General features: G+C 58.1%; 55 protein-coding genes and 1 tRNA gene (1 of these 56 cut by a window edge). 34 read left to right on the top strand and 22 right to left on the bottom strand.

Features of this window, described 5'->3' with window-relative positions; genetic code table 11:
• Positions 1–1,550, bottom strand: the 5' portion of a protein-coding gene (locus AWM69_RS20525) for a transglycosylase SLT domain-containing protein (protein ID WP_131655218.1). Its footprint begins 379 nt before the window's first position; 1,550 of the gene's 1,929 nt are visible here — the first part of the coding sequence; the start codon lies at positions 1,548–1,550; its stop codon lies off the left edge, out of view.
• A 214-nt stretch (positions 1,551–1,764) separates the two neighbouring features.
• On the opposite strand from AWM69_RS20525, the gene AWM69_RS20520 reads away from it, so the two are divergent.
• Positions 1,765–3,684, top strand: a complete 1,920-nt coding sequence (locus AWM69_RS20520; protein ID WP_218728213.1) for an ATP-binding cassette domain-containing protein — start codon at positions 1,765–1,767, stop codon at positions 3,682–3,684.
• A 78-nt stretch (positions 3,685–3,762) separates the two neighbouring features.
• On the opposite strand, the gene AWM69_RS20515 is transcribed toward AWM69_RS20520, so the two are convergent.
• The gene (locus AWM69_RS20515) at positions 3,763–4,203 is read right to left on the bottom strand and encodes a universal stress protein (RefSeq protein WP_048382324.1); all 441 of its coding nucleotides are present in this window, start codon (positions 4,201–4,203) and stop codon (positions 3,763–3,765) included.
• Positions 4,204–4,306: 103 nt separating this feature from the next.
• Between AWM69_RS20515 and AWM69_RS20510 the strand changes: the two genes are divergently transcribed.
• The 7 genes from AWM69_RS20510 (at position 4,307) to AWM69_RS20480 (ending at position 12,608) form a co-directional block, all read left to right on the top strand.
• Positions 4,307–4,744, top strand: coding sequence for a hypothetical protein (locus tag AWM69_RS20510; RefSeq protein WP_218728211.1), 438 nt, complete (start codon positions 4,307–4,309; stop codon positions 4,742–4,744).
• A 262-nt stretch (positions 4,745–5,006) separates the two neighbouring features.
• The gene (fadB, locus tag AWM69_RS20505; RefSeq protein ID WP_048382326.1) at positions 5,007–7,154 is read left to right on the top strand and encodes a fatty acid oxidation complex subunit alpha FadB; all 2,148 of its coding nucleotides are present in this window, start codon (positions 5,007–5,009) and stop codon (positions 7,152–7,154) included.
• Positions 7,155–7,181: 27 nt separating this feature from the next.
• The gene (gene fadA / locus AWM69_RS20500; RefSeq protein ID WP_048382327.1) at positions 7,182–8,357 is read left to right on the top strand and encodes an acetyl-CoA C-acyltransferase FadA; all 1,176 of its coding nucleotides are present in this window, start codon (positions 7,182–7,184) and stop codon (positions 8,355–8,357) included.
• A 107-nt stretch (positions 8,358–8,464) separates the two neighbouring features.
• Positions 8,465–8,701, top strand: a complete 237-nt coding sequence (locus tag AWM69_RS20495; protein ID WP_048382605.1) for a DUF1653 domain-containing protein — start codon at positions 8,465–8,467, stop codon at positions 8,699–8,701.
• A gap of 114 nt (positions 8,702–8,815) precedes the next feature.
• The gene (gene topA / locus AWM69_RS20490; protein WP_218728210.1) at positions 8,816–11,443 is read left to right on the top strand and encodes a type I DNA topoisomerase; all 2,628 of its coding nucleotides are present in this window, start codon (positions 8,816–8,818) and stop codon (positions 11,441–11,443) included.
• A gap of 292 nt (positions 11,444–11,735) precedes the next feature.
• The gene (locus tag AWM69_RS20485) at positions 11,736–12,257 is read left to right on the top strand and encodes a DUF6586 family protein (protein ID WP_218728208.1); all 522 of its coding nucleotides are present in this window, start codon (positions 11,736–11,738) and stop codon (positions 12,255–12,257) included.
• Positions 12,258–12,374: 117 nt separating this feature from the next.
• Positions 12,375–12,608, top strand: a complete 234-nt coding sequence (locus tag AWM69_RS20480) for a hypothetical protein (RefSeq protein ID WP_048382330.1) — start codon at positions 12,375–12,377, stop codon at positions 12,606–12,608.
• Between the two features lie 72 nt (positions 12,609–12,680).
• Here AWM69_RS20480 and sulA read toward each other — a convergent pair whose 3' ends face one another.
• Positions 12,681–13,154 (bottom strand): SOS-induced cell division inhibitor SulA, encoded by a 474-nt coding sequence (gene sulA, locus AWM69_RS20475; protein WP_218728207.1) that lies wholly within the window; start codon positions 13,152–13,154, stop codon positions 12,681–12,683.
• 10 nt (positions 13,155–13,164) lie between these two features.
• On the bottom strand, positions 13,165–13,773 hold the full coding sequence (lexA, locus tag AWM69_RS20470; protein ID WP_048382332.1) for a transcriptional repressor LexA: 609 nt from the start codon (positions 13,771–13,773) through the stop codon (positions 13,165–13,167).
• A gap of 260 nt (positions 13,774–14,033) precedes the next feature.
• Here lexA and AWM69_RS20465 point away from each other — a divergent pair, with 260 nt between their 5' ends.
• Entirely contained in the window at positions 14,034–14,741 is a 708-nt protein-coding gene (locus tag AWM69_RS20465) for a TetR/AcrR family transcriptional regulator (RefSeq protein WP_218728206.1), read from the top strand.
• Positions 14,742–14,922: 181 nt separating this feature from the next.
• The gene (nagZ, locus tag AWM69_RS20460; protein ID WP_048382334.1) at positions 14,923–15,933 is read left to right on the top strand and encodes a beta-N-acetylhexosaminidase; all 1,011 of its coding nucleotides are present in this window, start codon (positions 14,923–14,925) and stop codon (positions 15,931–15,933) included.
• A 29-nt stretch (positions 15,934–15,962) separates the two neighbouring features.
• Here nagZ and AWM69_RS20455 read toward each other — a convergent pair whose 3' ends face one another.
• A complete protein-coding gene (locus tag AWM69_RS20455; protein ID WP_218728205.1) occupies positions 15,963–18,665 on the bottom strand; it encodes a DEAD/DEAH box helicase in 2,703 nt (900 codons plus the stop codon).
• Between the two features lie 21 nt (positions 18,666–18,686).
• On the bottom strand, positions 18,687–22,136 hold the full coding sequence (mfd, locus tag AWM69_RS20450) for a transcription-repair coupling factor (protein ID WP_131655211.1): 3,450 nt from the start codon (positions 22,134–22,136) through the stop codon (positions 18,687–18,689).
• 287 nt (positions 22,137–22,423) lie between these two features.
• Between mfd and AWM69_RS20445 the strand changes: the two genes are divergently transcribed.
• The gene (locus AWM69_RS20445; protein ID WP_131655210.1) at positions 22,424–23,887 is read left to right on the top strand and encodes a glyceraldehyde-3-phosphate dehydrogenase; all 1,464 of its coding nucleotides are present in this window, start codon (positions 22,424–22,426) and stop codon (positions 23,885–23,887) included.
• A gap of 185 nt (positions 23,888–24,072) precedes the next feature.
• Here AWM69_RS20445 and AWM69_RS20440 read toward each other — a convergent pair whose 3' ends face one another.
• On the bottom strand, positions 24,073–24,636 hold the full coding sequence (locus tag AWM69_RS20440) for a chalcone isomerase family protein (RefSeq protein ID WP_218728204.1): 564 nt from the start codon (positions 24,634–24,636) through the stop codon (positions 24,073–24,075).
• A gap of 269 nt (positions 24,637–24,905) precedes the next feature.
• Between AWM69_RS20440 and sthA the strand changes: the two genes are divergently transcribed.
• Complete coding sequence (gene sthA, locus AWM69_RS20435; protein ID WP_131655208.1) at positions 24,906–26,300, top strand: Si-specific NAD(P)(+) transhydrogenase; 1,395 nt, start codon at positions 24,906–24,908, stop codon at positions 26,298–26,300.
• 42 nt (positions 26,301–26,342) lie between these two features.
• Here the strand turns inward: sthA and AWM69_RS20430 are convergent, their stop codons facing one another.
• Positions 26,343–27,065, bottom strand: coding sequence for a glycerophosphodiester phosphodiesterase family protein (locus AWM69_RS20430; RefSeq protein WP_218728203.1), 723 nt, complete (start codon positions 27,063–27,065; stop codon positions 26,343–26,345).
• 53 nt (positions 27,066–27,118) lie between these two features.
• Complete coding sequence (locus AWM69_RS20425) at positions 27,119–27,703, bottom strand: PilZ domain-containing protein (RefSeq protein WP_131655206.1); 585 nt, start codon at positions 27,701–27,703, stop codon at positions 27,119–27,121.
• 94 nt (positions 27,704–27,797) lie between these two features.
• On the opposite strand from AWM69_RS20425, the gene AWM69_RS20420 reads away from it, so the two are divergent.
• The 3 genes from AWM69_RS20420 to AWM69_RS20410 all read left to right on the top strand — a co-directional run bounded on the left by AWM69_RS20420 (position 27,798) and on the right by AWM69_RS20410 (position 31,046).
• Positions 27,798–29,048 carry a lipoprotein-releasing ABC transporter permease subunit gene (locus AWM69_RS20420; protein ID WP_131655205.1) on the top strand — a complete coding sequence of 417 codons (1,251 nt, stop codon included), beginning with the start codon at positions 27,798–27,800 and terminating at the stop codon, positions 29,046–29,048.
• A gap of 7 nt (positions 29,049–29,055) precedes the next feature.
• Complete coding sequence (gene lolD / locus AWM69_RS20415) at positions 29,056–29,739, top strand: lipoprotein-releasing ABC transporter ATP-binding protein LolD (protein WP_218728202.1); 684 nt, start codon at positions 29,056–29,058, stop codon at positions 29,737–29,739.
• Positions 29,740–29,801: 62 nt separating this feature from the next.
• Complete coding sequence (locus tag AWM69_RS20410) at positions 29,802–31,046, top strand: lipoprotein-releasing ABC transporter permease subunit (protein ID WP_131655203.1); 1,245 nt, start codon at positions 29,802–29,804, stop codon at positions 31,044–31,046.
• 406 nt (positions 31,047–31,452) lie between these two features.
• Here the strand turns inward: AWM69_RS20410 and AWM69_RS20405 are convergent, their stop codons facing one another.
• Positions 31,453–32,814 carry a heavy metal sensor histidine kinase gene (locus AWM69_RS20405; RefSeq protein ID WP_256930466.1) on the bottom strand — a complete coding sequence of 454 codons (1,362 nt, stop codon included), beginning with the start codon at positions 32,812–32,814 and terminating at the stop codon, positions 31,453–31,455.
• Complete coding sequence (locus tag AWM69_RS20400) at positions 32,814–33,494, bottom strand: heavy metal response regulator transcription factor (RefSeq protein WP_048382345.1); 681 nt, start codon at positions 33,492–33,494, stop codon at positions 32,814–32,816. Before AWM69_RS20400 ends, AWM69_RS20405 begins: the two co-directional genes overlap by 1 nt.
• A 153-nt stretch (positions 33,495–33,647) precedes the next feature.
• Here AWM69_RS20400 and AWM69_RS20395 point away from each other — a divergent pair, with 153 nt between their 5' ends.
• Both AWM69_RS20395 and queF read left to right on the top strand, forming a co-directional pair.
• Positions 33,648–34,175, top strand: a complete 528-nt coding sequence (locus AWM69_RS20395) for a plastocyanin/azurin family copper-binding protein (RefSeq protein WP_131655201.1) — start codon at positions 33,648–33,650, stop codon at positions 34,173–34,175.
• A gap of 81 nt (positions 34,176–34,256) precedes the next feature.
• Positions 34,257–35,087, top strand: a complete 831-nt coding sequence (gene queF, locus AWM69_RS20390; RefSeq protein WP_131655200.1) for an NADPH-dependent 7-cyano-7-deazaguanine reductase QueF — start codon at positions 34,257–34,259, stop codon at positions 35,085–35,087.
• A 59-nt stretch (positions 35,088–35,146) separates the two neighbouring features.
• On the opposite strand, the gene AWM69_RS20385 is transcribed toward queF, so the two are convergent.
• On the bottom strand, positions 35,147–35,620 hold the full coding sequence (locus AWM69_RS20385) for a peroxiredoxin (RefSeq protein ID WP_131655199.1): 474 nt from the start codon (positions 35,618–35,620) through the stop codon (positions 35,147–35,149).
• Positions 35,621–35,632: 12 nt separating this feature from the next.
• Positions 35,633–36,193: a glycine cleavage system protein R gene (locus AWM69_RS20380; protein ID WP_048382349.1), complete on the bottom strand. Its 561-nt coding sequence runs from the start codon at positions 36,191–36,193 to the stop codon at positions 35,633–35,635.
• Positions 36,194–36,520: 327 nt separating this feature from the next.
• Here AWM69_RS20380 and dapA point away from each other — a divergent pair, with 327 nt between their 5' ends.
• The 5 genes from dapA (at position 36,521) to AWM69_RS20355 (ending at position 40,219) form a co-directional block, all read left to right on the top strand.
• Positions 36,521–37,399, top strand: coding sequence for a 4-hydroxy-tetrahydrodipicolinate synthase (gene dapA / locus AWM69_RS20375; RefSeq protein WP_131655198.1), 879 nt, complete (start codon positions 36,521–36,523; stop codon positions 37,397–37,399).
• A 17-nt stretch (positions 37,400–37,416) separates the two neighbouring features.
• Positions 37,417–38,532 carry an outer membrane protein assembly factor BamC gene (bamC, locus tag AWM69_RS20370; RefSeq protein WP_218728200.1) on the top strand — a complete coding sequence of 372 codons (1,116 nt, stop codon included), beginning with the start codon at positions 37,417–37,419 and terminating at the stop codon, positions 38,530–38,532.
• Positions 38,533–38,536: 4 nt separating this feature from the next.
• Positions 38,537–39,295, top strand: coding sequence for an MBL fold metallo-hydrolase (locus AWM69_RS20365; protein WP_048382352.1), 759 nt, complete (start codon positions 38,537–38,539; stop codon positions 39,293–39,295).
• 28 nt (positions 39,296–39,323) lie between these two features.
• Entirely contained in the window at positions 39,324–40,037 is a 714-nt protein-coding gene (gene purC / locus AWM69_RS20360) for a phosphoribosylaminoimidazolesuccinocarboxamide synthase (RefSeq protein ID WP_048382353.1), read from the top strand.
• 92 nt (positions 40,038–40,129) lie between these two features.
• Positions 40,130–40,219: transfer RNA gene (locus tag AWM69_RS20355), tRNA-Ser, on the top strand.
• Between the two features lie 229 nt (positions 40,220–40,448).
• Here AWM69_RS20355 and AWM69_RS20350 read toward each other — a convergent pair.
• From AWM69_RS20350 to AWM69_RS20315, 8 genes are all read right to left on the bottom strand, one after another.
• Positions 40,449–41,672 (bottom strand): Arm DNA-binding domain-containing protein, encoded by a 1,224-nt coding sequence (locus tag AWM69_RS20350; protein ID WP_218728199.1) that lies wholly within the window; start codon positions 41,670–41,672, stop codon positions 40,449–40,451.
• Entirely contained in the window at positions 41,669–41,884 is a 216-nt protein-coding gene (gene xisR, locus AWM69_RS20345; RefSeq protein WP_218728198.1) for an excisionase family protein, read from the bottom strand. Before xisR ends, AWM69_RS20350 begins: the two co-directional genes overlap by 4 nt.
• A 265-nt stretch (positions 41,885–42,149) precedes the next feature.
• On the bottom strand, positions 42,150–42,287 hold the full coding sequence (locus AWM69_RS20340; protein WP_218728197.1) for a hypothetical protein: 138 nt from the start codon (positions 42,285–42,287) through the stop codon (positions 42,150–42,152).
• A gap of 42 nt (positions 42,288–42,329) precedes the next feature.
• Positions 42,330–42,656: a pyocin activator PrtN family protein gene (locus AWM69_RS20335; RefSeq protein ID WP_218728195.1), complete on the bottom strand. Its 327-nt coding sequence runs from the start codon at positions 42,654–42,656 to the stop codon at positions 42,330–42,332.
• Entirely contained in the window at positions 42,649–42,789 is a 141-nt protein-coding gene (locus AWM69_RS20330; protein ID WP_218728194.1) for a hypothetical protein, read from the bottom strand. Before AWM69_RS20330 ends, AWM69_RS20335 begins: the two co-directional genes overlap by 8 nt.
• A 25-nt stretch (positions 42,790–42,814) precedes the next feature.
• Positions 42,815–43,099, bottom strand: coding sequence for a phage antirepressor KilAC domain-containing protein (locus tag AWM69_RS20325; RefSeq protein WP_218728192.1), 285 nt, complete (start codon positions 43,097–43,099; stop codon positions 42,815–42,817).
• 8 nt (positions 43,100–43,107) lie between these two features.
• Positions 43,108–43,701, bottom strand: a complete 594-nt coding sequence (locus AWM69_RS20320) for a hypothetical protein (RefSeq protein WP_218728191.1) — start codon at positions 43,699–43,701, stop codon at positions 43,108–43,110.
• Complete coding sequence (locus AWM69_RS20315; protein WP_218728189.1) at positions 43,698–43,877, bottom strand: hypothetical protein; 180 nt, start codon at positions 43,875–43,877, stop codon at positions 43,698–43,700. Before AWM69_RS20315 ends, AWM69_RS20320 begins: the two co-directional genes overlap by 4 nt.
• A 216-nt stretch (positions 43,878–44,093) precedes the next feature.
• Here AWM69_RS20315 and AWM69_RS20310 point away from each other — a divergent pair, with 216 nt between their 5' ends.
• A complete protein-coding gene (locus AWM69_RS20310) occupies positions 44,094–45,914 on the top strand; it encodes a hypothetical protein (protein WP_218728187.1) in 1,821 nt (606 codons plus the stop codon).
• Here AWM69_RS20310 and AWM69_RS20305 read toward each other — a convergent pair whose 3' ends face one another.
• Entirely contained in the window at positions 45,915–46,646 is a 732-nt protein-coding gene (locus AWM69_RS20305; RefSeq protein ID WP_218728186.1) for a LexA family transcriptional regulator, read from the bottom strand.
• Between the two features lie 79 nt (positions 46,647–46,725).
• Between AWM69_RS20305 and AWM69_RS20300 the strand changes: the two genes are divergently transcribed.
• From AWM69_RS20300 to AWM69_RS20250, 11 genes are all read left to right on the top strand, one after another.
• On the top strand, positions 46,726–46,986 hold the full coding sequence (locus AWM69_RS20300; protein WP_218728184.1) for a hypothetical protein: 261 nt from the start codon (positions 46,726–46,728) through the stop codon (positions 46,984–46,986).
• Positions 46,987–47,323: 337 nt separating this feature from the next.
• Positions 47,324–47,842 carry a phage regulatory CII family protein gene (locus AWM69_RS20295; protein WP_048383174.1) on the top strand — a complete coding sequence of 173 codons (519 nt, stop codon included), beginning with the start codon at positions 47,324–47,326 and terminating at the stop codon, positions 47,840–47,842.
• Positions 47,835–48,053 (top strand): TraR/DksA C4-type zinc finger protein, encoded by a 219-nt coding sequence (locus AWM69_RS20290; RefSeq protein ID WP_218728183.1) that lies wholly within the window; start codon positions 47,835–47,837, stop codon positions 48,051–48,053. The genes AWM69_RS20295 and AWM69_RS20290 overlap by 8 nt, the downstream gene beginning before the upstream one ends.
• Positions 48,043–50,259, top strand: coding sequence for a VapE domain-containing protein (locus tag AWM69_RS20285; protein WP_218728181.1), 2,217 nt, complete (start codon positions 48,043–48,045; stop codon positions 50,257–50,259). Before AWM69_RS20290 ends, AWM69_RS20285 begins: the two co-directional genes overlap by 11 nt.
• A complete protein-coding gene (locus tag AWM69_RS20280) occupies positions 50,252–50,611 on the top strand; it encodes a hypothetical protein (RefSeq protein WP_218728179.1) in 360 nt (119 codons plus the stop codon). Before AWM69_RS20285 ends, AWM69_RS20280 begins: the two co-directional genes overlap by 8 nt.
• A gap of 522 nt (positions 50,612–51,133) precedes the next feature.
• Positions 51,134–51,478: a phage holin family protein gene (locus AWM69_RS20275; protein WP_218728177.1), complete on the top strand. Its 345-nt coding sequence runs from the start codon at positions 51,134–51,136 to the stop codon at positions 51,476–51,478.
• A 160-nt stretch (positions 51,479–51,638) separates the two neighbouring features.
• Positions 51,639–52,247 (top strand): terminase small subunit, encoded by a 609-nt coding sequence (locus AWM69_RS20270; protein ID WP_218728176.1) that lies wholly within the window; start codon positions 51,639–51,641, stop codon positions 52,245–52,247.
• A 3-nt stretch (positions 52,248–52,250) separates the two neighbouring features.
• Positions 52,251–54,272, top strand: coding sequence for a phage terminase large subunit family protein (locus AWM69_RS20265; protein WP_218728174.1), 2,022 nt, complete (start codon positions 52,251–52,253; stop codon positions 54,270–54,272).
• 2 nt (positions 54,273–54,274) lie between these two features.
• A complete protein-coding gene (locus AWM69_RS20260; RefSeq protein WP_218728173.1) occupies positions 54,275–54,481 on the top strand; it encodes a phage head-tail joining protein in 207 nt (68 codons plus the stop codon).
• Positions 54,481–55,965: a phage portal protein gene (locus AWM69_RS20255; RefSeq protein WP_218728172.1), complete on the top strand. Its 1,485-nt coding sequence runs from the start codon at positions 54,481–54,483 to the stop codon at positions 55,963–55,965. The genes AWM69_RS20260 and AWM69_RS20255 overlap by 1 nt, the downstream gene beginning before the upstream one ends.
• Positions 55,962–56,527 (top strand): head maturation protease, ClpP-related (locus tag AWM69_RS20250; protein WP_218728171.1); only part of this gene is annotated, 566 nt, incomplete at its 3' end. The genes AWM69_RS20255 and AWM69_RS20250, both read left to right, overlap by 4 nt.

Below are 56,527 nucleotides of genomic sequence, written 5' to 3'. Positions count from 1 at the left end.
GTGGCACCCACGCCAGAACGGGCGTCGGCCATGAATGCACTTTCCTGGCGGGTAATGGCGAACACCCAGCTCGAGTGCAATCCGCGCACCTTGGCTTCACGCACCAGCGTGTCGCGGTGAGCCATCGGGAAGCGAATGTCCAGGTCATCCCAATACTTGGCCAGGCTGATGGTGCGAATCGCCGGGAAATACCACTGCATGTCGTAGGCCAGTTTGGCCTGGGCGACCATTTCATCACGGCTGAACAACCGGCTGACGTGGTACCACTCGCGACGACCATCCACGATTTGCCCGCGATCATGGAATTCCAGGGCGCGCTGAATACCCGGGGTATTGCGTACTTTTTTGATCACCTGCGGGCTGAGCACCAGCGGACGGTTGTTGAGCTGATAGGGCGTTTGCGCCCGGTCGGCGGCCAGGAAGCCATAAAAGTCACGCTCTTTGGCCACGGTCTTGAACAGAACCTGCGCTTGCGGGTTCTTGGGCTCGGCCAGCTCAAGGCTGCGAGCTTGCCAGTAACGCCAGCGGCTGGTCGTAGCCAGGTCTTGCGGCAGCTTGCGGGTCAACTGATAGGCGTCTTCCCAGCGGGCCAGGCGCAACAGCAGGCGCAGGCGCCACTCGGTGACGGTGTTGTCCCGCAGTTCAGGGTCATACCGGGTCATGATATCCAGGCCGCGGCTGTCGTAGCGGCGGGCGAACGTCAGGCCGATTTCCCGAGCGATGGCGACTTTTTCGTCGCGGGAGAAATGCATGTTGGCGGCATAGGTGTCGAGCAGGGATGCGGCTTTTTCCGGGTTTTGACGTGCCAGGCGGCGCAGGCCCAGGCCAACGGCGTCAGACATGGCCTCGCTGGCCGGTAGAAAGCGCGAAGGCTGGCTCAGCATGTCGGGCTTCTGCGCGACATCAATCATCAGTCTTGCCTGTGGGCCCAGGGTGTTGAGGCCATTGGCCAGAGAAGTGGCCAGCCCGTAATTTCGGGCTTCGGCCGCCAGTTTCACCCGCTGCCAGCGTTTTTGCTCGGTCAACTGGCCCTCGGCGGCCCACTGGCTGAACAATGCATCACAGGCGGCAGGCTGAGCCTTGCCCACCAGCCACAGTTTCTCGGCGGTGGCATAGCCTTCGGCCTTGAGCTTGTGCTGGACCTGATACTGGCCGTTCAGGCAGTCCAGTTCAGTGAAGTTGAGCTTGGGGTCGTAATACTTGACGAAGGTTGCCCAGTCGCCACGCTCGGCCAGCCAGCGCAACCAGCGCAATTTCATCCAGTTGGCCTGGGGCAGGTCGCCATGGTCGGCGAGGAACCGTTCGATTTCCTGATTGCTGGCCGATTTCAGGCGCGCCGTCAGCTCGTCGTAGGCCAGGTAAGGCGTCAACGGATAAGTTTTCAGGGCGTCGGCATTGCGCAAATACGGCCCGGAGTCACCCTTGCCCAAGGCCCGTTTTGCATCGTCATACAGCTGGCGTTGTTGGGTAAGGTCTGCGGCCTGGGCGTAGTGCGCGGCGCAGCCAGTGAGAAGCAGGCAGGATAAAAAGTTGAAAAGACGACTGCGCATGAGGCTTCCGTACTGATGAAAATGCGACAAGTGCAGGGACGCCCGGCACTGATTGGGTCGTAGCTTAGCCTTTTGCCAGCGGGTCGTGAACGGCTTGTCGGCCAACGGGCACAACTTGGCACTAAATGAAGGCAAGAGGGCTGCGTGCAGTAAATACCCGGCCGCCCGAGGCCTCAAATCAGGTAGAATGCGCGCCCAGTTTTTGGAGAAGCTCATGACCCTGCTCAAATTCAGCGATGTGTCCCTTGCTTTCGGCTCTATGCCGTTGTTGGACAAGGTGTCCTGGCAGATCGCCCGTGGAGAGCGGGTGTGCATCATCGGCCGCAACGGCACCGGCAAGTCCAGCATGATGAAGCTGGTTAAAGGTGATCAAAAGCCCGACGACGGCTCTGTCTGGCGCGCACCCGGCCTCAAGATTGGCGAATTGCCGCAAGAGTTGCCGGTTGCCGACGAACGGACCGTATTCGACGTAGTGGCCGAAGGTCTGGACGGTGTGGGCGAACTGCTTGCGCAGTACCACCACCTGAGCCAGAACATCGTGACCGATGCCGATCTGGACAAGCTGATGCACGTCCAGCAAGACCTCGAAGCCCGTGACGGCTGGCGCTTGCAGCAATTGGTCGATAGCACCCTGAGCCGCTTGCAGCTACCGGCTGACAAAACGCTTGCAGAATTGTCCGGTGGCTGGCGTCGACGCGTCCTGCTGGCGCAAGCACTGGTTTCCGAACCGGATCTGTTGCTGCTCGACGAACCGACCAACCACCTGGACATCGGCGCAATCGCCTGGCTTGAAGAAGCCCTGAAGGATTTCCAGGGCGCGGTTCTGTTCATTACGCACGACCGTTCATTCCTGCAAAACCTGGCGACCCGGATCCTGGAACTGGATCGTGGCGGCCTGATCGACTGGAACGGCGACTACGCCAGCTTCCTGGTTCACAAGGAAGCGACCCTGGCGGCTGAAGAAACGGCTAACGCCTTGTTCGACAAGCGCCTGGCCCAGGAAGAAGTGTGGATTCGCCAGGGCATCAAGGCGCGCCGTACCCGTAACGAAGGCCGTGTTCGCGCGTTGAAAGAATTGCGCGTCGAGCGCAGTGAGCGTCGCGAGCGCACCGGTAAAGCCAACATCCAGCTCGACACCGCCGACAAGTCCGGCAAGCAGGTGATGGTGCTGGAAAACGTCAGCTTTGCTCACCCGGGTGGTCCGTTCCTGCTCAAGGACTTCTCGATGGTGCTCCAGCGCGGCGATCGTATCGGTCTGCTGGGTGCCAACGGTACGGGTAAAACCACACTGTTGAAACTGATGCTGGGCGGTCTGACGCCTACCGAGGGTACGGTTGAAGAGGGCACTCGAATCGACGTGGCTTACTTCGATCAGTTGCGTCACCAGCTGGATCTGGAAAAAACCGTTATCGATAACGTGGCTGAAGGCCGCGACTTTATCGAGATCGACGGCCAAAGCCGCCACGTGCTCAGCTACCTGGGCGACTTCCTGTTCAGCCCTCAGCGTGCCCGTACGCCGGTCAAGGCGCTGTCGGGTGGTGAGCGTGCGCGTCTGTTGCTGGCCAAGCTGTTCAGCAAGCCAGCCAACCTGCTGGTACTCGATGAGCCGACCAACGACCTGGACGTTGAAACGCTGGAGCTGCTGGAGGAGGTTTTGCTGACCTTCAAAGGCACCGTGCTGATGGTCAGCCACGACCGGGCATTCCTCGACAACGTGGTGACCAGTACTCTGGTGTTCCAGGGCGAAGGCAAGGTCCGCGAATACGTGGGCGGCTATCAGGACTGGCTGCGTCAGGGCGGTTCACCTCGCCTGTTGGGCGTGACCGAGAGCAAGTCCGGCAAAGCCGACTTGAACTCTGCCGTAGTGGAGGCCGCTCCGGCACCGGTTGCTGCCGCTCAGCCTGCACCTGTGGCAAAAAAGAAGCTCAGCTACAAGTTGCAGCGCGAGCTGGAAGCCTTGCCGGGTGACATTGATGCGAAAGAGCAGGCGATTGCGGCCGTTGAAGCCGAAATGGCGGATGCAGGCTTTTACCTGCTGCCTGCGGCCAAAACTGCAGAAGTGATCGCCAGGCTTGAAAAGCTGCAGGCCGAGCTTGAGCAATTGGTCGAGCGTTGGGCTGAGCTGGATGCCTGATTGAGCGCCTGCTGATATGAAAAAGCCCGGTACCTTGAACAAGGTGCCGGGCTTTTTTGCTATGGCGAGCGCGTGCTCTTATTCGGCTTTCTTCAGGCTTACAGCCAGAACATCGCAGGGTGCACCATGCAGTACGTCGTTGGCGGTAGAGCCCAGCAGCAGTGCCAGGCCGTGACGGCCATGACTGCCGACCACGATCAGGTCGCAGGCTTGCGCTTTGGCCAGGGCATGGATTTCCTGGCGCGGCTGACCATAGGTCAGGTGGCAGTTGTCTTTTGAGAGCTGCGGGTATTTGTGGATAAGGCGCTCAAGGCGTTCCTTGGCCTGATCGAATTGCTGTTGCTGCAATTGTGAGAGGTCCATTGGCACGTCGCCACCGAACGCCATGGCCATTGGCTCAACGATATGTACCAGTGACAGTTTGGCTCCGTTAGCCTTGGCGCTTTCGCTGGCGCGGTTGATCACGGGGTCACATTCTTCGGTCAGGTCGACGGCGACCAAAATATGTTCGTAGGGCATGTGAGTCGCTCCTGTAAATGGCGATTAATTATGAGTATGGACCTTTTACAAGGCCTTGCTTCAAGTCAGGGTCACTCGTTTTTCAAGTAATGAGAGTACAGATATGACGGTATGGATAGTGGTGTCAATCCTGGCGCTGGTTTTGAGCCCTCTGGCGTGGTTGCGACCCTCTCGAAGTCAGAGTGGGCGCATGAACCTGCGCATGGAGGCGCGACGCATGGGGCTGGCCATGCAGCTGGCGCCTCAGGAATGGCCTCATTGGATCGAACCCGAGCCGCCTAGCCCCTGCGCGCAGTATCACCGCCCGCGGCGCAGTACTAAGCCAGATGTATGGTGCTATTGGCAATCAGTACCGGGAAAATGGCTCAACCGCTGGCAGGAAGAATGCGTGGATCCGCGCCTGCTGGAGCAGTTCGGCAAGCTGCCGGGCAACGTATACAAGGTCGAGGCCGATACGCAGATGATTGTGCTGGTCTGGGGCGAGAAGGGCGATGCTGACGTATTGAAAGCGATTGATCAGGTGCTCAGGGCTCTGGCGTGACACAGGCAGCGGCTACAGCGTTTGTCATCATTGTTTTGGACAATTGACAATCGATGGCTTTTCCCTGAAGGTGTCGTCACCCAAATCAAACGGGCGTATGAATCGAGTGTTTGTTATGTCAGACAACGCTCACATAACCCCGACTATCGCGTTGGCGGGTGTGCCTGACGGATTGGCGTTAGCATTGACGCAAAGGTCAATGACTGCCAGACGCTAGCGTCCGACGTGTACTGTTCAGCTTCCATATCGTGGAGATCAGTTGATGATTTACGAAGGTAAAGCCATCACGGTAACGGCTCTTGAAAGCGGCATCGTCGAATTGAAATTCGACCTCAAGGGTGAGTCCGTCAACAAGTTCAACCGTCTAACCCTGAACGAATTGCGTCAGGCAGTGGATGCGATCAAGGCAGATGCTTCGGTCAAGGGTGTCATCGTTTCCAGCGGTAAAGACGTCTTTATCGTCGGCGCAGACATCACCGAATTCGTCGAAAACTTCAAGTTGCCGGATGCCGAGCTGATTGCAGGCAATCTCGAAGCCAACAAAATCTTCAGTGATTTCGAAGACCTCAACGTACCGACAGTTGCGGCCATCAATGGCATCGCGCTGGGTGGCGGTCTCGAAATGTGCCTGGCCGCAGACTTCCGGGTCATGGCTGACAGCGCCAAGATTGGCCTGCCTGAAGTCAAACTGGGCATTTACCCGGGTTTTGGCGGCACCGTTCGCCTGCCACGCCTGATTGGCGTCGACAATGCTGTGGAGTGGATTGCCTCCGGCAAGGAAAACCGCGCTGAAGATGCGCTGAAAGTCAGCGCCGTTGATGCGGTGGTTGCCCCCGCTCAATTGGCGAATGCCGCGCTGGACCTGATCAAGCGCGCCATCAGTGGCGAGCTGGACTACAAGGCCAAGCGTCAGCCGAAGCTCGAGAAGCTCAAGCTCAACGCCATTGAACAAATGATGGCTTTCGAAACGGCCAAGGGGTTCGTGGCCGGCCAGGCCGGCCCGAACTATCCTGCCCCGGTCGAAGCGATCAAGACGATCCAGAAAGCCGCCAACTTCGGTCGTGACAAGGCGCTGGAAGTGGAAGCTGCCGGCTTTGCCAAGCTGGCCAAGACGTCCGCTTCGCAGTGCCTGATCGGCCTGTTTCTGAACGATCAGGAACTCAAGAAAAAGGCCAAGGCTTACGACAAGATTGCCAGGGACGTGAAGCAGGCAGCCGTACTCGGCGCAGGCATCATGGGTGGCGGTATTGCCTATCAGTCGGCCTCCAAAGGGACGCCGATCCTGATGAAAGACATCAACGAGCACGGCATCGAGCAGGGCCTGGCTGAAGCCGCCAAGCTGCTGGTCGGTCGCGTTGATAAAGGTCGTATGACTCCGGCGAAGATGGCCGAAGTGCTGAACGGTATTCGTCCTACTCTGTCCTACGGCGATTTCGGCCATGTCGACCTGGTGGTCGAAGCGGTAGTCGAGAACCCGAAGGTCAAGCAAGCCGTGTTGGCTGAAGTGGAAAACCACGTCAAGGAAGATGCCATTCTGGCCTCCAACACCTCGACCATTTCCATCAGCTTGCTGGCCAAGGCCCTCAAGCGTCCGGAAAACTTTGTCGGCATGCACTTCTTCAACCCGGTGCACATGATGCCGCTGGTTGAAGTGATTCGTGGCGAGAAGTCCAGCGATCTGGCGGTAGCAACCACCGTTGCCTACGCCAAGAAAATGGGCAAGAACCCGATCGTCGTCAACGATTGCCCGGGCTTCCTGGTCAACCGCGTGCTGTTCCCGTATTTCGGCGGTTTCGCCCGCTTGGTCAGTGCCGGTGTCGACTTCGTGCGCATCGACAAGGTCATGGAAAAATTCGGCTGGCCAATGGGCCCGGCTTATCTGATGGACGTGGTCGGCATCGACACCGGTCACCACGGCCGTGATGTCATGGCTGAAGGTTTCCCGGATCGCATGAAAGACGATCGCCGCTCGGCGATTGATGCTCTGTACGAAGCCAAGCGCCTGGGTCAGAAAAACGGCAAGGGCTTCTATGCCTACGAGGCAGACAAGCGCGGCAAGCAGAAGAAAGTCGTTGATTCGAGCGTGCTTGAAGTGCTCAAGCCGATCGTCTACGAGCAGCGCGAAGTCACCGACGAAGACATCATCAACTGGATGATGATCCCGCTGTGCCTGGAAACCGTGCGTTGCCTGGAAGACGGCATCGTTGAAACCGCAGCCGAAGCCGATATGGGCCTGGTCTACGGAATTGGCTTCCCGCTGTTCCGTGGCGGCGCCCTGCGCTACATCGATTCGATCGGTGTTGCAGAGTTCGTGGCCCTGGCCGATCAGTACGCTGACTTGGGCGCGCTGTACCACCCGACTGCGAAGCTGCGTGAGATGGCCAAGAACGGCCAGAGCTTCTTCGGTTAAGCGCCCCATTAGAGTGAGAGTGAAATTATGAGCTTGAATCCTAGAGACGTGGTGATTGTTGACTTCGGTCGCACCCCGATGGGCCGCTCCAAGGGTGGCATGCACCGCAACACCCGTGCTGAAGACATGTCTGCGCACCTGATCAGCAAAGTGCTGGAGCGCAACGTCAAGGTTGACCCGAACGAAGTCGAAGATGTGATTTGGGGGTGTGTGAACCAGACCCTGGAGCAAGGCTGGAACATTGCGCGCATGGCGTCGCTGATGACCCAGATCCCGCACACTTCCGCAGCCCAGACCGTGAGCCGCCTGTGCGGTTCGTCCATGAGCGCCCTGCACACCGCAGCCCAGGCAATCATGACCGGCAACGGTGACGTTTTCGTGGTTGGCGGCGTCGAGCACATGGGTCATGTGAGCATGATGCATGGCGTTGATCCTAACCCGCACATGTCGCTGTACGCGGCAAAAGCCTCGGGCATGATGGGCCTGACGGCCGAAATGCTGGGCAAGATGCACGGTATTACCCGCGAACAGCAGGATGCCTTTGGCGTGCGTTCCCACCAGCTTGCCCACAAGGCGACGCTGGAAGGCAAGTTCAAGGACGAAATCATCCCGATGCAGGGCTATGATGAAAACGGCTTCCTGAAAATTTTCGACTATGACGAAACCATTCGTCCGGAAACCACCCTGGAAAGCCTGGCCGCCCTGAAACCGGCGTTCAACCCTAAGGGCGGGACCGTGACAGCGGGTACTTCATCGCAGATCACCGATGGTGCTTCGTGCATGATCGTGATGTCGGCGCAGCGTGCCCAGGACCTGGGCATCCAGCCGCTGGCGGTGATTCGCTCGATGGCGGTTGCCGGTGTGGATCCGGCGATCATGGGCTATGGTCCAGTACCGGCTACACAAAAAGCATTGAAGCGTGCGGGCTTGAATATGGCCGATATCGACTTCATTGAGCTCAACGAAGCTTTCGCTGCACAGGCACTGCCAGTGCTGAAAGATTTGAAAGTGCTCGACAAGATGAATGAGAAGGTTAACCTGCACGGCGGCGCCATCGCTCTGGGTCATCCATTTGGATGCTCGGGTGCGCGTATCTCCGGCACCTTGCTCAATGTCATGAAGCAAAATGGCGGCACTTTCGGGTTGTCCACCATGTGCATTGGCCTCGGCCAGGGCATTGCCACCGTCTTCGAACGCGTTTAAGCGTTGCGTTGAGGGAAGCCGGGGCCATGTGCCCCGGTTTTTGTTTTTGGGCAGTTTTTATTTTTTTCTTGAGTGTGTTTTTTTATTTGTATGAGGAGGGCCGCAATATGCAGCTACAACCTGGGCTCTATCAACATTACAAAGGGCCGCAATATCGGGTATTCAATGTGGCTCGCCATTCTGAAACCGAAGAAGAAGTCGTGTTCTATCAGGCTCTGTATGGCGATTTCGGTTTTTGGGTGCGTCCCTTGAGCATGTTTCTGGAAACCGTCACCGTCGAAGGTGAGCAGGTGCCGCGCTTTGCTCTGATCCAGGCCGAACCCAGCCTCTTTTCCCGGCCCTGAGACGAGGTCGCGCAGAACCCTGTGCTTGACCTCACCTTGTAGCCACTATATATAGCGGTGCCGCGTCAGGCGCGAACCGCCTTTCACTTCTAGAATTCAGGAATTTTCTGATCCATGGGCAAATCGCTGGTCATTGTGGAATCCCCGGCTAAGGCCAAGACCATCAACAAGTACTTGGGCAACGAGTACGTGGTGAAGTCGAGTATCGGCCATATCCGAGACCTGCCCACCAGCGGTTCGGCTAGCGCCAGCAAAGAACCGGCTGCCAAGCGTGGCAAGGCAGCGGCGGGCGAAGCGCCGGCCCTGTCGCCAAAAGAGAAGGCTCAAAAACAGCTGATCTCGCGCATGGGTGTCGATCCCGATCATGGCTGGAAAGCCAAGTACGAGATCCTCCCGGGCAAGGAAAAGGTCATCGAAGAGCTGCGCCGGCTCGCCAAGGATGCTGACACCATCTATCTCGCAACCGACTTGGATCGCGAGGGGGAAGCCATTGCCTGGCACCTGCGCGAAGCCATCGGTGGTGATGACAGCCGCTACAAGCGCGTGGTGTTCAACGAAATCACCAAGAAAGCCATTCAGGAAGCCTTTTCCAGGCCGGGCGAGCTGGACATCAACCGTGTCAACGCCCAGCAGGCGCGTCGGTTCCTCGATCGTGTAGTGGGTTACATGGTTTCGCCATTGCTGTGGGCAAAAATTGCCCGCGGCTTGTCGGCTGGCCGTGTGCAATCGGTTGCAGTGAAGCTGGTGGTGGAGCGCGAGCGCGAAATTCGTGCCTTCAACCCTGAAGAGTACTGGGAGATCCATGCTGACCTGGGCACCGCCAAGGGTGCCAAGGTGCGTTTCGATGTGGCCCGTGAAAAAGGCGAAGCCTTCAAGCCGCTGAACGAAGCACAGGCCATGGCGGCGCTGGAGAAGCTCAAGAGCTCCAGCTATACCATCGCCAAACGTGAAGACAAGCCGACCAGCAGCAAACCGTCGGCTCCGTTCATCACGTCCACCTTGCAGCAGGCCGCCAGTAACCGCCTGGGCTTCGGCGTGAAGAAAACCATGATGATGGCCCAGCGCTTGTATGAAGCGGGCTACATCACGTACATGCGTACCGACTCCACCAACCTTTCGGGCGATGCGGTCGAAATGGCGCGCACTTATATTGAAGGTGAGTTCGGCGCGTCGTACCTGCCGCCTGCACCGAACGTGTACAGCAGCAAGGAAGGCGCCCAGGAGGCTCACGAAGCGATTCGTCCTTCTGACGTCAACATGCATCCGACCAAGCTGTCGGGCATGGAGCGTGACGCTGAGCGTCTCTACGAGCTGATCTGGCGCCAGTTCGTGGCGTGCCAGATGTTACCGGCCAAGTATTTGTCGACCACCGTCAGCGTCGCTGCTGGCGACTTTGAGCTGCGGGCCAAGGGCCGCATCCTGAAGTTCGACGGTTACACCCGTGTCATGCCGCAAATCGCCAAGCCGGGCGACGATGATGTGTTGCCGGACATGGCGCAGGGCGACGTGCTGAAATTGATCGATCTCGATCCAAGCCAGCACTTCACCAAGCCGCCTGCGCGTTACTCCGAAGCCAGCCTGGTAAAAGAGATGGAAAAACGCGGTATCGGTCGTCCTTCGACCTATGCGGCAATCATCTCGACCATTCAGGATCGCGGCTACGTGGCGCTGCACAACCGCCGTTTCTACTCCGAAAAAATGGGCGATATCGTCACCGAGCGCTTGTCCGAGAGCTTCTCTGACCTGATGGACTACGGCTTCACCGCCGGCATGGAAGAAAACCTCGATGACGTGGCGCACGGTGAGCGCGACTGGAAAAACGTGCTGGACGAGTTTTACGGCGACTTCAAAAAGAAACTCGAAGTCGCGGCGGCTCCAGATGGCGGCATGCGTGCCAACCAGCCGGTGATGACTGATATTCCATGTAAGGAATGCGGTCGCCCAATGCAGATTCGTACGGCATCGACCGGTGTTTTCCTCGGGTGTTCGGGCTACAGCCTGCCGCCCAAAGAGCGCTGCAAGGCGACGGTCAACCTGGTGCCGGGCGACGAAATCGCTGCTGACGATGAAGGTGAGTCCGAATCGCTGGTGCTGTTGGGCAAGCATCGCTGCCCGATTTGCAGCACCGCGATGGATGCCTATCTGCTGGATGAGAAGCACAAGCTGCACATCTGCGGTAACAACCCGGATTGCACTGGCTACGAAATCGAAGAAGGCAGCTACCGCATCAAGGGTTACGAAGGGCCTAGCCTGGAGTGCGACAAGTGCGGCAGCGAGATGCAGCTCAAGACCGGCCGTTTTGGCAAGTTCTTCGGTTGCACCAATGCCGAGTGCAAGAACACCCGCAAGCTGTTGAAGAGTGGTGAAGCGGCGCCGCCGAAAATGGACCCGGTGAAAATGCCGGAGCTCAAGTGCGAGAAGGTTAACGACACGTACATTCTGCGTGACGGTGCTTCGGGGCTGTTCCTGGCTGCCAGCCAGTTCCCGAAAAACCGTGAGACCCGTGCGCCTCTGGTGATCGAAATTGTTCCGCACAAGGACGAAATTGATCCCAAGTACCACTTCTTGTGTGAAGCACCGAAAAAAGACCCGGATGGTCGTCCAGCCGTGATTCGCTACAGTCGCAAAACCAAAGAGCAGTACGTGCAGACTGAAGTGGATGGCAAGCCGACCGGCTGGCGTGCGTTCTACGACGGTAACAGCTGGAAGGTTGAAGACAAGCGTAAGGAAAAAGACGCTTGATCTGAGCCACTGGCTTTAAAAAAACCGCGCAAGGGCTTGTCTGCCTTGCGCGGTTTTTTGTTTGTGAGTGCTCCTCTATCCCGTAGCAGTTGCCGCAGGCTACGTCCGGCGTAACCCAGGCACTGCGAGATGACAATTGAACCTGACGCTGCGTATTGATGATTATCACGCAATCGGGCTCAGCCTGCGGCAACTGCTGCGAAGCGGGCATCCGGCTTTGCTCCTTGCGCCCACAGCCTCTCATCCCTGAGACTGCTGCCAGCCCTAATTCAATTCGCTGTGGAGCGCCCTCATGGCTCATGAACTCTATACCCGCACCAATCAGAAAATCTATTTCGCCGGCCTGGCCCTGGATGCCATGAACAAGGCCGGGGAAGGGCGCGCCATGAATGCGCAGGGGCTGGTCCAGGCTGAGCGCGAGTCTGCAATATTCCATTTGTATGGTGCGCTTTTGGGTTTGTGCCATGAGATCGCAGGTTTTTATCGCCTGCCACAAGCCAATGCGCCTCGTGTTGAGCTACTGCTGACACAGGACGTGCTGGACGCAACGGCCATTCCCGAGCTCGCAGAAATGGTCGAACTGGCACGGGCTCCGCACACATGGCTGGCGCAGCTGGTGGCCATCCATGCCGCGCTGTACCAGCCCTTGCAAGCGCCCCAAAAGGTCAAGGTCGATGTATTTCAGCCGTTGATCGAGGCGGTCAATCTTGAGAATGAGGCGCCCGAGGAATTGAGCCGGGAAACCCTTGAGGCGTGGCGCCAGTCCTTAAAAGACCTGGCCATACGGTTCCGTGATGGACTCAATGAGTGCTGAAGTTTATTGCTGATACCGTGCAGTCATTCATCAGTCCAGAGTGATTGCGGCGTATATCCTGGAAAATTTGTAAACGATGACTGGTATAATCTCGCGCTTTCGTGGAGAACAAACTTAATGCCAACGTCCTTTCTAGAAATTGTCGAGTTGCCAGACGGCCGTATCGAGTTGCGCCGGGCTGAAGACGAAGGGTCTTTGGTGACGCTGAACTTCTCTGAAGATGCCAAAGAGTTTCTTCAGGGCCAGCACGTCGAGGTGGCAAAAGCCATGCTTAGCGTAGGCGTGCAGATGGCTGGTCGGCTGGCTGAAGGCGAGCTCGAAAAAGATGATGGGCCGCGTATTCTTCATTAAGCGACCCATTACCGAGACATGTCACAGGGAGGCTTTTGTGTTCTGCAAAAGCTCTGCGGCAGTAGTGCCTGTTTAGCCCAATCGGATATTCAAGCTTTGCCCGTGGCCCGTGCGCGCTGCGCCAATGAGCTGTTGGCGTGCCGTGGCGTTTAGCGGGTTGATCCAGCTGACGACGGTGTGACTGCGGCCCAGGCGCAGGGCTTCGCACGTGAGTTGCAAGGCGGTTTTGTTGCCGTTGGGTTGAAGCAGCAGAATGCGTTCACGGTTCAACCCTGCCTCGCGCAGCCAGCTTTGTGTGAGGCTCGCCGGGGGGGCGATCAGGGTCAGCCAGCGAGCGTCTTGCTGCTCGCTCAGTTCACGCAGCATGGGAGCAAGCAGGTTCAGGCAGTTTCCGGCAGCACCGCGTAACGACAGTTCACTGAATACTTCAGGTTCGGCGCTCCAGGATGAATCGAGCACGTCTTTGATCGCAGGTGCCATGGGTTGTGCCATGAAGACCTCGAACAGCGGGAGTTGTGCTGGAAGCGGTGTGTGTGGGAACTGCATGAAGCCTCCTTTAGCGGCGAATGACGCCGACACTCAAGCCTTCAATGACCAGTTCCTGGTCTTTGAGGTTGACTTCAATGGGCGCGAAGTCCGGGTTTTCAGCGATGAGCCAGACCTTGCTGCCTTCGCGCTTGAAGCGTTTGACCGTGACCTCGTCGTCGATACGGGCGACGACAATCTGGCCATTGCGGGCTTCGCGGCACGTGTGAACGGCCAGCAGGTCGCCGTCGAAGATGCCGACGTCTTTCATGCTCATGCCTTGTACCCGCAGCAGGTAGTCGGCGCGTGGATGGAAGAAGGTCGGGTTGATGTTGCATGACTCTTCGACATGCTCCTGCGCCAGAATCGGGGCACCGGCCGCAACCCGGCCAATGATGGGCAAGGTGGATTCGTCGGACTTGGCTTCGAAGCCAGGGATGCGAATACCGCGCGAGGCACCGGGTGTCATCTCGATGGCGCCCTTGCGGGCCAGGGCCTTGAGATGCTCTTCGGCAGCGTTTGGAGACTTGAAGCCCAGCTCCTGTGCGATCTCGGCACGGGTGGGCGGGTATCCGTTGTCATCCAGGCATCGCTTGATGAAGGCCAGGATCTCAGCTTGGCGTGGCGTCAGTTTTAGCATGATGATCGCTCTGTCTTTTTATACAGTGACTGGGATTATATACAGTGAAAGCTTATTGGCAATCACCCATTTCAAGCCGTCCGCTGGACGGTCGCTTCAACGTGGCGTAAAGGGCGGTGGATGAGGCAAGTCCTGATTCGCCAAGGCTGTGGTTAAATGCAGAACTGCCCGGTCGTAAAACGAATGCGTCATCTTGACTTTTTACAAGCTGAAACGTATGTTTCAAACACCTGTTTAAATGTTTGTCAGGCGGAGTAGCCATGGCCCAGTCGGAAACCGTTGAACGTATCCTTGATGCTGCCGAGCAGCTGTTCGCGGAAAAAGGTTTTGCCGAAACCTCATTGCGGCTGATTACCAGCAAGGCCGGGGTTAACCTCGCGGCAGTCAATTACCATTTCGGTTCGAAAAAGGCGCTGATCCAGGCCGTTTTTTCGCGTTTCCTGGGGCCTTTCTGTGCCAACCTCGACCGTGAACTGGAACGCCGTCAGGCCAAGCCGGAGAATCGCCCGGGGCTTGAAGAGCTGTTGGAGATGCTGGTCGAGCAGGCACTGGTCATTCAGCCGCGCAGCGGCAACGACCTGTCGATCTTCATGCGCCTGCTGGGGCTGGCGTTCAGTCAGAGTCAGGGCCATTTGCGGCGCTACCTCGAAGACATGTACGGCAAGGTGTTCCGTCGCTACATGCTGCTGGTTAATGAAGCTGCGCCGCAGATTCCGCCTATCGAGCTGTTCTGGCGTGTGCACTTCATGCTCGGTGCGGCGGCTTTCAGCATGTCCGGGATCAAGGCACTGCGTGCCATTGCCGAGACCGACTTCGGGGTCAATACCTCGATAGAGCAGGTGATGCGCTTGATGGTGCCCTTTCTGGCCGCGGGCATGCGAGCCGAGAGTGGTGTGGTCGATCCGGCGATGGCTGCAGCCCAGTTGCGTCCGCGCAATAAACCCCCGACGGTCGCCGCTAAGGTTTGAGCCGCTGCGGGTGGGCGTGGCAGCTGAGTTCCGCTAAGCTAGCTGCCATGCCTAACCTCGATTCATTCCCTTCATCTGTACACCTTGCCGACGCGCTGATGCCTTGTCTGCCCGAGGTGCGCATGCCTGTACCCGGGTATGCCGAGCGGGGGGTGAACATTCTCTTTTTAAAGGATTACCCATGAGTTCTGCCTTGCAAGGCTCCTTGATGGTCGACGTCGCCGGCACCTGGCTGACGGCTGAAGACCGGCACTTGCTGCGCCAGCCTGAAGTGGGCGGGCTGATTATTTTCGCACGCAACATTGAGCATCCACGCCAGGTGCGCGAGTTGAGTGCCTCGATTCGTGCCCTGCGCCCGGACCTGCTGCTGGCGGTCGATCAGGAAGGCGGGCGGGTGCAGCGCTTGCGCCAGGGTTTTGTGCGTTTGCCGGCCATGCGCGCCATTGCCGACAACCCGAATGCCGAGTATCTGGCAGAACAATGCGGCTGGATCATGGCGACCGAAGTGCTGGCCGTCGGGCTGGACCTGAGCTTTGCACCGGTGCTGGATCTGGATTACCAGCGCAGCGCGGTGGTGGGCAGTCGATCGTTTGAAGGCGATCCGGAGCGGGCCGCTGTGTTGGCAGGTGCTTTTATTCGCGGGATGAATGACGCGGGCATGGCGGCCACGGGCAAGCATTTTCCGGGGCACGGCTGGGCGGAGGCGGACTCCCATGTGGCCATTCCGACCGATGAGCGCAGCCTTGAGCAGATTCGGGCCCATGACCTTGTGCCGTTTGCCCGTTTGAGCAAACACTTGGCCGCGGTCATGCCGGCCCACGTGATCTACCCTCAGGTCGACAGCCAGCCCGCCGGTTTTTCCCGCCGCTGGCTGCAGGACATCTTGCGTGGTGAGCTGCAGTTCGATGGCGTGATCTTCAGTGATGACCTGTCGATGGCCGGTGCCCATGTGGTGGGCGATGCCGCCAGCCGAATCGAGGCGGCCCTGTCGGCCGGTTGTGACATGGGGCTGGTGTGCAATGACCGTGCTGCGGCAGAGCTGGCGCTCAGCGCGGCGCAACGCATGAAGGTGACCCCTTCGCCGCGGATCGCACGCATGCGGGGTCAGGCCTGGGCCAGCACCGATTATCGTCAGGATCCGCGCTGGCGGGTGGCGATGGGCGCCCTCAAGGACGCTCAACTGATCGATTGAACCATGCCTGGCAGGCGCGAGGGGTGCTTTCAGCGCTTCTCGTTCTTCGGCGGCAGCGGCGCAAACAGGGCGTCGATGTCGTCGTCCTGCAGTTTCCAGTCTCCGGCGATTCGCCCATCCAGAATGCCGGCTGCCAAGTCTGACTTTTCCTGCTGCAAGTGCTGGATTTTCTCTTCCACGGTGCCGCGCGCGATCATTTTATAAACGAACACCGGTTTTTCCTGGCCGATACGGTAGGCGCGGTCGGTCGCCTGGTTTTCGGCGGCCGGGTTCCACCACGGATCGTAGTGAATCACGGTGTCCGCTTCAGTGAGGTTCAGCCCCACGCCACCGGCCTTGAGGCTGATCAGGAAGATCTGCAGCTTGCCACTCTGGAAATCCTTGACTGGCGTGCGGCGGTCACGGGTTTGTCCGGTGAGCAAGGCGTAGCTGACATTGCGCTTTTTTAGTTCGGCCTCGATCAGGCCGAGCATCGAGGTGAACTGTGAGAACAGCAAAATGCGCCGACCTTCAGCAAACAGCTCATCGAGCATCAGCATCAGGCTGTCGAGTTTGCCCGAAGTGCTGCCTTTTTTCGGCGGGCTGTCGCTGACCAGACGCAGGTCACAACAGACCTGACGCAACTTGAGCAGCGCTTCGAGGATGATGATCTGGCTGCGTCCCACCCCTTTGCGGGTGATTTCGTCGCGAACTTTTTTGTCCATCGCCAGGCGCATGGTTTCGTACACGTCCCGCTGTGCCTCGTTGAGGTCGACCCAATGGATAATCTCGGTTTTGGGCGGCAGTTCGGTGGCCACTTGTTCCTTGGTGCGGCGCAGCAAGAACGGCTTTATCCGTGCATTGAGGTGCTGCAGGCGTTCGTCGTTGCCGTGACGTTCAATCGGTACCCGGTAATCACGGTTGAAGGCTTTGACGTCACCCAGCCAGCCGGGCAGCAAGAAGTGAAACAGTGACCACAGCTCTCCCAGATGGTTTTCCAGCGGCGTGCCGCTGAGGCACAAGCGTTGCCGTGCAACCAGTTCACAGGCCGCTTGCGAGGCCTTGCTGCCGGGATTCTTGATGTACTGCGCTTCGTCCAGCACCAGGATGTGCAACGGCAGTTTTGCCAGTTGCTCAATGTCTTTGGGCAGCAAGGCGTACGTGGTCAGGATCACGTCGTAATCGTTGAGTTGCTCGAAATGCTTTTTGCGCGTGGCGCCAAACAGCGCCAGCACCTTGAGTTGCGGGGTGAAATGCGCGGCCTCGTCGAGCCAGTTGGGGATCAGGCTGGTGGGCATCACCACCATGGCAGGTCGATCCAGTCGGCCGGCATTCTTTTCACACAGGATATGCGCCAGGGTTTGCAGGGTTTTACCCAGCCCCATGTCGTCCGCGAGAATCCCGCCCACCTCAAGCTGACGCAAGGACTGCATCCAGCTCAGGCCTTCAAGCTGGTAGGGGCGCAGGTTGGCATTCAGCCCCTTGGGCGCTTCGACGGTGAAGTCCTTGATGTCGCGCAGGCGCTGGGCAAAACCGCGAATGTGTTCGCCGCCTTCCCAGCGCAGGGGCAGCGCATCCAGGGCATTCAGACGGGGTGCATCTGCACTTTTGATCCGTAGCGTGGTGGCCCCGGGCTCGTTCAGATAAAACTCGCCCAGGGTCGCCAGCACCGGTTTCAGGCGGCCATAAGGCAGGGCAACTTGCAGTGGGCCATGAGTGCTGTTGGGCGTGGACGGGATATTCACCAGGATCAGCTCGTTATCCTGGCGCCGGGCGAGCTTTTCAGGGCTGAGAATGTCGGTGTGCGAGCGCATCAGGTTCAGCAGGATCGGCAGCAGGCTGAGGCGCTGGCCATTGACGATAATCCCCAGCTCCAGGTCGAACCAGTCACGTTCCGGGGCTTCATCGACGTTGGCATACCAGTCTTCCACCGGGCTCAGATCAAAACCGAAGTCTTCATCGATCTGCAGTTCCCAGCCTTGCTCGCGCAGGCCGGGCATTTCGTTGAGGGTGAAGTTCAGCCAGGCACTGTCGTTGACCATCTCGAACAGTTCGCCGGCACTTTCCGGCAGCGCCTTGCTTTGCCGCGTGGCAATTTTGAAGCCCAGGCTGCGCAGTTGTTCGCGGCAGGCGTTCTCGGCTTCGGGGTGACGCTTGATGCGCAGGGTCTGCTGCTCCTGGCGAATCAGGATGTCAGCGTTTTTTTGCCCCGAAACGTACTGGTCAAGGTAGTTGAACGACAGTGCCGCACGGTGCTGGATGTAGCGTTGCATTTTGCCGTTGCGCGGTTCAAAGGCGCTGAACTCGACACTGGCCAGCCACAGGCGAGGTATGGGGCGTGCATCGTCGACCACCTGTTCGGGCAGTTGGGCGGGGCGGCGTGAGTCGAGTACGGCCTGGAGTTTTTCCAGAAGCTCGGCGTCCCGGGCTGCGGCAGGGTAATTCAAGGTGTCTTCAATCTTCAGTAATACGGCTGCGGTGTGTTTGCAGTTCGTGCGGACGGGGCAGGTACAGTTCGCGCTCACCAGGAGCAGTGTGCCCTTGGCGGACTCGCGTAATTGAATGGTCTGGCGGTAAGTATTGTCGCTTGAGCCCTGGCAGCTGGCGGTGATCAGGCTGTCGCCGATTTCCACGATCCTGACACGGTTTTCCAGCGCATAGCGCCGTCCGCGCTCAAGGCTTTGCTCTTTGAAACGACTGATCCAGGTCGCTGCGAGCGGCTTGGTCAGCCGAGGTGTCTGGCTCAAGGGCATGGGGACGTCATTGGCTGGCCATCAGGACGACTTCGGCGTCAGGCGTTCGAAGAGCGCTTCAATGGTATTGAAGCGTTCTTCAGCGCGCTCCATCGGCACCATGAATTTGAACAGCGTCGCGCCTTCGAATTTGTAACGGTTGGGCTGGCCCTGAATCAGTTTGATCAGGACCAGCGGGTCAACCGGCGTGTCGGCCGCAAACTCAATCCGCCCGCCTTGCGGGCCGGCATCGACTTTTTTGATGCCCAGTTGCTCGGCCTGCAATTTAAGCAGGGTGATACGCACCAGGTTTTTGGTCGGTTCCGGCAACAGGCCGAAGCGGTCGATCATCTCGACTTGCAGATCCTTGAGGCCTTCTTCATCGCTTGCGGAGGCAATGCGTTTGTAGAGGATCAGCCTGGCGTGAACGTCGGGCAGGTAGGCTTCGGGAATCAACGCCGGCACGCGCAGGTTGATTTCCGGGCCGCCACCCAGCGGTTGGTCAAGGTTGGGCTGTTCGCCCTTGCGGATCGACTTCACCGCGCGTTCGAGCATCTCCATGTACAGGGTAAAACCCACCGCCTGGATCTGGCCGCTCTGGCCGTCACCGAGCAGTTCGCCCGCGCCCCGGATTTCGAGATCGTTGGTGGCCAGGACAAAGCCGGCGCCCAGATCCTGGGTGTTGGCGATGGCTTCGAGGCGCTTTTGCGCATCCCCGGTAATTTGCTGGCGCGGCGGCGTCAGCAAATAGGCATACGCCTGGTGGTGGCTGCGTCCGACACGGCCGCGCAACTGGTGCAGCTGTGCCAGGCCGAACTTGTCGGCGCGCTCGATGATGATGGTGTTGGCGCTGGGGACGTCGATGCCGGTTTCAATGATGGTCGAGGCGATCAGCACGTTGAAGCGCTTGTGATAGAAATCGCTCATCACCTGCTCGAGTTCGCGTTCACGCATCTGGCCGTGTCCGATGCCGATCCGGGCTTCCGGTACCAGTTCGGCCAGCTCGGCGGCGCATTTCTCGATGGTCTTGACGTCGTTGTGCAGGTAGTAAACCTGGCCACCGCGCAGCAACTCACGCAGCAGGGCCTCTTTGACCGTGCTGTTGTTTTGTTCCATGACAAAGGTACGCACCGACAACCGGCGCGCAGGTGGCGTGGCAATGATCGACAGGTCGCGCATGCCCGACACGGCCATGTTCAATGTGCGCGGGATCGGTGTTGCGGTGAGCGTCAGGATATCGACTTCACTGCGCAGGGCCTTGAGCTGTTCTTTCTGGCGAACACCGAAACGGTGTTCTTCGTCGATGATCACCAGGCCCAGGTTTTTGATTTTGACGTCGTCTTGCAGCAGCTTGTGGGTGCCGATCACGATGTCGATCTTGCCCTCGGCCAAATCGGCGACGGCGGCATTGATCTCTTTGGCGGACTTGAAGCGGCTCATCACTTCAACCGTTACCGGCCAGTCGGCAAAGCGGTCGCGGAAACTGTTGTAATGCTGTTGGGCGAGCAGGGTGGTAGGCACCAGGATGGCTACCTGGCGACCGCCATGCACGGCAATGAAGGCCGCGCGCATGGCCACTTCGGTTTTGCCGAAGCCTACGTCGCCGCACACCAGCCGATCCATCGGCTTGGGCGAGAGCATGTCTTCGCGCACGGCTTCGATGGTGGTCTGCTGGTCGGGTGTTTCTTCAAACGGGAAGCCGGCGCTGAAGGTTGCATAATCAGCCTTTGGGTCAGCAAAGGCGTAGCCTTCGCGAGCAGCGCGACGGGCATAGATGTCGAGCAGCTCGGCGGCGACATCCCGTACCTGTTCGGCGGCCTTGCGCTTGGCTTTTTGCCAGGTTTCCGAGCCCAGGCGGTGCAGCGGCGCCAGCTCATCGTCACTGCCGGTGTAGCGGGCGATCAGGTGCAGGTTGGCCACAGGCACGTAAAGCTTCGCGCCTTCGGCGTATTCCAGGGTGAGGAACTCGGCCACCTGGTTGTCGACTTCCAGGGTTGCCAGCCCTTGATAGCGCCCGACACCGTGGTCTATATGCACCACCGGTGCGCCTTCGCGCAGCTCGGTGAGGTTTTTGATCACGGCATCGTTATTGGCGTCTGCGCGCTTTTCGCGGCGCCGGCGCTGCATCACCCGCTGACCGAACAGCGGGCTTTCGGCAATCAGTGCCAGCGCCGGATCATCGAGCAGCAGGCCCTCATCCAGCGGGGCAATGGTGATGGCCAGGCGATGTTTGCTGGCAACGAAATCGGGCCAGCTGTCGACCGTTTTCGGGCGCAGCTTGAGGCGTTCAAGCAGCTCCAGCAACACCTCGCGTCGACCGGCCGATTCGGCGGTAAACAGCACGCGACCGTCAAACTGCTCGATAAAGCCCGACAAGGCGGCCAGTGGCTGATTGGCCTTGGCCTCGATCGCAAGATTCGGCAGCGGCCGGGCGGGGAAGCGCTCACGGCGGGTGTCGGTGTCCAGGTCGTCCTGGCTGACGACTACCCGTGGCCAGCTTTTCAGCCGGGCGAAGCAGTCTTCGACCGGGAGAAACAGCTCGGCGGGCGGCAGCAAGGGGCGTGACGGGTCAACGCGCCGCTCTTCATAGCGGTTGCGCACATCTGACCAGAAATGCTCCGCCGCGTTCTCGATGCCTGGCAAGGAGAACACCTGGGTATCGCCCGGCAAGTAGTCGAACAGGGTCGAGGTTTCATCGAAAAACAGTGGCAGGTAGTACTCGATGCCGGCCGGTGTAATTCCGCTGCTCAGGTCCTGAAAAATCGGGCAGCGGCGGAAGTCGACATCAAAGCGCTCTCGAAAGCGTGCCTTGAAGCGGGTCACGGCGTCTTTTTGCAGGGGGAACTCGCGTGCCGGCAGCAATCGCACCGATTCGACCTTGTCGATCGAGCGCTGGTTTTCCGGATCGAAGGTGCGCAGGGTTTCGATTTCGTCGTCGAACAGGTCGATCCGGTAGGGCAGTTTGCTGCCCATCGGGAACAGGTCGATCAATGCGCCGCGAACGGCGAATTCGCCGTGTTCGTAGACCGTATCGACGCAGCGATAACCGCTGGCCTCAAGCCGGGTGCGCATTTGCTCCACGTCCAGCTTTTGGCCGATATCCAGGACCAGGCTGCTGCCGAGCAGAAATTTGGTCGGCGCCAGGCGATGTAGGGCCGTGGTAATAGGTACTACCAAAACGCCATGGTCGAGCTCGGGGAGTCGATACAGGCTGGCAATGCGCTGGGAAATGATGTCCTGGTGGGGCGAGAACAGGTCATAGGGCAGCGTTTCCCAGTCGGGAAAATGCAGCACTGGTAATTCGGGCGCGAAAAACCGCAGCTCCTGCTCCAGGCGTTCGGCGCTTTGGCTGTCGGCGGTCAGGAGTAAGGTGAAGCGCTTGGCGGCGCTGGCGGCCTCGGCAATCGCGAGGCTCAGGGCGGCACCGGGCAGGTTGCCCCAATGCTGTTTACCTGCGGTGGCAGGGAGTTTCGGTAGACGCAGGACGGGCACGGAAGGTTGAGCTCCAAGCGTTGCGACAAAGTTGGCAATTGTAACGGGCCAAAGGGCTGGCTGTCAGTTGCCGTCTTTAGTGGAGGCCTGAAATCAGCGCAGGAGGCTTGAAAAGAGGGGCGTGCAGAGGAGTGTTGCAGGGGCTGAAGTCCTGAAAGTGAACGCAGTGAAAGTTTTTTTGCCTTTGTTTATTAGGGCTTAATCGTTTCAGTTACAGCGTATGACAGGCGTGCATTGCCCCTGTATGGCCACAACTGCATAATGTAGCCCCTTTTTTCAGCCCCTACATGTGGAAGGTTCCCGTGACTCAGAAGCCCGACCAGTGTCTTGGTGAATGGATCGACCGTGAAGCACTCGCTGAAGCGATGATTCCGCTTATCGGTCAGCTTTACCGCAATAACAACGTGGTGAGCTCGATCTATGGCCGCAGCCTGATCAACCGTTCAGTCATTGCGATTCTCAAAGCTCACCGCTTTGCGCGTCATCGTCAGTCCGATGACAGCGAATTGTCCGTGCACGAAACTTTCCCGCTGCTTAAAGCAATGAGCGAGCTCAAGCTCGGCGCTGCTTCAGTAGACCTGGGCAAGCTGGCCGTCAAGTTCAAGACCGAAGGCAATGGCCGGACTGCCGAGCAGTTCGTACGCGAAGAACTGGCCGAAGTTGTAGGTCAGCAAAACGCTTCTGCGCGCAAAGGCACTGATGTCGTACTGTACGGCTTCGGTCGTATCGGTCGTCTGCTGGCGCGCATCCTGATCGAAAAAACCGGTGGTGGCGACGGCCTGCGTCTGCGTGCCATTGTTGTGCGCAAAGGCGCCGAAAACGATCTGGTCAAGCGTGCCAGCCTGTTGCGCCGCGACTCGGTGCACGGCCCGTTCGATGGCACCATCGTCATTGATGAAGCCAACAGCACCATCACGGCCAACGGCAACCTGATCCAGGTGATCTACGCGAAGAATCCGACCGAGGTGGACTACACCCAGTACGGCATTCAGAACGCACTGCTGGTGGACAACACCGGCGTATGGCGTGACGCCGACGGTCTGGGCCAGCATCTGGCCTGCCCGGGCATCGATCGCGTTGTGTTGACCGCGCCTGGCAAAGGCAAGCTGAAGAACATCGTTCACGGCATCAACCACGGCGAAATCACCGCAGACGACAAGATCGTTTCCGCGGCATCCTGCACCACCAACGCCATCGTGCCGGTGCTCAAGGCTGTCAACGACAAGTTCGGCATCGTCAATGGTCACGTTGAAACAGTTCACTCGTACACCAACGACCAGAACCTGATCGACAACTTCCACAAGGGCGATCGCCGTGGCCGTAGTGCCGCGCTGAACATGGTTATCACCGAAACCGGTGCTGCTACCGCTGCTGCCAAGGCTCTGCCTGAGCTGGCCGGCAAGCTGACCGGTAACGCGATCCGCGTTCCGACGCCAAACGTTTCGATGGCCATCCTCAACCTGAACCTTGAGAAGCCGGCGACCCGTGAAGAAATGAACGAGTACCTGCGCTACATGGCGCTGCACTCCGACCTGCACAAGCAAATCGACTACGTGAACTCGCAGGAAGTGGTTTCCACTGACTTCGTAGGTTCGCGTCACGCCGGTGTGGTGGATGCTGAGGCCACTATCTGCAATGACAACCGCGTTGTGCTGTACGTTTGGTACGACAACGAATTCGGTTATAGCTGCCAGGTAGTCCGCGTGATGGAAGACATGGCCGGGGTCAACCCGCCAGCGTTCCCGCGCTAAGCAATCGCCCATAAAAAACCCCGATCATTCGGGGTTTTTTTATGGGCGTGATTTGCCGGGCGGACGCTACAGGTTTTCGATGCGCACCTGTTCGCGATGAAATCATCGTGGTGACCCGGTTAAACCGTAGTCTGAAGTGTGCCCCAAAGGTTGTAGGCCCCATGTGTGGGCGCTACACGTCCGGGTCAGGGCCTTGGCGCAAGCAAATCGCGACGCAATTTTTCCGGCAGGCCGTCGGGGGCCAGCCATATCCCGAGGTAGAGCTTGGCCAGTTCATGGTTCCGGCTACTGAAAATGACCGTGCCATTGCGCTCGACATTCAGCCCCCGTTGGGGGGTGTAGTCCAGAGCGTAGCGGTCTGCGCGTTTGATATCGCCAAAACTCGATTGCAGTTTTTTTAGCGGGGCATCAAGGATGGCCAAAGTGGTCGCGGGATGTTGACGTTTGAGGATGGTGGCGGATGCTCGGGTGATATCGCTGTGCTTGAGGTCGCGCAGATAGTAGAGCTCCAGACGCAAGTCGCGCTGTTCGTCAAAAGCCTGCTGCGGGCTGATATCCGGTGGGGTGAACAGGGCTGCGGCGTAGATGTCGGCCCAAAGATAGGTCAGCACAATCTGGCCTTTGCGTTCCATGCGTTGTGATCCGTCTCGCGATTGGGCAGGAAAATTGGCTTCCTTTAAGCGTGAAGACTCCTCTGCCAGGCTGGCGGCGCTGTAGATCATTACCAGTACGATCCATATGTGGCGCATGAGGGTGGGCTCTGGTGACTGAGTTGTTAGAGGTTATGTCATATTTTGAATGTGTGTTGATCTCTGGAGGCCCTCTCCTGAAGGGCTGCGGGGAAGGGTTTGCTGCTGTGAACGCAAAAATAGCCATCGACGAGACCAAGGGTTAATGTTCGCAGCGTTCAGGCTTCTATAGACTGTGCACCACGTTTTGATCTTTCATGGCGCTGGCCGCGCCATGAGTTAGCCGCAGGTGCCCAAAGAGGGACCTCGGCCTGTTCTGAGGAGTACGCATGGCTGTCTACAACTACGACGTAGTGGTACTGGGCTCCGGCCCGGCAGGAGAAGGTGCGGCAATGAACGCCGCAAAAGCAGGGCGCAAGGTGGCAATGGTTGATAGCCGGCGTCAAGTGGGCGGCAACTGTACGCACTTGGGCACTATCCCGTCCAAAGCCCTGCGTCACTCGGTTCGGCAGATCATGCAGTTCAACACCAATCCGATGTTTCGGGCCATTGGTGAGCCGCGCTGGTTCTCGTTCCCGGACGTACTGAAAAGCGCTGAAAGAGTCATCTCCAAGCAGGTCGCCTCACGCACCGGCTTCTACGCCCGCAACCGGGTAGACCTGTTCTTCGGCACCGGCAGTTTCACCGACGAGCAAACCATCGAAGTGGTCTGCGCCAATGGCGTCGTTGAAACCCTGATGGCCAAGCAAATCATCATCGCCACCGGTTCGCGTCCGTATCGCCCGGCGGATATCGATTTCAGCCACTCGCGTATCTACGATAGCGACACCATCCTCAGCCTCGGTCATACCCCGCGCAAACTGATTGTGTATGGCGCCGGTGTAATCGGCTGTGAATATGCATCCATCTTCAGCGGCCTGGGGGTGTTGGTCGAACTGGTGGACAACCGTGAGCAACTGCTGAGCTTCCTCGATTCCGAGATCTCGCAGGCGCTGAGCTACCACTTCAGCAACAACAACATCACCGTGCGTCACAACGAGGAGTACGAGCGGGTTGAAGGCGTCGAAAACGGCGTGATCCTGCACCTCAAGTCGGGCAAGAAGATCAAGGCGGACGCCTTGCTCTGGTGTAATGGCCGTACCGGCAACACCGATCTGTTGGGTCTGGAAAACATCGGCATCAAGGTCAATGGCCGTGGCCAGATCAGCGTCGATGAAAACTACCGCACCAGCGTGCCGAACATCTACGGCGCCGGCGACGTCATCGGCTGGCCAAGCCTGGCCAGTGCTGCGCACGACCAGGGTCGTTCCGCTGCGGGCAGCATCGTCGACAATGGCAGCTGGCGTTTTGTGAATGATGTACCGACCGGCATTTACACCATTCCCGAGATCAGCTCGATCGGCAAGAACGAGCAAGAACTGACCCAGGCCAAAGTGCCGTACGAAGTGGGCAAGGCGTTTTTCAAGAGCATGGCGCGCGCGCAGATTGCCGGCGAACCCCAGGGCATGCTGAAGATCCTGTTCCACCGTGAAACCCTTGAAGTACTGGGCGTTCACTGCTTTGGTTACCAGGCTTCGGAGATCGTTCACATCGGCCAGGCCATCATGAACCAGCCGGGTGATCTCAATACCTTGAAGTACTTTGTGAATACCACGTTCAACTACCCGACCATGGCCGAAGCCTATCGGGTAGCCGCTTACGATGGTCTTAACCGGCTTTTTTGAGCGGCTCCGGCCGGTGGCCTGAGCCGGCCGGGGAGACCGATTTCAGCTATTCCCGAGGGTGGCAGTGGCCAAACCGGGAAAGTCTGTAATCAGGCTATCTACGCCGAAGTCGGCGAGTCTGCGCATCAGCGCAGGCTCGTTGACTGTCCATACCGACACGTGCAGCCCCATACGCTGGGCTTTCTCCAGAAATTCCGGAGTGCAGAGTGTCCAGTTCAGCGCCAATATCTCGCAGCCATAACTCTGGGCGACCTTCAGCGGGTCGAGCAAGGCGTATTCGGCGACCAGTCCGCGTGATACGTCAGGTGTCAGCTCCACGGCAGCCTTGAGCACTTCCCGCGAGCTGGAAGTGATGGTGATCTTGTCCAGTAGCCCATGACGCTGCGCCATTTCGCGGATGGCCAATACGGTGCTGGCGGCACGGGTGCGCGATGCACTTTTGACCTCCAGTTGCCAGTGCTCGAAGTTGCACTTTTCAAACAGCTCTTCAAGTCGCGGGATCGGGCACGGCTGTACCCAGCCCGGACCTCCCTGGCGTGCGTCGTACGTCACCAGCTCAGCGGCAGTGTGTTCGGCGACCTTGCCGCGGCGGTCGGTCGTGCGCTTGAGGGTGGAGTCATGGATCACCATCAACTCACCGTCCTTGGACAGGTGCAGGTCGAGTTCACAGCGGTGAACGCCGTGCTTGAGGCACTGTTCAAAGCTGGCAAGGGTGTTTTCCGGTGCTTCGCCTTTGGCGCCGCGATGGCCATAAATCAGAGTCACATTTACTCCTTCATGCAGCATTCGCTGCGTTTCGATGGGGCGCCGGTAGGGGCTTACTCCGTTGCGGATTCGTTCAGTTCACGGGCCTGGCGGCGTGCCTGCGCCTGTTTTTGCAAAATGTAGCGCGCCAGCAGCTGGCGTTGTGTGTCAGTGATGGATTCAAATTCGCTGCCGATCTCATACCCGCCGTCCTGTGCCCGGCAATGAGTGACGCGTGCGCGCAGCAACAAGCCAAGGGCTTGAGGCATCAGTACCAGTTTGGTCGCAAGATGACTACCGATCGGGTAGGCGTGGGCGTGATGAAACTCGATGCCGGCTTCGGACAGTTTGACTGGCTGCAGCTCGCCCACCTTGCCCAGTAGCGTCTGTGCGACGATCTGGCTGAGCAGGTCGACCCGCTTGTTCAGGGTCTTGAGGTAGCTGGAAAGCGTGCGGTCGCGTTCGCTGATCTGGCGCAGCAGGTGCTGGGACTCGAACTCGCTCAGGTGTAATTCACTGAGCAAATTGAACAGGGGAGAAGCATCCTGCAACACTTCACCACTCTCGGCCTCAAGGGCTGACAGCGGGGTTATTTCCAGTGCGATCACATCCTCGATACGGTAGTATTCGCGGCGATCTGCTTCATCTAATGTCGACATGGCGAACCCATGATGGCGGCTGTGGTCTGAGTGTAAAGCTGCTTATCAGGCCCCGCCACAAGGACGTCTTCTTTTCCCTCGAACAAGCCCCGACATGTTCAGACCTCTCTTCGTATTTATTGGCACGCGTTATACCCGTGCAAAGCGTCGCAATCATTTTGTGTCGTTCATTTCACTGACGTCCATGATCGGACTCGCCCTCGGCGTGGTCGTAATGATTGTGGTGCTCTCGGTGATGAATGGCTTCGATCATGAGATGCGTACCCGCGTGCTGGGCATGGTGCCCCACGCGACAATCGTCGGTGATCAACCGATCAGCGACTGGCAAAGCCTGGCCGTCAAGGTCCAGGAAAACCCCAAGGTGCAGGCGGTAGCGCCGTACACCCAGATGCAGGGCTTGCTGACCCACGATGGCAATGTGCAGAAAGTGCTGCTCAATGCTGTCGATCCGGAGCAGGAGCGCAAGGTATCGATCATCGACCGCTTCATGCAGCAGGGGCAGCTCGACTCGCTGACTCCCGGCAGCTTCGGCATCATCATTGGCGACAAGGCGGCTAAAAAGCTCGGCGTGGCCATTGGCGACAAGCTGACGTTCGTTGCGCCTGAAGTCACGGTGACCCCGGCGGGGATGTTCCCGCGTATGAAGCGCTTCACCGTGCAGGGCATTTTTCATGTCGGCGCCGGTGAGATCGACGGCTTTCTGGGCATCACCAACCTGCAGGATCTGGCACGCCTGCAGCGCTGGAAACCCGATCAGGTCCAGGGCTTGCGCCTGAAGTTCGATGACTTGTTCGAGGCCCCGCGCACGGCATGGGAAATCGCCGAGAAGCTCGGTGAGAGCCAGTATTACGCTCGTGACTGGACCCGTACCCACGGCAACCTGTATCAGGCAATCCGCATGGAAAAAGCCATGATCGGGTTGCTGCTGTTGCTCATCGTGGCGGTCGCTGCCTTCAACATCATTTCCACGCTGGTGATGGTGGTCAATGACAAGAAGGGTGATATCGCGATCCTGCGTACCCTGGGCGCCACACCTGGCCAGATCATGGCGATCTTCATGGTCCAGGGCACGGTGATCGGCGTGGTCGGTACCGCCATTGGCGCCGTGGTCGGCATGCTCGCCGCGCTGAATGTCAGTGCCGCAATCTCGGGCCTTGAAAGCCTTCTGGGTCATAAATTTCTCAACGCCGACGTATATTTCATCGACTACCTGCCTTCGCAATTGATGGCTGAAGACGTGTTGATGGTGTGCGGCGCGGCATTGGTTCTAAGTTTCCTCGCGACCTTGTACCCGGCCTGGCGTGCTGCGCGCACCCAGCCTGCGCAGGCGCTTCGTTATGAGTGAGTTGGGCATGAAAGAACAAGCAGTGTTGAGTTGCCGCGATCTGGGCAAGTCCTACGAGGAAGGCCCGGAGTCGGTAGTCGTACTGTCGGGCCTGCAGCTTGAGCTGCACCCGGGCGAGCGGGTGGCGATTGTCGGCACCTCGGGCTCGGGTAAAAGTACGCTGCTGAATTTGCTCGGCGGCCTGGATACCCCGTCCTCTGGCAGTGTCTGGCTGGCCGGTGAAGAGCTTTCGGCGCTGAATGAAAAGGCCCGTGGCCTGTTGCGTAACCGTTCGCTGGGCTTCGTTTATCAGTTCCACCACCTGTTGCCCGAGTTCACCGCGCTGGAAAACGTCTGCATGCCGTTGCTGATCGGCAAGACGCCGATCCCGCAGGCCCGTGAGCGCGCCACGGCCCTGCTGACCCGGGTTGGCCTGGGCCATCGCCTGGAGCACAAGCCGGCCGAGTTGTCGGGAGGGGAGCGCCAGCGTGTGGCCATTGCCCGGGCGCTGGTCAATAACCCGGGGCTGGTGATGCTCGATGAGCCTACGGGCAACCTCGACTCGCATACCGCGCAGGGCATTCAAGACCTGATGCTGGAGCTCAGCACTTCGATGCGCACGGCGTTTCTGGTGGTGACCCACGATATGAATCTGGCCCGTCAGATGGATCGTGTATTGCACCTTCAGGAAGGTTGCCTGACCGCGATTTGATCGAGCAGCACCCGACACCGGTTGACGGTGTCGGGTCTTTAATTTTTATACGGTGCCCGCGAATGTTCAGACCGTTATCGATTTTTATCGGCACGCGCTATACCCGTGCCAAGCGCCGAAATCGTTTTGTTTCTTTTATCTCCATGACCTCGATGATCGGCCTCGCCCTGGGCGTGCTGGCGATGATTGTGGTGTTGTCGGTGATGAACGGTTTTCAGCGTGAAATGAGTAACCGCATCCTTGGCATGGTGCCGCACGCCACGATCGTCGGTGTGAAACCGATAGATGACTGGCGCCCGGTCGCCGAGGCTGCGCTGAAAAATCCTGAGGTCACCGGGGCCGTGCCGTTTACCGAAATGGAAGGCATGCTGTCCTACAAGGGATCGATGCAGCCGATTCAGATCAGTGGTGTCGACCCGGCCCTGGAAGGCAACGTGTCGATCGTTGCCCGGCATATTGTCCAGGGGCGTCTGGAAGATCTTAAACCCGGCGAGTTTGGTGTGGTGCTGGGTGAAATTACCGCGCGGCGCTTCCGTTTGGGTGTCGGAGACAAGATCACACTGATCGTGCCTGAGGCCAGTACCGCGCCCGGCGGGATTACCCCGCGTCTGCAGCGTTTGAACGTGGTGGGTGTCTTCAAGGTCGGGGCCGAGCTGGATGGCTCGATGGGCTTGATCCACGTGGCCGATGCGGCTGCCCTGCAGCGCTGGGAGCCGAACCAGGTTCAAAGCGTGCGCCTGGCGGTCAAGGACCTGTACGCCGCGCCGAAGGTGTCGCAGCAGGTTGCTGCGGGCTTGGGGGCCGGGTACACGGCGGATGACTGGACTCATACCCAGGGCAGCCTGTTCAGCGCCATGAAAATGGAAAAAACCATGATCGGCCTGTTGCTGCTGATGATCGTTGCCGTGGCAGCCTTCAACATCATCGCCACGTTGATTATGGTGGTGAACGACAAGGGCGCCGACATCGCCATTTTGCGCACCATTGGCGCCACGCCTCAGCAGATCATGGCGATTTTCATGGTCCAGGGCACGGTGATCGGGATTGTCGGCACGTTGATTGGTGGCGTGCTGGGGGTTATCGCGGCGCTCAATGTCAGTGAACTGGTGGGCTGGATGGAGCGGGTGTCCGGGCAGCATATTTTCAGTTCTGATGTGTATTTCGTGAGTAACCTGCCGTCAGAGCTGCAAGGTGGCGATGTGGCCTTGATCTGCGGTGCGGGTTTTGTTCTGAGCTTTTTGGCCACCTTGTACCCGGCGTACCGTGCCGCCAAAATCCAGCCGGCGCATGCGTTGCGCTACTCCTGATCGTTGAGCGGGGGTATTTGTAGCTGCTGACGAACTGGGCGAGGACACAGTCCTCGTCACGTCGGTCTTCGCGGTTTATCTGAAGCGCCGGGTAGTCGGGTTCACGACGGCTGCGCCGCCGGACGCGGCCTCGCTACGCTCGACCGCAGCTACGGATTTGGAGTGATGTTGTAGCCGCTTTTGAAGGTCCTTCGGCCCTTATCGCAGCCTGCGGCAGCGGCTACAGGGGCCCTTTGTACATTTCCATTGAGCGTGACACGGTGCTGCCTTTGCGGCCGGCGGGGTCGGTTCGATGTGGTGCTGTTGTAGCCGCTGCCGAAGGCTGCGACGGGTTGCGCAGCGACCCTGCTTTTGAAGGTCCTTCGGCCTTTGTAGCAGCGGACGAGCGGAGCGAGGCCGCGTCCCGCTACGAGGTCTGTCCTAGCGGCAGCTCAATCACAAATCGGGTCAACCCCTCTTGCGATTCGCATCCTATCTGCCCGCCATGGGCACGAATAATGGACTGGGTAATCGCCAGCCCCAATCCGGCATGTTCACTGCTGCCTTCTCGGCGGGCCGGATCGGCTCGATAAAATCGGTCAAACAGGCGCGGAAGCTGCTCTGCGGGGATTACGGTACCGGTGTTTTCCAGGCTGATGCGCAGGTGGGAAGCCGTGGCAGTGATCAACACGCTGATCGTTCCGCCCGCGGGGGTGTAGCGCAGTGCGTTATCCAGCAGGTTGGAGAGGGCGCGGCGCAGCATGCTGCGGTCACCCGCGATCTGGCCGTTACCCGTGCGGCTTAGAGCAATCAGCGAGTCTTCGGCCAGGGGTGCATAAAACTCAAGCAGGGCGTCCACTTCCCGGGCCAGCTCCAAAGGCTCGCGTCGAGGGGTGAGCAAACCGTGGTCGGCCTTGGCCAGGTACAGCATGTCGTTGACCAACTGGGCCATCCATTGCAACTCTTCAAGGTTGCCATGCAGCGCCTCGCGGTATTCTTCGAGGCTGCGGGGGCGAGTCAGGGTGACTTGGGTGTGGGTCAGCAGGTTCGACAATGGCGTGCGTAACTCATGGGCAATATCGGCAGAGAACGCCGACAGGCGCTGAAATGAGCTGTCCAGTCGCTCCAGCATGGCGTTGAAGGCCTTGGCCAGGTCAGCCAGCTCGGCCGGCATTTGCGCCTGGGGCAAGCGCGCATTGAGCGAGTCCGCCGAGACGCTGCCTGCGATCGCGCTCATGCGACGCAAGGGTTGCAAGCCGCTACGGGCAGCCCAGGCACCGAGAATGGCAGTGGCCAGGGCTGAGAGCCCGACAGTCATCCAGATCAAGTGCTGCATGCGCTGCAAGAAGTGCTGGTGGTGGGTGATGTCCAGCAGCAGTGTCAGGCGCGGTGCGTTTTGGGTGTCGGGCACCGGATTCAATACCCGGTAATCAATGCCATCGATCTGCAGACTGCCCAGTCCCGGGCGCGAAGGCAGTTCCAGCGGCAGGCGCGGTGAGCTGTCAAACCACAAATGCCCGTCTGGACCTCGCACCCGGACGGCAAGATCCGGTTGATGGGCGAGGTCTTGCAGGAGTGCGGGCAGGCGCCCGGTGAAGATCTCCAGGGTGTCGGCACCCTGCAGCGTGCCGCGCAGAACAGCGAGGCGGCTTTCCATCAGCTGCTGGTCCAGCTCCACGAAGTGCACTTCACTGGCCCGTCCGAACAATACCCCGGCAAACAGTGAAACCACGGCCGTGCACCCGGCGAACAGCAGCGCCAGGCGGCTGCTCAGCGACAGACGGCGCATCACGGGGTGCGCTCTTCGAGGACGTAACCCATGCCGCGTACGGTATGGATCAGTTTGCGCTCGTAGCTGTCATCGATTTTCAGGCGCAGGCGGCGAATCGCGACTTCGATCACATTGGTGTCGCTGTCGAAATTCATGTCCCATACCTGCGAGGCGATCAAGGATTTGGGCAGCACTTCGCCCTGGCGGCGCAGCAGCAACTCCAGCAGGGAGAACTCCTTGGCGGTGAGGTCGATGCGCTGCCCGTCACGCTCGACGCGGCGACGGATCAGGTCCAGGCGCAGGTCGGCCAGTTGCAGGCTGGTTTCCTGGGGGGCGCTGCTGCCACGGCGTAACAGGCTGCGCACCCGGGCCAGCAATTCGGAAAACGCGAAGGGCTTGACCAGATAGTCGTCAGCCCCCAGTTCCAGGCCGTGTACACGGTCTTCAACAGCGTCGCGGGCAGTCAGGAACAGCACCGGCATGCTCAGTCCGGCACTGCGCACCGCCTGCAGGATTTGCCAGCCGTCACGGCCGGGCAGCATGACATCGAGAATCAGCAGTGAGTAATCACCGGTCAGTGCCAAGTGCTGGCCAGTGATGCCGTCGGCGGCCAGTTCGGTATTGAAGCCGGCCTCGCTCAAGCCCTGGCGCAGGTATTGCCCGGTTTTGGCCTGGTCTTCGACTATCAGCAGTTTCATGGGCAACTCATCGCAAAAAATGACCTCAGCCTTATACCCCGACTCCCGCGAAGCGGGGCCAAACTGACAAAGTTGTAATCTTACGGTCAGTTGAGTGCCAGCGCCGGCCTTTTAAAGTAGGTGCCTGTTCGATCATTTATTTCCGGAGTCGGTATGACGGTGCGTTTTCGTTTGGCCCTTGCGGGATTTCTGCTGGTATTGAGCATGCCGGCGCTGGCATCGCCTGCGGGGCACTATGCTTTTGGTCAGCCAGCGGCTGCCGCCAGTGCCACGCGCACGATTGAAGTACAGATGACGGACATGGCCTTCACGCCCACGTCTCTGGAGGTCAAAGCAGGGGAGACGGTGCGTTTTGTCCTGGTTAACAAGGGGCAGTTGCTGCACGAGTTCAACCTGGGAGATGCAGCGATGCACGCCGGGCACCAGAAAGAAATGCTCGAGATGCAGCAGGGCGGGATGATGACCCCGACCGGCATGAATCACGACATGGATCATGCCGCGATGGGGCACGGTGCCAGCGCCGAGATGAAGCACGATGATCCCAACAGTGTGCTGGTGGAACCGGGTAAAACCGCTGAGTTGACCTGGACGTTCAGCCAGGCGGACAACCTGGAATTCGCCTGTAATGTGCCCGGCCACTATCAGGCGGGAATGGTCGGAACGGTAAAGGTTGGGCCTTGAACACGGCTGATCGTCTGTGAACGCTGAAAGACAGGCGTAAACCCGCTAGAATTGCCGGGTTTTTCTAGCCAGGTTTTTGTTATGCATCCCGCAGCCGAACATTCGCCGCTGGGCAAGTCCAGTGAATACATCAGCACTTACACGCCGTCCTTGCTCTTCCCGATCCCGCGCGCAGCAAAATGGGCCGAGCTGGGCCTGAGCGCCGAAACGCTGCCTTATGTCGGGGTGGATTTCTGGAACTGCTTCGAACTGTCATGGCTGTTGCCATCAGGCAAGCCAGTGGTAGCCATTGGCGAGTTCTGCTTTGCCGCAGACTCGCCGAACATCGTTGAGTCCAAGTCGTTCAAGCTGTACTTGAACTCCCTGAACCAGACCGTTTTTACCGATGTGCAAAGCCTCGAAGCGACCTTGCAAGCTGACTTGTCGGCGGCCTCCGGGAAGCCGGTCAGTGTGCGCGTGCGCAGCTTGAATGACGTCCAGGCCGATGGCGTGGGTGTTTTGCCGGGTGTGTGCATCGATGACCTGGATATCAGCGTCAGTGATTACGCCCAGCCACGTCCTGAGCTGCTCAAGTGCGATGAGTCGCGGGTCATTGAAGAAAGCCTGTACAGCCATCTGCTCAAATCCAACTGCCCGGTGACCAGTCAGCCAGACTGGGGGACCGTGGTCGTCGAGTACCGCGGTGCGGCGCTGGATCACGCCAGCCTGCTGGCGTACCTGGTCAGCTTTCGCCAGCACTCGGATTTTCATGAGCAATGCGTGGAGCGGATCTTTCTCGACCTGCAGCGTCTGCTCAAGCCTGAAAAACTGACCGTGTATGCGCGTTATGTGCGTCGTGGCGGGCTGGACATCAACCCGTACCGCAGTACCGAAGCGGTTGAGTTCCAGAATCTGCGCTTAGTGCGTCAGTAATAACGCCCCGGCACCTGTTGCCTGTGCAGGAGCGAGTATGTTCGCTCCTGCAGCAGGAATCAGGCCTGGTTCAATGCTGTTGCCTGTTCCAGCACCGCTTCAACATGACCCGGTACTTTCACGCCGCGCCATTCATGGCGCAACACGCCGTCCTTGTCGATCAGGAACGTGCTGCGGTCGACCCCCATGTATTCCTTGCCATAAAGCTTTTTCAGCTTGATCACGTCAAACAGCTGGCACAGGGTTTCGTCCTTGTCGCTCAGCAACTCGAACGGGAAACCTTGCTTGGCCTTGAAGTTTTCATGGGACTTGAGGCTGTCACGCGATACACCGAAGATTTCGGTATTGGCCGCCTGAAACGCCGGGTAATGGTCGCGAAAGCCCTGGCCTTCGGTGGTGCAGCCCGGCGTGCTGTCCTTGGGGTAGAAGTAAATCACCACCTGCTTGCCTTTAAGCTGCGACAGGCTGACGGTTTGCTCGCCCGTTGCCGGGAGCGTGAATTCGCCTACCGGCTGATCAATTGCTACGGCCATGAGTCGGCTTCCTTACATTGGGTTCTGTGGGCGCCACGGTTCGATCAGTGCATCGAGGTTCAGCGCGTCGGCGAAGTCCAGGAACTGATCACGCAGCCAGCTGATTTGTACGCCGGCCGGCAAGGTCACGGTGAACGTGGCGTTGAGCATGGTGCCGCCGGTTTGCGGTGCCTGATAGGTGTCGCAGGTCAGGTTTTCCAGTTCGACGTTGTGGTCGGTGAAAAACTGGCATAGCTCATTGATGATGTCCGAGCGGTACGCCGAGCTGACATAAGCCACGTACGGCAGCGCCTGGGGCCGGGTTTCGAGCGCGGCACTGCGCACCACGTTAACGCTGAAGGCGTGTTTCTTGGCGAGAGCCGGCAGCCCGGCTTCAAGGCGGGCCAGGGCGTCCCAGCTGCCGGTGACTTCCAGGACCAGCGCACTGCATTCGCCGTGGCGAGTCAGGCGGGAGGTCACGACGGCGCAGCGATTTTCATGGCTGGCGCGACACAGGACGTTAGTCAGCTCCATTGGGTTGGCGCCAAGGGCACTGATGACAAGGAATTGTTCGCGGACTGTGGGGGTGGACATGCAGCCTTCCTAAAACGATGAGCGGTCAGTACGGTCGACGCGGTACGAATCCAGTATCAGGTTTCTTGCAAGCACCACAACCCCGCCAATACACCGCTGCAGACGATTTGCAGGCTCTGCAAATCGCGACCGGAAGCGTTTGGGCGGGGCTTTGGGCGCTTGATATAGAGCTGTTTGGCAGACTCTCGCGCGCATCAGTACCAATCAAAGGCTGAAGGGTAGCGAAAAGCAACGCGAAGGGGAATGCTCATCGGGCGCGCTGTTGCTTGTGCAAGGGTCATGGCGCCAGTACCATTACGGCTCTCTTTTTCCGGCAGGAGCGGTTGCATGATTGCGGGCAGTATGGTGGCACTGGTCACACCGATGGATGCACAAGGTCGTCTTGATTGGGACGCCCTGAGCAAACTGGTGGACTTTCACCTGCAAGCGGGCACCAACGCCATTGTTGCCGTTGGCACTACAGGTGAATCGGCAACGCTGGATGTGAACGAACACATCGAAGTGATTCGTTTTGTCGTCAAGCAGGTTGCAGGGCGCATTCCGGTGATTGCCGGCACGGGCGCCAACTCGACGCGTGAAGCGATCGAGCTGACCACCAACGCGAAGGCCGCCGGCGCTGATGCGTGCCTGCTGGTCACGCCGTATTACAACAAACCGACCCAGGAAGGCCTGTATCAGCACTTCCGTGCGATCGCCGAAGCAGTCGACATCCCGCAGATCCTGTACAACGTGCCGGGCCGTACGGCCTGCGACATGCTGCCAGCCACCGTCATACGCCTGTCGACCGTACCGAACATCATCGGTATCAAGGAAGCCACCGGCGACCTGCAGCGCGTCACGGACATCCTGGCCGGTGTCAGCAGCGACTTCCTGGTGTACTCCGGCGATGACGCGACGGCAGTCGAGCTGATTCTGCTCGGCGGCAAGGGCAACATCTCGGTCACCGCCAACGTGGCGCCGCGTGAAATGAGCGAATTGTGTGCGGCGGCCATGCGTGGCGATGCGGTCACAGCCCGTGCGATTCACGAAAAGCTGATGCCGCTCAATAAAACCCTGTTTATCGAATCCAACCCGATCCCCGTGAAATGGGCGCTGCACGAGATGGGCCTGATGCCGGACGGTATCCGTCTGCCGCTCACCTGGCTCAGCGAACCCTGCCACGAACCGCTGCGTCAGGCTCTGCGCCAGTCCGGTGTTTTGGTTTAATTGAGGAAGCACTACGCATGAAGCGATTGGCCGGACTTTCCGCACTAGCCGTGATTATTTCGAGCACCAGCGGCTGTGGTTGGCTGTGGGGTCCAGAAGGTTATTTCCGGGACCGTGGTAGCGATTATCTGGAGGCGCATCAAGCGCCGCCGATGCAATTGCCGCCGGGTGTCCAGACTGACAAGCGCCTTGTGCCGCTGTTGCCAATCCCCGGCAACGTGCCTGACGACAGCGTCAAGGGCGAGTATGAGGTGCCGCGCCCGCAGCCATTGCTGGTGGCCGCGAATGCCAGCGACTTCACCCTGCAAAAGAGTGGCGATAGCCGCTGGGTGATGGCGCAGCGTTCCCCGGCAGAAGTCTGGTCGGTGGCGACGCAGTTCTTCCAGGACAACGGTTTCCGTATCGACGAGCAACGTCCGCAGACCGGCGAGTTCACCACGACCTGGCAGCGCGCTGACGAGCTTTCGGCACCGATGGCCCGCCATATCGGCAGCAGCGGCCTTGCCGCCGACAGCGAAACCCGCCTGCGGGTCCGCATCGAGCCAGGCGTGCAGCGCAATACCAGCGAAATCTACATCGTCAGTGCCAACCGGCCTGCCGGCAGCACCGCCAATGCCGAGTTCAGCAACCGTTCGGTCAATACCGGTCTGGATGCTGCTCTGGTTGACGAAATGCTGATCAGCATGAGCCGCAACGCCGAGAAGGGCGGTTCGGTGTCGTTGCTGGCCGCACGGGACTTCGATACCCCGACCCGCGTCAGCCTGAGCGAAGACGGCAGCGGTAACCCGGTGCTGAGCCTCAACGAAGACCTCGATCGTGCCTGGTCGAGTGTCGGCCGTGCGCTTGAGCAGGGCGAATGGCGCGTTGAAGACATCAACCGTACCTTGGGCCTGTATTACATCAACCTGGCCGAAAAAGCCGAGAAGAAGGACGAGAAACCCGGTTTCTTCTCCGGCCTCTTTGGCAGCAAGCCGAACCAGGAAGAAGTTGAAGCACGTGCCGAGCGTTATCAGGTGCGTCTGAGCAAGGTTGGCGAGACGGTGCAAGTGACTGTCGAAGAAAACATCAACAAGGTTGCCTCGCCGGAAGTGGCGCGCAAAGTGTTGGGCGTCATTCAAGACAACCTGGGCTGACAGCATGCGTTTTGCCGTTCTCGGCAGTGGTAGCCAAGGGAATGGCACGCTGATAGCCAGCAACAACACCTGTATCCTGGTCGATTGCGGTTTCTCCTTGCGAGAAACCGAGCGCCGCCTGGTTCGGTTGGGCGTCAGCCCACACCAGCTGAGCGCGATTCTGGTCACCCACGAACATGCCGACCACGTGCATGGCGTGGGTTTGCTGTCTCGGCGCTACAATTTGCCGGTGTACATGAGTCGTGGTACTCAGCGCGGGATGCGCAAGCCGTTGGAACCTGCCGGCTTCGTGGCGGATGGCGAGACGTTGCAGATCGGGGCATTGAGTGTCCATGTGACCCGCGTTGCCCATGATGCCCAGGAGCCTACCCAGTATGTGTTCAGCGACGGTCAGCGGCGTTTCGGCCTGTTGACCGATCTGGGTTCATATTGCGCAGGCATCCTGGACAGCTATCGCGACCTGGATGCGCTCATGATCGAGGCTAACCATTGCCGCGACCTGCTTGCCCGTGGTCACTACCCCGCGTTTCTCAAACGGCGGGTCGGTGGTCAGGAAGGACATTTGAACAACCATCAGGCCGCAAGCCTGGTGGCCGAGTTGGGCTGGCAGGACCTGCAACACCTGGTACTGGCTCACCTCAGCAGCAAGAACAACCTGCCGCAGCTGGCCCGGCAATGTTTTGTCGACACCCTTGGGTGCGACCCGGACTGGCTGCAACTGGCCGATCAAGATTCAGGGCTCGACTGGCGCACAATCGCCTAGCCCACCTACTTAGCATGCGGAGCCCATCATGGAAAAACGTGAAGAACTCTATCGCGGTAAAGCGAAATCGGTTTACAAGACCGATGACGAAAACCGCTTGATCCTGTTGTTTCGCAACGACACCTCGGCGTTCGACGGTAAGCGTATCGAACAGCTCGACCGCAAAGGCATGGTGAACAACAAGTTCAACGCCTTCATCATGCAGAAACTCGAAGAAGCCGGCGTGCCGACCCAATTCGACAAACTGCTGGGTGACAACGAATGCCTGGTGAAAAAGCTCGACATGATCCCGGTCGAATGCGTTGTGCGTAACTACGCAGCGGGCAGCCTGGTCAAGCGCCTGGGTGTCGAAGAGGGCATGAAGCTCAACCCGCACACCTTCGAACTGTTCCTCAAGGACGACGCCAAGGGCGACCCGTTCATCAACGAATCCCACGTCGTGGCATTCGGTTGGGGCACTGCCGAGCAGCTGGTTCGCATGAAAGAACTGTCGCTCAAGGTCAACGAAGTCCTGAACAAACTGTTCGACGACGCCGGCTTGCTGCTGGTGGACTTCAAGCTTGAATTCGGCGTATTCCACGACGGCTCCATCGTCCTGGGTGACGAATTCAGCCCGGACGGCTGCCGTCTGTGGGACAAGGCCACCGGCAAGAAAATGGACAAGGACCGCTTCCGCCAGGGTCTGGGCGACGTTATCGAAGCCTACGAAGAAGTTGCCCAGCGCCTCGGCGTCCCGCTTTAAGCCGTAAAAGCGCGCAAGCAACTGATAGCACGCGATTTTTTTGAAATAAGGCTTTGCCTGAAACAAAAAGCGCTGTTATCATGCGCGCCGTTGGAGAGATGCCAGAGTGGCCGAATGGGACGGATTCGAAATCCGTTGTACTGGCGACAGTACCTAGGGTTCGAATCCCTATCTCTCCGCCATTATTGAATAAGACTAAGCCCCTGAAATGGTTGAACATTTCAGGGGCTTTTTCGTGGGCGGGGATAAAATTAGGGCAGTTTTAGGACAAGGCTGCATCGTAAAAAATTGCTTTCTGCATGCGGGCTACCTAGATGCGCACTTATAAATTCCGAGTATGAGCCTTTCTCGCTCGTATTTTTATCCTGCCTTGTGACCCTTGAGGGGAGGCGAGCAGGAATCTTTTTCAGGTCATATTGTGGGAGTTCTAAACCCCAACATCTCCGACACAACCCCTGCCATGCTCTTGGTGTCTCGAGGTATCCATCTTCCATAGTGTTTTCGCACCATAGTTGTATCTGCATGTCCCAGTTGTCGTGCGACCCATTCAACTGGCACATAGCTCGATAGCATCTGACTGGCAAATGTATGCCGGCACTGATTGGCACCGCGGTGCCGGATCTCTGCCTTTTTTAGGTGCGAGGTAAACCAGTTGCTCAGGGTCTTGCCGTTCCAAAGCAGTCTGCTGGTACTACTACGGAACAAGAATCGGACCTTTTGTTTTTTGCTGGTGATGTTGTCGCGTTGAATCACTTTAATCTCTACGCATGGAGCTTGCGAGGCGTCGGCAAGAATCTCACGCATTAGTGCTAGAGCAGGGTCGATCAACTCGACGGTGCGCAATCTAGAGCGTTCTTTGGGCACTTTGAACTCGCCAACGACTGACGCTCTGCGCACATGAACGGTGCCTGCTTCAAGATCTACGTCTTCCACTGCGAGTGCGATCACTTCAGACAATGACAGCCCGGCCCAGCAGTTGAACATAATCATGCGGGCTTCAGGCATACGAGTAGGGTCTGCTTTGCCTATTTGCGCGATCTCTTCCCGGCTGAATGGGTCGGCGTGCTCGAGGTCGGCGTCAGTACCCACATTGCTGATTCGATCTAGAGGGTTAGCTTTCAGAATCCCGTCGCCAAAAGCGTTGGCCCAGACGCCCCTTATAACCGTAAAAATGTCATTCACAGTCTTGGGGGCGAGCCCTTGTTTTAGCAACTGAGCCTGGAACAGTTCAATGTCACTTTTGCTGATATCGACGATCTTCGATTTGCCGAACTTTTTCTCGACGTGCAGTGCCTTGCTCGCGTAGTTGGTGGCTGTGCTTGAGGCCCGTAGGGCGCGCTGGACTTCCATCCAGCGCTGAATGCCTTCTGAGACAGTTCGCTTTGTAGAGTGGCCGCCAGTGCCTGAGAACATGGCCGCGCGTGGAGAGTCGGGAAAGTGGGTCGCGTAATCAAAACGACCCTCTTTAATTTCAGCCAAGATCGTGCGGCGCTTGTTGTCTGCGTAAGCAATTGCGGACTTGTTGACCTTCACGATGCCGGCCAGTGGCTCTCTACACCGCTGGCCATGAAGCATGAACGATATGCGTAATTGCTTACCGTTCAGCTCCACGCCGGTTGGCATTTTGTCTGTCATGGCTGGCCAGCCATCCACTTCTCAATCTCTGAGCGGTTGTAGACGATCACATTGGCTGGGTCCCAACGCCAATGTCTGCCTTCTAACCATTTACCGCTGGAGCGGTATTTACGAGCGGCCTCGGTGCTGATGCCAAAGGTGGGCGGCAATAACTCCTGGCGGAACCAAGCACCTGGGGTAATAAAAAAATCCATCTTTCGTACGGCGCTCATGGTTTAACCCTCTGGAAATCGTTGCTCTTGCAGTGCGTATACCCCACTACAAGCTGCGCGGGCGGGCGATTCTTAGCGTTTAGCGTTGCATCAACATGTGCTGCCCCGCGCAGCTTTACGTGGGGTATAAGCACCCCCGCAGTGGCGCGAAAAGCTTTAGTAATGCCTGCTGCTGCGCAGCAGAGACTGTTTTTTACAGGCGTGTCGATCCCATTGGTGTTGCGGAGTAAAGCGGGCAGGGGCAAGTGGTTGGTCAGTAAGTGCGTCATGCCGCTTTTCTCCGGGTGCAGGGTTCGGGTTGATGCTTGCGGCCATCGGCCTGGCCGTTGCGGTAGCCGAGCCAATAGAGCAAGGCCGCGCTCAATATCAAAAAGATCAGTGCGCTGATCTGGGTAGGGGTCATGTGGTGTGCTCCTGGTACGGCGCTGGTGGTGGCAGCGTCTAGCTAGTCGTCTTTATTCGGTGAATCGCTTTGCGCTCTGGCCAGCTCCTCGTCGGCCTTGTACGCACGAATGTCGATCAGCGCGGCAATGTGCCGGATGTGAACGAACTTCGGCGCCTTACGGCTGCTGTCGAGCGTGATCACGGGTATTTGAATCCGGCCGCTGATGATCTCTGCCGTAAACGACTGCTCGTTGAGGTGCCGGAAGTACTGCACGCGCAGCTTGTCGAGGGGGATCAGCACATCACCGAAATTTCGGTACAGCAGCTCTACGGTGTCCGCATCCGGTGCTGGCAGCAGCCGTAGCGGGCTTTGATTGGAATTACTCATGGGCTGGCGTACTCGGTTTGGGGTGAAGGCGGGCCGGGTGGTTCCAGGCATTCAGGCAGTGGCGCTTGGTCAGTTCGCGCAAATGTTCCGGCACTTCAAGGAGCGCAGCGTTGCGCTCCTCGCGTGTCGGCATGGCCACGATCTGCCGAGCGTATTCCCTAGGCCACGTCACGGTGATCAGCCGGAATTGCTGGAAGAGCCAGGCCCAACTGCTCGGCCAGCCAAGCGATACCGGGCTGACGCACACGGGTTGATTGGCTGTACTGCATGCCAAGTTCAGCGTGGAACCAATTGCTGTCCTTTATCCGCAGATATTCACGGTCCCGAACCGGGAAGGCCGGCAAGTTACGCTCGTTGAGCAGGCCTTTTTCGCGCATCAACTTAATCAGTTTTGGACGGGTAGTGCTCAGGCACACAGCGGCTTTGGCGAGGGTGCGTTCCATAACACCCCCTAGGCTGCGAGTGCGGCAGGAGCTGCCGACGCGACCAAGTGATCGAGCGACTGCAGTAGCCGGTTAAAGCTGTGCTGATCGTCGCCATAAGCCGTAAAGCACTGAGTGCGCGGATAACTGTCTCCGGCGACCAGAATCGCCGTGATGCCTTTACGGCTCTGCGTACGATGCACTGCCAGGCTGACAGCCTCGTCCAGACCGACATCAAGCAACAACGAGCCGCCATAGCGCACCAGCTGGCGCAGCTGCTCTTGTTGATTGGCATCCAGTAGCTGGCCGCGGTCTACAGATTCAGTACGCAGCCGCGGAATGGCGGGTTCGGCAGTGTCCATGCGGCCAGTGGCGATGGACTCAATAAATTCTGCGAGCATCAGGTGCTTGTCTTTTTCGGCGTCGTTCACCGTCAGGCTGTGCTTCTCGTCGCCGGTAACAATGGTGAAAAGCGTGCTGGTGGAGCTGCGCTCAACCTGCAGCACGAAGATCAACGGCAGGTTGGTATTTTTGAAGCTGCACGAGTGGTGAAACGCGCCGTTCAAATTGACCTGCGCAGCCAGCAGGCGAAGGGTTTTATCAGTCAAAGAAAACCGGTTCATGCTGCATGCCCTCCGTTGTTCGGATCGAACGGGGCAGGGTGCTTGCTGTGCGGGACCAGTCGGGGCTTGCGGTTGTGGAGGATGACCAGACAGCCGGTGGTGGCTTGCAACTGCTCGATCATTCGACGGTCACTGGCGCACGCTGGGTGGACGTGCAGGGTTGCTGTGGTGTGCATGGTGTTGCCTCGCTCTGTGGTGGGAGAGTGAGGCTAATATCAACCAGTGGTTGCTAAAAGTCAACTGATTGGCCTTGTGTGCGTGATGGCATATTGACCTAATCTTTTGATAGAGTGAATAAGAAAGCTGTTCAATCCGAGTTAATTGGCTTTGTAAAGTGAAATTACTAGGTGCTAATACTTACAAAGTCTGTGCTCAGAAACTTAAGGAAATATATGCTTGGTTATTTCTCAAGAAAATCTAAGGGCGTAGGGAGCGGGGTCGATATTATGAAGAATGAACCAAAAGCAGAAGCTGTGAAATCGATTCCTAATGATGTTCCAATGATTTGTACGTTTGATTTGGAAAGAGAAGCTGTTGAGTTACTTGAAAAAAACTTATTCAATTGCGTAACTGGTAGTCTTGGTGGCGTGATGGAGGTCCCAAATACTCAGCGTGATTCTCAACATCTACTGCAGGCGCAGCATCTAATTCCTGAGAACTTACATGAGTTTGATATATCTATAATTGATCTGGGATGTAAGAATAGAGTTGCTTATAGTCGTAACGAGCATCTTGATTTAAAACATGTTGGAGCAAATGTTACCTACGCGCTTTTAAGCCAATTTCCTCAACATGTATTTGATTTTAAACCTTTTGGTGTTAACGCACTGCGGACTAGGCTTGAAGATTTTTTATCTAAAGGTTCTATATTAATTATTTTTTCTGACTCTAAAAATATTGTAGACTATCAGTTGGTTAAGATTGCATCAAATGGTAATACTTATGACGATAGTTTGAATCATTCTAATATGAATTTTTATAATGATTTCCCTAAGGCTATAAATAGAAAGGGTACTAGGGTTAAGCCCGTAGAAAGTTCGTTGGGGCTAACTGAGTTGGTGTTAAAATATATGCAGGAGGGAGAATATTCTGTTGTATTCGAACATCCTGAGCATTGGGACTATAGTTTAAATAAAAGAGTTCTCAATAATGAGTTTGTCCCGTTGGCTTTGAATGGGGGCGGAGAGATAGTTTCTTATGTTCATGATGTAAGTGGGGGGACTGTTTTTGTTTTTCCGCAAGTTTCGGACAAAGGATCATTTTTGTACGAGCTTTTTAATGTACACCTTGCTCAGCATTTTCCCAAGATATTCCCATATAGTGGTCAGTTCGGTTGGCTTGATGATGGATCATACCCATTGCCAGGAGAGGCTGAGTTACTTTGTGAAAAAGTAAAATTGCAAAATAAATATCAAAAGGATATTGAGCAAAATCAAAAATCTTTAGCTGCAATAAAAGAAGATAGTAAGTTTTTGAGAGATATTCTTACTGAGTCGGGGGATAAGTTGGTCTCTGCGATTAAGGTTTATTTAGAGTGGCTAGGTTTTGATTCGGTTGTTAATATGGATGAAACGCAGCGCGATGGTTTTGAAGAAGACTTGCAAGTGGATTGTGGTGACAAACTGTTAGTGGTTGAGGTGAAGGGGATAGGTGGGACTTCTACGGATAAGGCATGCTCACAGATAAGTAAAATAAAATTTAGGCGCGCGGAGCAGCGAGGGCGATTTGATGTTTTTGGTCTTTATATAGTCAATCATCAGCGTTATGTATCCCCTGTAGATAGACAAAACCCACCATTTACCGATCACCAAGTTAACGATGCTCGGCTAGATAAAAGAGGATTGGTAACAACTTATGATCTTTATCGGGCGTATTTTCTTGTTGTAGGCGGCGTTATTAAAAAAGAATATGTAAGAGAGCAGTTGTTTCAGTTTGGGGTCGTAGGGTTTCATCCTTCAGGAATGATAAGTTTTGGTCAGCCGAGAGAGATGTATAAAAATAATACAATATTAATATTAGATATTGATAAGGTGTCTTTGGCGATCGGTATGAGGTTAGTGGCGAAAAAGGGTGATCTGTATTCGATTCATATAATTAAGTCGTTACGCGTTAATGAGGTTGATGTGCCTGAGGTAAGTTCTGGGCAAGTAGGTGTTGGGCTTGATAAGGGGGTGCCTAATCGCTCTGAAATACTGCTTTTGTCTGATATTTAGTTACTCTGGAATAAACGACCCAACCACCTTCCCACAGATCTGCGTCTCTTCCGTGATATCAATGATTGGATATTGCGGATTGATTGGCCGTAGATAAACCCTTCCTGCATCCGAATCCAGCACCTTGAAAGTCACTTCATTGGTGCGCGGCACCCGTGCGACCACTCGATCACCGTTATTGAACTGAGTTTCAGGATCAACAAATATGATGCAGCCAGTGGGATAGCTTCTACCTGGTCCCGGATTGGTCATGGAGTCACCCAAAACCTTCAGCGCATAACCGCTTTGGCTGATAGGCACAGGGCAGGAGATCCAGGTGTCAGCATCGTAAGGCTCGAAATTACAGATGGCCTCACACCAGGCGCCAGCCTGTACCCACGATATAAGCGGAACCTTGCCGAAGCGTTCAACTATGCCGCTGACATTGCTTTCGTCGCCTACCTTCAACTGATGAGCAACAATCTCAGTGGTCTGCTCTTTTGGCAGAACCCCGTATTCCAGCCATTCCCGGCGCACTTTCAGCCAGTCGCACAGGGCAACCATGCTGTCCGCTTCTGCCATAGCCTCGCCATTCAGCCACTTACTAATGGCTTGGGTGGTTTTGTGAACTCCCACGCTTTTCAGGCGCTTGTGAATGTCCACTCCGCGTCCACGGCTACGGATGCCGGCGTCGTCGAGTGCTTCGTGTAGGCGCGAGCTGAACTCTGCGCGTAATTCGTCTTTATCAACCATAGGTTGAGACTCTCATAGAGCTTGCGCAATTGTCAGTTGATGTTTAATATCAACCGCGAGTTGATAAGTGGAGCTTGCAATGCTGAACCCCGCGGATTTTCCGAATGCCATTGCGTTCGCGTTTGAAGCTGTAGGTGGTATCGGTGCCGCAGCCAGGGTGTGTGAACGTAGCTACCAGGCGCTGAATAAATGGCGTCTGGCGGCATGTTTGCCCCGTACTGATTACACCGGTGAAACCCGTTATGCCGAGTTACTGGCAACAGCAGCACAGAAAAAAGGTCACTCGTTTGAGGCTACCTGGTTGCTTGAAGCATCTTCGCCCCATAAGGCTGCAGCATAGTTTAGAAAGAAAAAAGGCGACCAATAAGGCCGCCCAGTTCCTCCCGGGGCACACCACCACAGTGTCGCCGGGTCGCGGACAAGATAGGCGGGCACACCACATGCAATTCCGCCTCCCTTAACCGCGCTTTCCAAGGCTCGGAAGCTTTGGGTTGCTGCCTTATCCACCACAGATCTGGCAGCTGTTGCGCCAGAGGTGAGCGACGGATCGCTTGCCTCGGCACGGTGCCGGTTTTGGTCTTGCGGACCTGGCCGGCTTTTGGGCCCTTTCAAGCCACGCGGCAAATGTACCACCACAGCACGCCGCGCGGCACTGGCAACATTCAAGGATTAATGCCATGAGCCGTATTGCTCTTAGTTGCACCCAACGAGCGCGCCGCGAAATTCTGCCGCTCGATCTGGCCCTGTATCACGCTGCCCGTGACTACCCGGGTGGCGCTGCCGCCATCGCCGCCACCACCGGCCGCAATCCCACCACGCTGCAGCACAAGCTGTCTCCGACCCACCCAAGTCACACGGTGAATGTTCAAGAGTTCGCTGAGATCCTGGAGCTGACCAAAGACCGCCGCATCCTTGATGCGGTGCACGCGTTAGTGGGGGACACGATCTGGCAGGAGTTGGCTGAGGCCTATACCGACGATATGCCCGAGACGCTAACCACTGGCCTTGCCGTGTATTTCCGTCAGGTAGCCGATCTGGCCGACACCTGGGCCAAGAGCATTGGCGACGGGGTGGTCAATGACCGCGAACTGGCCGAGATTCGCCTGCAGGTGTTTCGTGGCATTCAGGGGCTGCTGGGCATGTTCAATCGCGCCTGCTACGTCAACTCGACCACGCGGGGTGCTGACCGTGGCTGATATTGCAGATTTTGCTAATGACCTGGTGCAGGAACGCATTGACCTGGCACTGGCGGCGCGCAAAGCGCAGCCGGCGTTTGCGTCTTTCGAGTTTTGTGTGGACTGCAATTCATCGATTCCCCTGGCCCGTCGTCTGGCCGTCACCAGCTGTACGCGCTGTGCAGTCTGCCAACAACTGAACGAACAAGTAGGTACCCGTTATGCTCGATGACGTTCTCGGTCAATTCGCTGACCACGGCCTTGAGCCTGCGCAACCACTCACGTTCGGCAAGCTGACCCGCTGCAAGACTACGCAGGACAAGGGTAAAGAGAAAAACGGCTGGTACGTGATCCATGAGCACCGCACCGAGAAAAACGAAACTCTGATTTTTGGTAGCTATGGTGATTGGCGGACGGGCGACAGCAACAAGATCAAGGTCAAGGCCGGGCGCATGAGCCAGGAGGAGCGTGACGTTATGCGCGCTCGTCAGGAAGAAGGTAAGCGCCGCGCCGCTGAGATTGCCGCGAACGCCGCACGCCGTGCTGCCAATCGTGCATCTGGTCTGTTTAAGCGTATGCCGGAGAAGGGTCGTAGCGCTTATCTGGATCGCAAGCAGATCGTCGGCATGGGCGTGCGTTATGCCCCGCGCTCCGGTGCTGTGTTGGTGCCGATGAGCAACGTGCGGGATCAGATCGTCGGGCTACAGGTGATCTACCCCGAAAAACAACAGGACACCGGCCGCGACAAATCCTATTGGCCCTATGGCATGTCCAAAGAGGGCGCTTTCCACCTGATTGGCCCACACCCTGAGCCGGGCGAACCCGTCCTGGTGTGTGAGGGCTACGCCACCGGCGCAAGCCTGCATATGGCCACCTCGTTGACGGTGGCCATTGCGTTTGACGCGGGCAATTTGAGCGTGGTGGCCAAGGCCATGCGCGAGCGTTTCCCGGGTCGTGCCCTGATCGTCTGCCGCGATGATGACTGGAAGACCAAACGCCCCAATGGCGAGCCTTGGAACCCGGGTGAAGAGAAGGGCAGCAATGCGGCCTTGATCGTTGGCGGCCAGGTGGTTGGGCCGGTCTTTTCGGGCGAGCGCGAGATCAAATGGACCGACTTCAACGATCTGCATTGTGCTGAAGGTTTGGATGCTGTCCGCCGCCAGGTGTTGTCGGTGGTCCGGCCGCCTGCTGCAGGGGGCTGGAAAGACCAGCTGGCACGCACTGAAAACGGCTCGTTGATCGCACATATGCAGAACGTCGAACTGATCCTCGGTAACGATGAGCGCTGGGCCGGTGTGATCACTTTCAGCGCCTTCAGCTCCAAGATCGTCAAATTGCGCACGCCCCCGTACGGCGGCGGCACCGGGGACTGGGGCGATATCGACGATATCCGGGTGATGAAGTGGCTGGCCCAGCAATACAACCTGCGCGTCAAAGCCTCTAGCGTGATTGAGGCGGTCAGCGTTGTTGCCCATGACAACTCCTTTCACCCGGTACGCAACTACCTGAACAAGCTTGAATGGGACCGCGTGCCGCGCCTCGAGACCTGGCTGACCACGGTCATGGGTGTGGCCCAAAGCGGTTACAGCGCCAAGGTCGGCAAGCGCTGGATGATCTCGGCGGTTGCCCGGGTGATGCGCCCAGGCTGCAAAGCTGACTCGGTGATGATCCTTGAAGGCGGGCAGGGCGAAGGCAAGTCCACGGCCATGAGCATCCTCGGCGGCGACTGGTTTATGGATACGCCGTTTGCTCTGGGCGACAAGGACGGCTTTCAGGCGATCCGTGGTAAATGGATCATCGAACTGGGCGAGTTGGATAGCTTCAACAAGGCCGAAAGCACCAAGGCCAAGCAGTTTTTCTCGGCATCCACCGACACCTACCGAGAGAGCTACGGCCGCAGAACAAATGACGTGCCACGCCAGTGTGTTTTCGTGGGTACCACGAACCAGGACGAATACCTCAAAGACGCCACGGGCAACCGCCGTTATTGGCCGGTGGCCTGCACCAAGGTCGATCTGGAGCAACTGCGCGAGATCCGTGACCAACTCTGGGCTGAGGCGATGTTTTGTTATGAGGCAGGCGATATCTGGTGGGTCAACCGCGATGAAACCGCGATGTTCTCCGAAGCCCAGGACGAGCGTTTTGTGGTGGATGAATGGGAAGGCCCGATCCTCAACTGGCTGGAAGAGTCGCAGATCGGCGAAACCACCAGCGGCAGTGAAGTGTTGGCCAGCGCGCTCAAACTCGACTTCGGCCACTGGGGCAAACCCGAGCAGATGCGCGTAGGCGCGATCATGCACCGGCTTGGATGGCGTCGCGTGCGCTTGCCAGCTCTGGCCAAGAGTGGTCAGCGTCCCTGGGCGTACAAGAAGCCTGATAACTGGGGTGGTCACTCAGCCCTGCAGGTGCAGAAGATCGAGGAGCCTTGCTTTGATTAAGCATATCGACACCATGCTCAAGCTCTGGGCAGAGGATCTGCACAGCGCAGCGCCTGAAGGTGCAGGCAGTGGCAACATGATTGCCATGCTGATGGAAACCAAAGGCGAGCTGATTCGCGGCACACGGGGTAGTCGGGTACTGCTCGATGAGTCGGCCGACATTGAGTTGATCGTCAATAAACACCTGCCGCCGCAGTTGTCGGTGGTGGTACGCGAGCACTACTGCAACCACGACAGCTTCCTGTCGCAGAAGATCACTCACTGCGGGTGCTGCCGGAAAACCTACTACGAGCGGCTGCACGAAGCTCATGAATGCATTGCTGATCTGCTGCTCGGGAAAAAAGCTGCGTGATCGATGCCTCTCCCTTTGCTCGCCAATTATCTACGGCCCACCTTGTCCCGCTGCTTTCAACGGCAGTGGGTCAAGCGCAGCCCGCGCCGTTGCTGGTCTGTCCCACTGTCCCGCCTGTTAGTGCCCCTCGCACATGTGAGCGTAGCGGGCAGCGACACGCGCGTTTCACGCGCATGCGTGCTTTTAATAATCTTTCTATATACGAGGGAAAAGTAAAAGAAGTAGGACAGTGGGTCAGAGCCTTTGATTTAGGCGCCCTCCTTTGTCCCACCTTGACCCAGAGCAGTGGGGCAGGGCAGACAACCGCCAAAAGCGCTAGCCGGGGTGATGTATTCGCCGACATTCCCCCGGCGTTCAGCTGCCTAACCCACTTATTCGCCGGTGGCATTAAAACCCGCTTGCTGCCAGTAAATTCCACCTGTAAAAAGTAGTCATCTTCGATAGGTGCGACCGCAGAGAGCGGCCGACACCCACCACTAAACCCGGCCATTGCGCCGGGTTTTTTGCGTTTAGGGGCAGGTAATGACAACAGAGCAACAAGCGTTAGCAGATATGCCGATCTGGTTAGTGATTGCACTGTCCTTGGTTGGCGGGGTGTCGGGAGAAATGTGGCGAGCGGACAAGGACGGTGCAAGCGGCTGGTCTTTGGTGCGGCGCTTGGCTTTACGGTCAGGTGCCTGTGTCGGCTGCGGCTTGTCCACGATGATGTTGCTACACGCCAACGGTGTGTCGATCTGGGCAGCATCGGCAGTGGGCTGCCTCACAGCGATGGCCGGGGCGGACGTCGCAATTGGCCTTTACGAGCGCTGGGCTGCAAAACGTCTCGGAGTTTGTGAAATTCCTCCCGGTTCTGACAAATCAGAATAATTATCGTCTCTCAAATCCTGCCGGGGACCCTGAGGAATTTCGGGGGGTACGGGGCAGGAAACCCGCGGGAAATCGTTAGCCGCAGGGCTGGCAGCTTATTGAAATTCAATCCATTGAAATTGAAAGGCTTGCATTGAAAAGCCATTGAAAAGGAGGGTTTGTGACAGCCCCCATCTTTCTGTCGAAGAGTGCCTTTGCGGCCTATATCGGCAAGGCGCCGAGCTACATCACCTGGCTTAGAAAGAACAACCGGCTGGTCCTGTCGGCGGATGAAAGACAGATCAATGTTGAAGAGACCATTGCCCTAATCCGCGACACGGCAGACCCCACTAAAGCCGCCGTTGCCGCTCGGCATCAGGAGGGGCGAGTGCAGCGCGACGTGACCAGTCAGTTGTCTCCTCTGGTCGAATCCACGCCGAACATGGCTGCGCCGCAGCCGGCCATCAGCCCGGCAGGCAAGCAACCCGACTTTCAAAGAGCCCGTGCCCACCGCGAGTACTACCTGGCGCAACTGGCCGAGGCCGAATTTCACAAGGTCCAAGGTTCACAAGTCGAGCTGGAGGCGGTCAAAACCGGCGCCTTCAATGCGGGACGTTTGCTGCGCGATCAGTTGCTGGGCATGCCGCCGCAACTGGCGCCGGAGCTGGCCTCTATGACTGACCCTTGGGAAATCGAGCGCCGTTTGACCGCTGCCATCCGCGCCTCGCTGGAGGACGCTGAGCGTATGTCCTCGGCTGATCTGGTTCACGCCCTCAACAACAAGAGTTAACCCATGCCCACGGAAACCCCGAACGGTGCAGAGGTGTACCGCGAGGCGTATTTCCGTGGGCTACGGCCTGACCCGTCGTTGTGGGTCGACCAGTGGGCCGATGAATACATGCGTATCCCGCGTGACACCGGCGCCGCCGAGCCCGGTCAATACCGCACCTCGCGCACACCTTATGCACGCGAGCCCATGCGCTGCCTGTCGCCGGGTCACCCCTGCAAGCGTGTGGTCACGATGGTGGCCTCACAGCTGATGAAAACCCAGATCGCTTTGAACTGGATTGGCGGCCTGATCCATATGGTGCCGTCCAATATCCTGACCCTGCTGCCAAGCCTCAGCCTGGCCAAGCGGGTGTCGTCGCGCATCAGCAAGACCATCAAAGCCACGCCGGTACTGCGTGAGCGTGTCGCGGCCAACCGCTCGCGGGACGCACGCAACACAATGGACACCAAAGAGTTTGAAGGCGGCTCGCTGTACGTCACCACCGCTGGCTCTGCGGCCAACCTGGCCGAGCTGTCGGCCCGCTACATCTACGGCGATGAGATCGATCGCTGGGATGTGGACGTGGGTGAAGAGGGTGACCCGATCGAGCTGGCCGAAACTCGGGGCAGTACCTTCGGGCGTAACGCAAAGTTTTACTTCTCCAGCTCACCGACGATCAAGGGCGCCTCGCGTATCGCCGACCTCTTTGAGACCAGCGACCAGCGTTACTACTACGTCCCATGCCCAACCTGCGGCCACATGCAGGTGCTGGAATGGGAAAGCCTGCACTACTCGGCGGATTACAGCGTGGTGCATTACCAATGCGCCGGGCCCGATTGTGACGTGCTGATTGAGGAGCACCACAAGGGCCAGATGCTGGCCCGGGGCGAATGGCGATCCCATGCTCAGGGAGACGGCGAAACCATAGGCTTTCACCTCAACGCCCTGTATTCACCGCTTGGCTGGATGGATTGGCGTTCGCTGGCCAAGCAATTTGAAAAGGCCAAGAAGGCGCAGAACCGTGGTGATCTTGAACCCATGCAGGTGTTTTACAACACCCGCCTGGCCAAGGTTTGGGACAGCGCCCAAGAGCAGACCAAAGCGGACGTGCTGAAAGAGCGCGCGCGCCGCGAAACCTACGGTTTGGGGTCGATGACCCAGCGCGTATTGATGCTCACCGCATCGGTCGACGTACAAGCCAATCGCCTTGAACTGATGGTGATGGGCTGGGGTGTCGGCATGGAACGCTGGATCATCGACTACCAGGTGATCTGGGGCGACCCGGCAGACGATCGCACCTGGGCCGTGCTCGATGAAAAGCTCAAGGTGCGTTATCCGCATCCTTGTGGCGTTGGGCTCGGCATCCTTGCCACCGCCGTCGACTCCGGCGGTCACCACACGGACGAGGTTTATCAGTTCTGTCGCCTTCGCCGGTGGCGCAATATCTTTGCCATCAAGGGTGCGAGCAAGCCGGGCAAACCGGTTATTGCGCAACGCCCGTCAATGGTCGACGTCACCTGGAAAGGCCAGACGGAACGCAACGGCGCCGAGCTGTGGTTTGTCGGTACCGACACCGCCAAGGACTGGATCTACAACCGATACCCATTTGAAGATGGGCCGGGCGCGCTGCACTTTGCCAACGACCTGCCGGATGACTTCTTCGACCAGTGCGTGGCCGAGCGCAAGGTGGCGCGCTACGTCAAAGGCTACAAGCGCATCGAATGGGTCAAAGGCAAAGCCGAGCGCAACGAAGCGCTCGACCTGATGGTGTACTGCTTAGCGATGGCGCATTACCTGGGCCTGAACCGCTACAAGGAACACGACTGGGAGCGCATTCGCCAAGCTCTGGCGCAGGCCGGGCTATTCGATGACAAACCGCCCGCAGTCGAGCGTATTGCCGTCACCGCTGCAACTGAGCCGGCACCTGTGCAACAACCAGTTGATCCTGCTCCAGCATCCGAACTAACCCCGGCGGCACCACCTCAGCCGGTTGCACGACTCCCTCAACGTCGCAGCTCCAGCAGCGGCTATCTCAAGAGACGCTGATTATGTCCTTTACCCAAAAGCACCTCGACGCGGTTGAGTCGGCCATCGCGCGCGGCGAGAAAACCGTGCGCTACGCCGACCGCACCGTGGAGTACCGCACGGTGGATGAGCTGCTAAAGGCCCGCGATCAGATCCGCACTTCGCTGGTCGCTTCGGCGGGGCCGCGCTCGCGGGTGATCCGGCTTTATCACGGAGGCAAGGGACACTAATGGCACGCCAATATCCAACCCTGACCCGCAACGGCTTTTTACTGCCGGAGCGGATCAAAGCCAGTTACGAAGGGGCTGGTGAGGGCAGGCGTTCGGCCAGTTGGGACGCGCCCGATATCGGCATCAACAGCATCAATACCCCGGCCTTGCGCAATTTGCGCGCCCGTTCGCGGGCAGCGGTGCGCAATGATCCCTACGCCTTTAACGTCATCGACAAGCGCGTCAGTAACCTGATCGGCACTGGCATCACCCCTCGACCCAAGATCGAGGACGATGCTCTGCGCAAGTTGCAGCAAGACTTGTGGGACGACTGGGTGGACGAATCGGACCCCGATGGCCTGACCGACTTCTACGGCCAGCAGGCCTTGATTGCCCGCACCGTGGAAACTGCCGGTGAGTGCTTTGTGCGTCTGCGACCACGGGGCCAGGACGAGGATCTGGCGGTACCGCTGCAGCTTCAGGTACTGGCTCCCGAGTTTGTGCCGCACGACAAATTTGAGCCGGCCAAAAACGGTAACAGCATCCGCGCCGGGATCGAGTTCAACCCGGCTCACCAGCGCGTGGCCTACTGGATGTACCGCGTTCACCCGCGTGATGCATCGTCGTTGAACGCCGGTTACAACCAGTTGGTGCGGATACCGGCGGAACAGGTGCTGCATATCTTTGAGCCGGTCGAGCCCGGCCAGTTGCGCGGGGTGCCGCGTTTGGCACCTGTGCTCAAGCGTTTGCGTAGTCTGGACAACTACGACGATGCAGTGCTGTTTCGTCAGGAGGTGGCCAACCTGTTTGCCGGGTTCATTAGCCGACCGCCGCCCGAAGCCTCGCAGCAGCCCCGGGACCCGGTCACGGGCCAGTTGCTAAGCGAAGACCGCGACGGCTTCACGCCGATGGTCGCGCTGGAGCCAGGCACCATGCAAGAACTGGGGCCTGGTGAAGAGGTGGAGTTCTCCAAACCACCGGACGCCGGCAACAACTACCCGGACTTTATGCGTCAACAATTGATGGCCGCTGCCGCCGGTACCGGCACGCCTTACGAGATCCTCACCGGCGATATGCGCGAGGTTAACGATCGTGCGCTGCGTGTGGTGCTCAACGAATTCCGTCGGCGACTGGAGCAGCTGCAGTTCGGCGTATACGTGCACCAGCTGTGCCGCCCGGTGCGGGCCGCATGGATGGATATGGCTGTGTTGGCAGGGCGCCTCAAGCTCGACAACTACGCGCAACGGCGCCGCGAATACCTGCGCACCCGCTGGGTACCGCAGGGCTGGGCCTATATCCAGCCGGTGCAGGACATTCAGGCGCGAATGATGGAGGTCAATGCGGGCTTCAACTCCCGCAGCGAAATGGTCCTGCGTTCGGGCTATGACGCCGAAACCGTCGACGCTGAAAACGCTGCCGATCAGGCCCGCGCCCGAGACCTGGGCCTCAACTACAAAACGCTCGTCGACTTGCCAGAAGAGCCTGCCGACAAGGAGAAACCATGAACAGGCTACGCATTTTCAACAAAGCCGGAGACCCACCGGCGACGCAAAACAAACACTGGTACAGCCTGAAGGCCAGCGGCGAGGCCGAGACCCGCAGCATTGAGGTCTATGTCTACGGTGAGATCGGTACCTGGGGCATCACTGCCAACCAGTTTGTGCGTGACCTTGCAGCGCTCGATGACGGCGTGTCGCCAATCGTTGTGGCCTTTAACAGCATCGGCGGCGACCTGTTTGACGGTCTTGCCATTCACAACGCGCTGTCGCGACTTGGCGAGCGCTGCACCGGCCGAGTGGATGCTTTGGCAGCCAGCGCGGCCAGTGTCGCGGTGTGCGGCGCTCACAAGGTCGTGATCGCGTCCAATGCCATGCTGATGATCCACAACCCCTACACCTACGCATCCGGCGATGCAGAGGGTCTGCGCAAGGTCGCCGCCGCACTGGATCAGGCGCTGGAAGTCATCATTGCAGCCTACAAATCCAAGTCGCCGAACATTGACGAGGTGGAGCTGCGGCGTCTGGTCAATGCTGAAACCTGGCTCACGGCGAGCGAGGCAGTGGCCTT

Source organism: Pseudomonas sp. D1HM (assembly GCF_019266105.1).
Classification (GTDB): domain Bacteria; phylum Pseudomonadota; class Gammaproteobacteria; order Pseudomonadales; family Pseudomonadaceae; genus Aquipseudomonas; species Aquipseudomonas taetrolens.
The sequence above is the reverse complement of the archived record's forward strand: the minus strand, read 5'-3'. Positions and strand labels throughout refer to the sequence as shown.

Coding starts and splice junctions, on each gene's coding strand:
- AWM69_RS20330 (WP_218728194.1), bottom strand. CDS start 42,789: ATGCCGACACGCGAGGAGCGCAACGCTGCGCTCCTTGAAGTGCCGGAA.
- AWM69_RS20405 (WP_256930466.1), bottom strand. CDS start 32,814: ATGCGCCGTCTGTCGCTGAGCAGCCGCCTGGCGCTGCTGTTCGCCGGG.
- AWM69_RS20295 (WP_048383174.1), top strand. CDS start 47,324: ATGAGCCGTATTGCTCTTAGTTGCACCCAACGAGCGCGCCGCGAAATT.
- AWM69_RS20445 (WP_131655210.1), top strand. CDS start 22,424: ATGTGGAAGGTTCCCGTGACTCAGAAGCCCGACCAGTGTCTTGGTGAA.
- AWM69_RS20465 (WP_218728206.1), top strand. CDS start 14,034: ATGGCCCAGTCGGAAACCGTTGAACGTATCCTTGATGCTGCCGAGCAG.
- AWM69_RS20320 (WP_218728191.1), bottom strand. CDS start 43,701: ATGAACCGGTTTTCTTTGACTGATAAAACCCTTCGCCTGCTGGCTGCG.
- AWM69_RS20515 (WP_048382324.1), bottom strand. CDS start 4,203: ATGCCCTACGAACATATTTTGGTCGCCGTCGACCTGACCGAAGAATGT.
- AWM69_RS20305 (WP_218728186.1), bottom strand. CDS start 46,646: ATGGTTGATAAAGACGAATTACGCGCAGAGTTCAGCTCGCGCCTACAC.
- AWM69_RS20285 (WP_218728181.1), top strand. CDS start 48,043: ATGCTCGATGACGTTCTCGGTCAATTCGCTGACCACGGCCTTGAGCCT.
- AWM69_RS20315 (WP_218728189.1), bottom strand. CDS start 43,877: ATGCACACCACAGCAACCCTGCACGTCCACCCAGCGTGCGCCAGTGAC.
- AWM69_RS20455 (WP_218728205.1), bottom strand. CDS start 18,665: ATGCCCTTGAGCCAGACACCTCGGCTGACCAAGCCGCTCGCAGCGACC.
- topA (WP_218728210.1), top strand. CDS start 8,816: ATGGGCAAATCGCTGGTCATTGTGGAATCCCCGGCTAAGGCCAAGACC.
- queF (WP_131655200.1), top strand. CDS start 34,257: ATGCATCCCGCAGCCGAACATTCGCCGCTGGGCAAGTCCAGTGAATAC.
- AWM69_RS20340 (WP_218728197.1), bottom strand. CDS start 42,287: ATGACCCCTACCCAGATCAGCGCACTGATCTTTTTGATATTGAGCGCG.
- sulA (WP_218728207.1), bottom strand. CDS start 13,154: ATGCAGTTCCCACACACACCGCTTCCAGCACAACTCCCGCTGTTCGAG.
- AWM69_RS20400 (WP_048382345.1), bottom strand. CDS start 33,494: ATGAAACTGCTGATAGTCGAAGACCAGGCCAAAACCGGGCAATACCTG.
- AWM69_RS20335 (WP_218728195.1), bottom strand. CDS start 42,656: ATGAGTAATTCCAATCAAAGCCCGCTACGGCTGCTGCCAGCACCGGAT.
- AWM69_RS20350 (WP_218728199.1), bottom strand. CDS start 41,672: ATGACAGACAAAATGCCAACCGGCGTGGAGCTGAACGGTAAGCAATTA.
- AWM69_RS20510 (WP_218728211.1), top strand. CDS start 4,307: ATGACGGTATGGATAGTGGTGTCAATCCTGGCGCTGGTTTTGAGCCCT.
- AWM69_RS20260 (WP_218728173.1), top strand. CDS start 54,275: ATGTCCTTTACCCAAAAGCACCTCGACGCGGTTGAGTCGGCCATCGCG.
- AWM69_RS20255 (WP_218728172.1), top strand. CDS start 54,481: ATGGCACGCCAATATCCAACCCTGACCCGCAACGGCTTTTTACTGCCG.
- fadA (WP_048382327.1), top strand. CDS start 7,182: ATGAGCTTGAATCCTAGAGACGTGGTGATTGTTGACTTCGGTCGCACC.
- AWM69_RS20300 (WP_218728184.1), top strand. CDS start 46,726: ATGCTGAACCCCGCGGATTTTCCGAATGCCATTGCGTTCGCGTTTGAA.
- AWM69_RS20275 (WP_218728177.1), top strand. CDS start 51,134: ATGACAACAGAGCAACAAGCGTTAGCAGATATGCCGATCTGGTTAGTG.
- AWM69_RS20440 (WP_218728204.1), bottom strand. CDS start 24,636: ATGCGCCACATATGGATCGTACTGGTAATGATCTACAGCGCCGCCAGC.
- AWM69_RS20265 (WP_218728174.1), top strand. CDS start 52,251: ATGCCCACGGAAACCCCGAACGGTGCAGAGGTGTACCGCGAGGCGTAT.
- purC (WP_048382353.1), top strand. CDS start 39,324: ATGGAAAAACGTGAAGAACTCTATCGCGGTAAAGCGAAATCGGTTTAC.
- AWM69_RS20520 (WP_218728213.1), top strand. CDS start 1,765: ATGACCCTGCTCAAATTCAGCGATGTGTCCCTTGCTTTCGGCTCTATG.
- AWM69_RS20385 (WP_131655199.1), bottom strand. CDS start 35,620: ATGGCCGTAGCAATTGATCAGCCGGTAGGCGAATTCACGCTCCCGGCA.
- AWM69_RS20410 (WP_131655203.1), top strand. CDS start 29,802: ATGTTCAGACCGTTATCGATTTTTATCGGCACGCGCTATACCCGTGCC.
- AWM69_RS20395 (WP_131655201.1), top strand. CDS start 33,648: ATGACGGTGCGTTTTCGTTTGGCCCTTGCGGGATTTCTGCTGGTATTG.
- AWM69_RS20365 (WP_048382352.1), top strand. CDS start 38,537: ATGCGTTTTGCCGTTCTCGGCAGTGGTAGCCAAGGGAATGGCACGCTG.
- AWM69_RS20425 (WP_131655206.1), bottom strand. CDS start 27,703: ATGTCGACATTAGATGAAGCAGATCGCCGCGAATACTACCGTATCGAG.
- AWM69_RS20310 (WP_218728187.1), top strand. CDS start 44,094: ATGCTTGGTTATTTCTCAAGAAAATCTAAGGGCGTAGGGAGCGGGGTC.
- bamC (WP_218728200.1), top strand. CDS start 37,417: ATGAAGCGATTGGCCGGACTTTCCGCACTAGCCGTGATTATTTCGAGC.
- lexA (WP_048382332.1), bottom strand. CDS start 13,773: ATGCTAAAACTGACGCCACGCCAAGCTGAGATCCTGGCCTTCATCAAG.
- lolD (WP_218728202.1), top strand. CDS start 29,056: ATGAAAGAACAAGCAGTGTTGAGTTGCCGCGATCTGGGCAAGTCCTAC.
- AWM69_RS20495 (WP_048382605.1), top strand. CDS start 8,465: ATGCAGCTACAACCTGGGCTCTATCAACATTACAAAGGGCCGCAATAT.
- sthA (WP_131655208.1), top strand. CDS start 24,906: ATGGCTGTCTACAACTACGACGTAGTGGTACTGGGCTCCGGCCCGGCA.
- nagZ (WP_048382334.1), top strand. CDS start 14,923: ATGAGTTCTGCCTTGCAAGGCTCCTTGATGGTCGACGTCGCCGGCACC.
- AWM69_RS20325 (WP_218728192.1), bottom strand. CDS start 43,099: ATGGAACGCACCCTCGCCAAAGCCGCTGTGTGCCTGAGCACTACCCGT.
- AWM69_RS20380 (WP_048382349.1), bottom strand. CDS start 36,193: ATGTCCACCCCCACAGTCCGCGAACAATTCCTTGTCATCAGTGCCCTT.
- AWM69_RS20485 (WP_218728208.1), top strand. CDS start 11,736: ATGGCTCATGAACTCTATACCCGCACCAATCAGAAAATCTATTTCGCC.
- dapA (WP_131655198.1), top strand. CDS start 36,521: ATGATTGCGGGCAGTATGGTGGCACTGGTCACACCGATGGATGCACAA.
- AWM69_RS20480 (WP_048382330.1), top strand. CDS start 12,375: ATGCCAACGTCCTTTCTAGAAATTGTCGAGTTGCCAGACGGCCGTATC.
- fadB (WP_048382326.1), top strand. CDS start 5,007: ATGATTTACGAAGGTAAAGCCATCACGGTAACGGCTCTTGAAAGCGGC.
- AWM69_RS20420 (WP_131655205.1), top strand. CDS start 27,798: ATGTTCAGACCTCTCTTCGTATTTATTGGCACGCGTTATACCCGTGCA.
- xisR (WP_218728198.1), bottom strand. CDS start 41,884: ATGAGCGCCGTACGAAAGATGGATTTTTTTATTACCCCAGGTGCTTGG.